49 protein-coding genes and 1 tRNA gene are annotated in these 45,093 nt (G+C 47.0%); 28 read left to right on the plus strand and 22 right to left on the minus strand.

Features of this window, described 5'->3' with window-relative positions:
• On the minus strand, window positions 1-4,012 hold a 4,012-nt coding region (locus K0A89_07510; protein ID MBW6518333.1), incomplete at its 3' end, for a carboxypeptidase regulatory-like domain-containing protein.
• A 440-nt stretch (window positions 4,013-4,452) separates the two neighbouring features.
• Here K0A89_07510 and K0A89_07515 point away from each other — a divergent pair.
• The 4 genes from K0A89_07515 (at window position 4,453) to K0A89_07530 (ending at window position 8,827) form a co-directional block, all read left to right on the plus strand.
• A complete protein-coding gene (locus tag K0A89_07515) occupies window positions 4,453-4,779 on the plus strand; it encodes a hypothetical protein (protein MBW6518334.1) in 327 nt (108 codons plus the stop codon).
• 355 nt (window positions 4,780-5,134) lie between these two features.
• Entirely contained in the window at window positions 5,135-5,785 is a 651-nt protein-coding gene (locus tag K0A89_07520) for an acylphosphatase (GenBank protein ID MBW6518335.1), read from the plus strand.
• A gap of 345 nt (window positions 5,786-6,130) precedes the next feature.
• Window positions 6,131-7,462 carry a 4Fe-4S binding protein gene (locus tag K0A89_07525; GenBank protein MBW6518336.1) on the plus strand — a complete coding sequence of 444 codons (1,332 nt, stop codon included), beginning with the start codon at window positions 6,131-6,133 and terminating at the stop codon, window positions 7,460-7,462.
• A 63-nt stretch (window positions 7,463-7,525) separates the two neighbouring features.
• The gene (locus K0A89_07530) at window positions 7,526-8,827 is read left to right on the plus strand and encodes an ATP-binding protein (GenBank protein MBW6518337.1); all 1,302 of its coding nucleotides are present in this window, start codon (window positions 7,526-7,528) and stop codon (window positions 8,825-8,827) included.
• Window positions 8,828-8,857: 30 nt separating this feature from the next.
• Here the strand turns inward: K0A89_07530 and K0A89_07535 are convergent, their stop codons facing one another.
• Both K0A89_07535 and lysS read right to left on the minus strand, forming a co-directional pair.
• Window positions 8,858-9,064: a DUF2283 domain-containing protein gene (locus tag K0A89_07535; GenBank protein ID MBW6518338.1), complete on the minus strand. Its 207-nt coding sequence runs from the start codon at window positions 9,062-9,064 to the stop codon at window positions 8,858-8,860.
• Window positions 9,065-9,075: 11 nt separating this feature from the next.
• Complete coding sequence (gene lysS, locus K0A89_07540; protein ID MBW6518339.1) at window positions 9,076-10,581, minus strand: lysine--tRNA ligase; 1,506 nt, start codon at window positions 10,579-10,581, stop codon at window positions 9,076-9,078.
• Between the two features lie 86 nt (window positions 10,582-10,667).
• On the opposite strand from lysS, the gene K0A89_07545 reads away from it, so the two are divergent.
• The 3 genes from K0A89_07545 (at window position 10,668) to K0A89_07555 (ending at window position 12,273) form a co-directional block, all read left to right on the plus strand.
• Window positions 10,668-11,357, plus strand: a complete 690-nt coding sequence (locus K0A89_07545) for a YkgJ family cysteine cluster protein (GenBank protein MBW6518340.1) — start codon at window positions 10,668-10,670, stop codon at window positions 11,355-11,357.
• Window positions 11,358-11,505: 148 nt separating this feature from the next.
• The gene (locus K0A89_07550; protein ID MBW6518341.1) at window positions 11,506-11,841 is read left to right on the plus strand and encodes a nucleotidyltransferase domain-containing protein; all 336 of its coding nucleotides are present in this window, start codon (window positions 11,506-11,508) and stop codon (window positions 11,839-11,841) included.
• Between the two features lie 39 nt (window positions 11,842-11,880).
• Window positions 11,881-12,273 (plus strand): DUF86 domain-containing protein, encoded by a 393-nt coding sequence (locus tag K0A89_07555; GenBank protein ID MBW6518342.1) that lies wholly within the window; start codon window positions 11,881-11,883, stop codon window positions 12,271-12,273.
• Between the two features lie 5 nt (window positions 12,274-12,278).
• Here the strand turns inward: K0A89_07555 and K0A89_07560 are convergent, their stop codons facing one another.
• Window positions 12,279-12,866 (minus strand): HD domain-containing protein, encoded by a 588-nt coding sequence (locus K0A89_07560; GenBank protein ID MBW6518343.1) that lies wholly within the window; start codon window positions 12,864-12,866, stop codon window positions 12,279-12,281.
• A gap of 124 nt (window positions 12,867-12,990) precedes the next feature.
• On the opposite strand from K0A89_07560, the gene K0A89_07565 reads away from it, so the two are divergent.
• The 4 genes from K0A89_07565 to K0A89_07580 all read left to right on the plus strand — a co-directional run bounded on the left by K0A89_07565 (window position 12,991) and on the right by K0A89_07580 (window position 15,171).
• Window positions 12,991-13,308, plus strand: a complete 318-nt coding sequence (locus K0A89_07565) for a hypothetical protein (protein ID MBW6518344.1) — start codon at window positions 12,991-12,993, stop codon at window positions 13,306-13,308.
• Between the two features lie 34 nt (window positions 13,309-13,342).
• Entirely contained in the window at window positions 13,343-14,074 is a 732-nt protein-coding gene (locus K0A89_07570) for a hypothetical protein (protein MBW6518345.1), read from the plus strand.
• Window positions 14,075-14,250: 176 nt separating this feature from the next.
• Window positions 14,251-14,574 carry a DUF4011 domain-containing protein gene (locus K0A89_07575; protein MBW6518346.1) on the plus strand — a complete coding sequence of 108 codons (324 nt, stop codon included), beginning with the start codon at window positions 14,251-14,253 and terminating at the stop codon, window positions 14,572-14,574.
• A gap of 33 nt (window positions 14,575-14,607) precedes the next feature.
• Window positions 14,608-15,171: a DUF4011 domain-containing protein gene (locus tag K0A89_07580; protein MBW6518347.1), complete on the plus strand. Its 564-nt coding sequence runs from the start codon at window positions 14,608-14,610 to the stop codon at window positions 15,169-15,171.
• 78 nt (window positions 15,172-15,249) lie between these two features.
• Here the strand turns inward: K0A89_07580 and K0A89_07585 are convergent, their stop codons facing one another.
• Complete coding sequence (locus tag K0A89_07585) at window positions 15,250-15,534, minus strand: hypothetical protein (GenBank protein MBW6518348.1); 285 nt, start codon at window positions 15,532-15,534, stop codon at window positions 15,250-15,252.
• Window positions 15,535-16,429: 895 nt separating this feature from the next.
• Between K0A89_07585 and K0A89_07590 the strand changes: the two genes are divergently transcribed.
• The 3 genes from K0A89_07590 (at window position 16,430) to K0A89_07600 (ending at window position 17,624) form a co-directional block, all read left to right on the plus strand.
• Entirely contained in the window at window positions 16,430-16,660 is a 231-nt protein-coding gene (locus K0A89_07590) for a hypothetical protein (protein ID MBW6518349.1), read from the plus strand.
• A 302-nt stretch (window positions 16,661-16,962) separates the two neighbouring features.
• The gene (locus K0A89_07595; protein MBW6518350.1) at window positions 16,963-17,253 is read left to right on the plus strand and encodes a hypothetical protein; all 291 of its coding nucleotides are present in this window, start codon (window positions 16,963-16,965) and stop codon (window positions 17,251-17,253) included.
• Window positions 17,250-17,624, plus strand: a complete 375-nt coding sequence (locus K0A89_07600) for a hypothetical protein (protein MBW6518351.1) — start codon at window positions 17,250-17,252, stop codon at window positions 17,622-17,624. Before K0A89_07595 ends, K0A89_07600 begins: the two co-directional genes overlap by 4 nt.
• 183 nt (window positions 17,625-17,807) lie before the next feature.
• On the opposite strand, the gene K0A89_07605 is transcribed toward K0A89_07600, so the two are convergent.
• The 5 genes from K0A89_07605 to K0A89_07625 all read right to left on the minus strand — a co-directional run bounded on the left by K0A89_07605 (window position 17,808) and on the right by K0A89_07625 (window position 22,942).
• Entirely contained in the window at window positions 17,808-18,920 is a 1,113-nt protein-coding gene (locus K0A89_07605; GenBank protein ID MBW6518352.1) for a TIGR04013 family B12-binding domain/radical SAM domain-containing protein, read from the minus strand.
• A 14-nt stretch (window positions 18,921-18,934) separates the two neighbouring features.
• Window positions 18,935-19,990: a site-2 protease family protein gene (locus K0A89_07610; protein ID MBW6518353.1), complete on the minus strand. Its 1,056-nt coding sequence runs from the start codon at window positions 19,988-19,990 to the stop codon at window positions 18,935-18,937.
• A gap of 74 nt (window positions 19,991-20,064) precedes the next feature.
• Window positions 20,065-20,469, minus strand: coding sequence for a DUF126 domain-containing protein (locus K0A89_07615; GenBank protein MBW6518354.1), 405 nt, complete (start codon window positions 20,467-20,469; stop codon window positions 20,065-20,067).
• Window positions 20,466-21,671, minus strand: a complete 1,206-nt coding sequence (locus K0A89_07620) for an aconitase X catalytic domain-containing protein (protein MBW6518355.1) — start codon at window positions 21,669-21,671, stop codon at window positions 20,466-20,468. Before K0A89_07620 ends, K0A89_07615 begins: the two co-directional genes overlap by 4 nt.
• Window positions 21,672-21,673: 2 nt before the next feature.
• Entirely contained in the window at window positions 21,674-22,942 is a 1,269-nt protein-coding gene (locus K0A89_07625) for a UbiD family decarboxylase (GenBank protein ID MBW6518356.1), read from the minus strand.
• Window positions 22,943-23,186: 244 nt separating this feature from the next.
• On the opposite strand from K0A89_07625, the gene K0A89_07630 reads away from it, so the two are divergent.
• From K0A89_07630 to thrC, 4 genes are all read left to right on the plus strand, one after another.
• A complete protein-coding gene (locus tag K0A89_07630; protein MBW6518357.1) occupies window positions 23,187-23,918 on the plus strand; it encodes a respiratory nitrate reductase subunit gamma in 732 nt (243 codons plus the stop codon).
• 1 nt (window position 23,919) lies between these two features.
• Window positions 23,920-25,257, plus strand: coding sequence for a (Fe-S)-binding protein (locus K0A89_07635; protein ID MBW6518358.1), 1,338 nt, complete (start codon window positions 23,920-23,922; stop codon window positions 25,255-25,257).
• Between the two features lie 101 nt (window positions 25,258-25,358).
• A complete protein-coding gene (locus K0A89_07640; GenBank protein MBW6518359.1) occupies window positions 25,359-25,499 on the plus strand; it encodes a hypothetical protein in 141 nt (46 codons plus the stop codon).
• Window positions 25,500-25,537: 38 nt separating this feature from the next.
• Window positions 25,538-26,698, plus strand: coding sequence for a threonine synthase (thrC, locus tag K0A89_07645; protein ID MBW6518360.1), 1,161 nt, complete (start codon window positions 25,538-25,540; stop codon window positions 26,696-26,698).
• Window positions 26,699-26,839: 141 nt separating this feature from the next.
• Here thrC and K0A89_07650 read toward each other — a convergent pair whose 3' ends face one another.
• Window positions 26,840-27,667, minus strand: a complete 828-nt coding sequence (locus tag K0A89_07650; protein ID MBW6518361.1) for a TIM barrel protein — start codon at window positions 27,665-27,667, stop codon at window positions 26,840-26,842.
• A 535-nt stretch (window positions 27,668-28,202) separates the two neighbouring features.
• Between K0A89_07650 and K0A89_07655 the strand changes: the two genes are divergently transcribed.
• From K0A89_07655 to K0A89_07665, 3 genes are all read left to right on the plus strand, one after another.
• Window positions 28,203-31,025, plus strand: coding sequence for a DEAD/DEAH box helicase (locus K0A89_07655; protein ID MBW6518362.1), 2,823 nt, complete (start codon window positions 28,203-28,205; stop codon window positions 31,023-31,025).
• A gap of 300 nt (window positions 31,026-31,325) precedes the next feature.
• Window positions 31,326-31,399: transfer RNA gene (locus K0A89_07660), tRNA-Val, on the plus strand.
• Window positions 31,400-31,678: 279 nt separating this feature from the next.
• Entirely contained in the window at window positions 31,679-31,822 is a 144-nt protein-coding gene (locus K0A89_07665; protein MBW6518363.1) for a desulfoferrodoxin FeS4 iron-binding domain-containing protein, read from the plus strand.
• Window positions 31,823-31,827: 5 nt separating this feature from the next.
• On the opposite strand, the gene K0A89_07670 is transcribed toward K0A89_07665, so the two are convergent.
• Together K0A89_07670 and K0A89_07675 are read right to left on the minus strand one after the other, a co-directional pair.
• Window positions 31,828-32,589, minus strand: coding sequence for an HAD-IIA family hydrolase (locus K0A89_07670; protein MBW6518364.1), 762 nt, complete (start codon window positions 32,587-32,589; stop codon window positions 31,828-31,830).
• A gap of 8 nt (window positions 32,590-32,597) precedes the next feature.
• The gene (locus tag K0A89_07675) at window positions 32,598-34,127 is read right to left on the minus strand and encodes a 2-isopropylmalate synthase (protein ID MBW6518365.1); all 1,530 of its coding nucleotides are present in this window, start codon (window positions 34,125-34,127) and stop codon (window positions 32,598-32,600) included.
• Between the two features lie 354 nt (window positions 34,128-34,481).
• Between K0A89_07675 and K0A89_07680 the strand changes: the two genes are divergently transcribed.
• The 5 genes from K0A89_07680 to K0A89_07700 all read left to right on the plus strand — a co-directional run bounded on the left by K0A89_07680 (window position 34,482) and on the right by K0A89_07700 (window position 38,593).
• Window positions 34,482-35,399 carry a helix-turn-helix domain-containing protein gene (locus tag K0A89_07680; GenBank protein ID MBW6518366.1) on the plus strand — a complete coding sequence of 306 codons (918 nt, stop codon included), beginning with the start codon at window positions 34,482-34,484 and terminating at the stop codon, window positions 35,397-35,399.
• A 63-nt stretch (window positions 35,400-35,462) separates the two neighbouring features.
• Window positions 35,463-36,296: a tRNA pseudouridine(38-40) synthase TruA gene (gene truA, locus K0A89_07685; GenBank protein MBW6518367.1), complete on the plus strand. Its 834-nt coding sequence runs from the start codon at window positions 35,463-35,465 to the stop codon at window positions 36,294-36,296.
• 5 nt (window positions 36,297-36,301) lie between these two features.
• Entirely contained in the window at window positions 36,302-37,333 is a 1,032-nt protein-coding gene (locus tag K0A89_07690; protein ID MBW6518368.1) for a methyltransferase, read from the plus strand.
• Between the two features lie 230 nt (window positions 37,334-37,563).
• Window positions 37,564-37,887 carry a sporulation protein gene (locus tag K0A89_07695; protein ID MBW6518369.1) on the plus strand — a complete coding sequence of 108 codons (324 nt, stop codon included), beginning with the start codon at window positions 37,564-37,566 and terminating at the stop codon, window positions 37,885-37,887.
• Window positions 37,888-37,948: 61 nt separating this feature from the next.
• Window positions 37,949-38,593, plus strand: coding sequence for a DUF2953 domain-containing protein (locus K0A89_07700; protein MBW6518370.1), 645 nt, complete (start codon window positions 37,949-37,951; stop codon window positions 38,591-38,593).
• Here K0A89_07700 and K0A89_07705 read toward each other — a convergent pair.
• From K0A89_07705 to K0A89_07725, 5 genes are all read right to left on the minus strand, one after another.
• The gene (locus K0A89_07705; GenBank protein ID MBW6518371.1) at window positions 38,590-38,823 is read right to left on the minus strand and encodes a MoaD/ThiS family protein; all 234 of its coding nucleotides are present in this window, start codon (window positions 38,821-38,823) and stop codon (window positions 38,590-38,592) included. The two genes, K0A89_07700 and K0A89_07705, sit on opposite strands and share 4 nt — an antisense overlap.
• 9 nt (window positions 38,824-38,832) lie before the next feature.
• A complete protein-coding gene (locus K0A89_07710) occupies window positions 38,833-38,973 on the minus strand; it encodes a hypothetical protein (protein ID MBW6518372.1) in 141 nt (46 codons plus the stop codon).
• A 52-nt stretch (window positions 38,974-39,025) separates the two neighbouring features.
• On the minus strand, window positions 39,026-40,048 hold the full coding sequence (gene dph2 / locus K0A89_07715) for a diphthamide biosynthesis enzyme Dph2 (protein MBW6518373.1): 1,023 nt from the start codon (window positions 40,046-40,048) through the stop codon (window positions 39,026-39,028).
• A 9-nt stretch (window positions 40,049-40,057) separates the two neighbouring features.
• The gene (locus K0A89_07720; protein ID MBW6518374.1) at window positions 40,058-40,612 is read right to left on the minus strand and encodes a purine phosphoribosyltransferase family protein; all 555 of its coding nucleotides are present in this window, start codon (window positions 40,610-40,612) and stop codon (window positions 40,058-40,060) included.
• 67 nt (window positions 40,613-40,679) lie between these two features.
• Window positions 40,680-41,114, minus strand: a complete 435-nt coding sequence (locus K0A89_07725; GenBank protein MBW6518375.1) for a flavodoxin domain-containing protein — start codon at window positions 41,112-41,114, stop codon at window positions 40,680-40,682.
• Between the two features lie 259 nt (window positions 41,115-41,373).
• Here K0A89_07725 and K0A89_07730 point away from each other — a divergent pair, with 259 nt between their 5' ends.
• On the plus strand, window positions 41,374-41,781 hold the full coding sequence (locus K0A89_07730; GenBank protein ID MBW6518376.1) for a DUF2111 domain-containing protein: 408 nt from the start codon (window positions 41,374-41,376) through the stop codon (window positions 41,779-41,781).
• Window positions 41,782-41,812: 31 nt separating this feature from the next.
• Here the strand turns inward: K0A89_07730 and K0A89_07735 are convergent, their stop codons facing one another.
• From K0A89_07735 to K0A89_07745, 3 genes are read right to left on the minus strand one after another with little or no spacing between them, the layout of a single operon-like run.
• Entirely contained in the window at window positions 41,813-42,325 is a 513-nt protein-coding gene (locus K0A89_07735; protein MBW6518377.1) for a DUF98 domain-containing protein, read from the minus strand.
• Window positions 42,326-42,345: 20 nt separating this feature from the next.
• Window positions 42,346-42,654, minus strand: a complete 309-nt coding sequence (locus tag K0A89_07740) for a DUF5611 family protein (protein ID MBW6518378.1) — start codon at window positions 42,652-42,654, stop codon at window positions 42,346-42,348.
• A 50-nt stretch (window positions 42,655-42,704) separates the two neighbouring features.
• The gene (locus tag K0A89_07745; GenBank protein MBW6518379.1) at window positions 42,705-44,087 is read right to left on the minus strand and encodes an aspartate kinase; all 1,383 of its coding nucleotides are present in this window, start codon (window positions 44,085-44,087) and stop codon (window positions 42,705-42,707) included.
• Between the two features lie 148 nt (window positions 44,088-44,235).
• On the opposite strand from K0A89_07745, the gene K0A89_07750 reads away from it, so the two are divergent.
• A complete protein-coding gene (locus K0A89_07750) occupies window positions 44,236-44,421 on the plus strand; it encodes a hypothetical protein (GenBank protein ID MBW6518380.1) in 186 nt (61 codons plus the stop codon).
• A gap of 475 nt (window positions 44,422-44,896) precedes the next feature.
• Here the strand turns inward: K0A89_07750 and K0A89_07755 are convergent.
• Window positions 44,897-45,093, minus strand: a 197-nt coding sequence (locus K0A89_07755; protein ID MBW6518381.1) for a hypothetical protein, incomplete at its 5' end; no start/stop codon positions are given.

Here is a 45,093-nt window from a genome sequence, read left to right on the forward strand (position 1 = left end):
GGTTCGTATCGTGCAAGGAATCACCAATACCGTGACAGTTGTCACAGAAACCAACGGATTTATTAACAGGATGCCGAATCTGGGTGGCATTGGCCCATAAGGGGGCATTGGTGGTGTTCTTGTGACATAATGTACAGTCAGTTGTGGGCTGGACGGCACTGATATTTGTACTTGTCAGGCTGCCGTAGTGAGAGACGTTCGAGGCATCTGATTCATTTGCACTGCCGTTTACCGGATCATTGTTATACATAAGTGAATTCTTATGACAGAGAGTACAATCCACAGCTATAGATGTGTAAATATCTGTACTGTCGTTGATGATCGCCTGTGGCACGTGCTCGATAGTAGCATTGGGCTGGCTGCCATTTATGAATACACCAGACGGTGTACCATTAACGTGGCACTGTCCCTCACTACAGTTGAGCGGCCTTGTGGTATTGGCAGGAACGCCTACACCAAGTGAATCATTAACGTGGCCGCTGGGTTCGGAACCATTGCCATGACAGGCCCAGCAAGCCTTGCTCAGGGAATTGTTAAGTGCCGTAACATTGACCGCATCCTTGTTCAGGTCTTTGTGGATACTCAGACCGAATGCGGTTTCGTTAACATCTGCCTGGGGTTTGCCCAGACCGTGGCAATCGATACAATCAGATGTACCGCCTGATGCGGTGATGACACCGATGTCATGGAGATACGTGGTACCGTTGATGTGACAGCCGTAACAGTCATCACCATACGTTGAATGGTTGGTCCATGCAGAGATGTTCGAAGCACCAAAGACCGCGCTCTGGGTCTTGTGACAGAACACACACCCCTGGCTTCCATTGATACTGTTCTCAACCCAGCCTACGGTATCTATTACATAGTGGTTGTCACCATCGGCAACGTTCTTTACATAGTGACCTGTGGGGCCTGTGCCGTCATCCAGCACCATGCTGGTATTACTGCCGTTGCCGGGTATGGATTGGTTGAATATGGGCACCTGGGTTTTGCCGTGACAGAATTCGCAGTTCTGGGTAGTGCGGATGAAACTTGCCTCAAGTCTGCTGTACTGTGTGGCATTATCGAAGTGGGAACCTACAGAGATTGGAGAGGAGGCATTACCGTGACATGCGCTGTCGGCACATGACAGATTTGAAGCATTGTACCGTATCGTTTTGGAGGTATGCTCTGCCTGGCCGGTAGCTTCTGATGGAGCTGTACCGTCCCTATGGCATGTGTAACATTGTTTGTTGTTTGTGGCATTGCCGTTACTGATGTTCATGTGTGGCGACTGGGTGAACAGCGTCATGTTGATATTATTTGCACCAGCAGCATCGTGACAGGCCACACAATCAGGGCCGCCGGCTGAACCACCGGTTATGCCTGAATTATGAAGTTTATATGATGCATCCAATCCACCGTGACAGCCGTAACACTCAGTGTTGACCTTACCGTTGTGGAGACTTCCGAAACCCACACGCGGGTCAACAGGTGTACCCCATGAGGCGTTGGCTGTATTATCGAAATGGCAGAATGTACAGTTGCTACTGGTGATGGTTGGGGTCATCAGGTTAAGGGTAGCATTCTTCAGATAATGTGAAGTGGATGCATTTGTTGCATTCCCGCCTGTTGTCAGACCGAATCCGTCAGCTTCAGTGATTGAAGTGAGGCTGTTGTTATGGCATACTGCACATTCAGTGGTGTTTGTAGCCACTGTGGGTCCGCCCTTTCTATGCTCTGTGACCTGCGGTGCACTTAAGTTAGTGGCGGCAACGGTGTTTACGTGACATTCAGGGCATGTCCTGGGGGTATTGTAATTGGTAGGATGGCTGGTCGAGGGCTGGTCACTCTGGTTGGCAATACCGCTTGCATTCAGGTCGCCGTGGCAGCCCCAGCACTTCTTGTTCTTAGCCGAAGCTGTGGTATTGGTAGCCACACTGTTCAGGTCAGCGTGCGCTCCGACAGCGATGTTCGTGAAGTCCACATTGTTCTGTGAACCACTTACGTCATGGCATGAGATACAATCAGGATTGGCACCTACACCGGTGAGGGTGGTATGCATGAGTTCGGTAATATTTGATGCTGAACTGTTGTGGCAGGCTGCACAATCATTGTCATTGAAGCCGGAAATGCCAGTGTGGTCGTAGTAGGGGGTGCTGTCCTGTGCACCTGCAGGATAATTGCCATAAGTAGCATTCCCTGTTATCTCCGGGGGCACCAGGTTCAGGGTGCTGAGCATGTTGTTATAGTTTGGACTACCCTGCTTATGGCAGGCTGCACACCAGTCACCGGTCAGGTCGCCGCCAATAACATTGGAGCCTTTGAATGAATTGATATAACCTGCAGCGACAGCGCTGTGTTTGGTCTCGCCGTGACAGTACAGGCACTTGGATTCATCATCGGCTGCAGTCCAGAAATCAGTACCTCTATCCCACAGCGTACCATTGAGGATGTTATTGCTGTGGGTTATTTGTGTTATTTTGGGTGCAGTGGCGAATGATGCCAGCCCGCTGCCCACGTGGCAATCGGGACATGAGGCTGCATTGGTCCTTGTGGTGGCAAAGTTATTGTCGTTCTGGATGAACTTGATCACGTGTACATCCTGGGTATGACACTCAGTACAAGCTACTGTAGTATTATGCTGGGTCAATCCCTGATGGCAGGTAGTACAATGGGAGTCCTCTGTGGGTCCTAAAGTTCCTGCTGAAGGGTCAGGTTTGGTGATGTTGTGCATGGGACCGTGGCAGATGATACAGGGAATGCTGGCATCTGCGTCGTGGTATGTGGAGGTTGTGGAATAATTGGCGACCACACCATTAAGCGTGGTCTTCATGGTAGTGTTTGAACTACTATGGCAATTCGTACAGCTACCAATGACCATATTTGTTTCATGAGACACTATAGTACCGTGACAGTTGGCATTGTCGCAACGCAGGCTGCTGTGTGAACCTTCAGTATTCATACTTGGTGTATAACCCTGGCCATTGTAGGATAGATGGCAATAGGTACATTGGGCACCATTATGTTCTCCATCAATCAAAAAAGATTCTTCCTTAAGTTTTCTCTCCCCTAAATATGGTGAGTTAATAATATTACTATTACTATCAACTAAATCTCCTTTATCATTACCATGACCCTCGCAACTTGCTCCTCCAACACAACCCCACCAGTTATAGATAAACTTGTAACTTCCTGTTACATCTGATGCGTTGACGTCTACCTGCCATTTTCCATAATAATTTTTAGCATTGAGGTTCCGTGATACATTAATAAGTCCTTTACTGTCTGTTGAATATATACTTGTGTAATCTGTGGCCCCACCTGGATTCTTAAGAGTTAATGTCACATTTGTATTAGACATAGGCAACCCATCATTATCAAGTACAAGGGCATAAATATTAACTGTTGTCTTGATACCTGAAAAATCATTACTACCCCAATTACTGGATGGAACTATAAAACCAGTTCCTGAAGCTGTACCCCCAGTAGTGGCGTCATCCAGCACTACATATCTGTTTGTGGCAACCAATATTTTAGAAGGACCAGTGTAAACACTTAATAAAATATCTGCATTTGATACCGGTCCAGCATTCACTACTTCAGTTGTGGAATTGTCAGCATAACCCGATTTGCTGGCAGTTATCAAATATGTGCCATTGGCCAGGCTGAATGAATAATATCCAGAGCCATCAGTTGAAGTGGAATTGCTGGTATTGGTTGAAACAGTTGCCCCGCTTATGGGATTACCTGTTGAAGCGTCCTTTACATAGCCTGATACCGAATAATTGGTAACCGTAGCAGCACTCCCCGCCCCCGCCAGCGCCAGCAATATCAGCATGGCCACTGCAAGCAACATCCCGGTCCTGAGCATAAAGCGGCAGGCATCGCCCTGCGAATTTCGAGACCGTCCGGTATCCGGTGCGGTTGAGATTGGTTTACTGACTGAGCCTGATGTTGAAAATCGAGTAGATGTACATCTACTTTGCCCGGAAACTATACCTTTTCCCATGTCAGTAATTCTTTTTTTCATATGCTATCCACCCAAATTTATTTTGGATACTGTATTACAATTCAATACCTGCGGAAAACCACCATCGTATGATATACCTGATTCGACCATATACTGTGCCGGTGAAACAAAACGCTGCATCAGAAGAGACAATAGAGCAGCAAGCATCACTACCAGTAAACATGGCGCAGGTACATCTTTTATTCTGCATTCACAGGTGTTTTTTCCCAGCATACCGTTTCATCCGGCTTACGTTCATGCTATGAATTATCCAGCATCGAACGTAGAGAGATTTTGTATAATAGCAATTTATTAGAGTTAATTATATATAAATCTTCGTGTGATTACAATCATGATAATGATGGCTGGGGTAGATTTTTGCTAATTATTTATACTGTATACCTTCAAGTAAAAACCTGTGCTGAAGTGCTGCATTCGCCTAATAGACCAGCGTTGAATGATTGCGCTCAGTCGACATAGTTGGAAAAGAACGTCGGAACTTCCCCTGGCATTTGGCCACCCTTCACCTGCCCGGACAGGTCAGGATCATTCATCAGCAGTTCAGTCACATCGAACATATGCCGTATTTAACAATCGCTCATCTTCTCTACCTTAGAAAACATATCCCCGGGAGCCCACCAGAACCATCCGACAGGTGCCTGTTCAACTCATCCCGGCTCATAGCAACAGGTTGCACCACAGGCTCGACAAGATTATACCTAAACTTTAACCTCAACATACAGCTCAAGGTCAGCATAAATACCAGAATAGTGCCACAGCGCAATTAAAAGGAAAAAAGTCATGTCAGAAATATCAGATATAGCGGGAGCTTCCCAACATTGAATGAGTACATATTATACGGGATATGAGGATTTACCTGATGGTGCGAGCTCATTTTATATCCTCTTTAACCCGTTAATCCTGTCCATTCAATCAGGCATTGCGAATTCACACATGCCATTTTTCTGGAATAGTGATGTAAAGCACATAATGTTGATGAGAAAGGTAATAAATAAGCATCCCCTTTTTGAAAACGATACCGATTAAACCGATTACCTTTCACGAAAACTGACAGAGAATAGTTGCATAGTTGCAAAATCCATAAATACCGTACCTGTGATAAAGGATAATAAAGGTGAACTCATGCAAAGGGCAGTAATCACAGCAAGGGTTCGTATCCAGAAAGTAGGGTATCGAGATATAGTGGCCGAAATTGCTAACAATATGGATATCACAGGAATAGTAGAGAACCTATCCGATGGAAAAAGTGTAAGAATCATAGCAGAGGCCAATCAGTATGTTCTTGAAGAATTCATCCAATTGCTCTGGCTAAAGGATGAGCCACTTATCAAGGTCATTAATGTCGACACAACATTTCAACCCCCTACTGGTGAGTATGAGTTTTTTGATATTATTTATGAAGATTTTCAGAAAGAAGCGTTTGAACGAATCGGTGAAGCGGCATTCTACCTGAAAAGTCTTGACACTGGACAAACAAAAATGCTGGATAAACAGGACCAGATGCTGGGGAAACAGGACCAGATGCTGGATAAACAGGACCAGATGCTGGGGAAACAGGACCAGATGCTGGGGAAACAGGACCAGATGCTGGGGAAACAGGACCAGATGCTGGGGAAACAGGACACAACCATAGAAAAAATTGATGAAACAAAGAATGGAATTACCGGTGAAATAAAAGGATTGAGGAACGACCTGAAATCCTACATGGACCAAAAGTTCATGAAAATCGAATATGACATCTCACAAATAAAAGAAATGATCGGACTCAACTAATCTAAAAATCCCTTCATTCGATATATGTATCAAACAACCTTTTATCTCCCCTACTTTGATGGGAGTAACTCGTATACAGGATTTACCGGGTTTATCAGAGCCAATTTTATATCCTGTCGATCCCGTTAATCCTGTCCATTTAATAAGACCGTGTGATTACCTGTGTGACTTGCAGTAAATTAGTCAAAATTGAACAATTTTTCACTATGATCGAACACGAAGGATACATATCTAAGATGTGGCTGCGCACATCCATGTTACCCGTCCGGTCTGAGTTCCACCCCAAATATTACCTGACAGGCTGCTAAATTTATATAGTTTTTACCTTATTCAATACACAGTACAATGGCAGACAATTCCAAACCAGAACCCCCGGACGGCGGTCTTGAAGTAACCGTAGACATGGACATCCAGGATACCCATTTCCTCTATACCCAGACCACTGATGGTTCAAAGAAGATACTGGACTATGACTACAAGCGGTGCAACGGCTGCGGGATATGTATCGAGATATGCCCGGTAAAAGCCATAGAGGCCGGCCCCCTCATAGAAATAGCCACAGGTATGGATGCCCCCCCGGTCATCATCGACCAGACAAAGTGCACCTTTTGCGGCATGTGTGCCTCCTTTTGTCCGGTAAAGGCCATACGGATGGACATCGACGGTAAGGACATCCTTGAGATCGAGGATTATCCGAGGCTTGACTCAAAGGTAATTATCAACGAGAAGTGCCTGCCATGTCTCTTATGCGAGAAAGCCTGTCCCGAAGATGCCATGAAACTTGAGCTCACGTTCCCCACCAAAGAAGACGTGGCACCTTTCAGGCAAGGACAGCAAGGTGAGATCTCCGTGGATATGGACAGGTGCAACTTCTGCGGGTTGTGCGCTCCGTTATGTCCTGCATTCGTGCTGGTTGAACGCGAGCCTACACCTGACAACCCTGTTCCGTTCCAGGACCTTCTCGTTGACCTGGACAAATGCGATTACTGCAAGATATGTGAAGATTTCTGTCCCGAGCATGCCATTAAGGTCAAGGGAAAACTGGAAGCAGAGGTACCCCAAATCTCGGGCACCCTGACAATAGATGACGACAAGTGCACCCGATGCGGCTGGTGCAGGGAAGTGTGCCCTTACGAAGCTGTTGATATCGTGAAGCCCTTTGAAGGCGATATCGAACTGATAGAAAAGAACCTGGTCGAGTGCGACCCCCTCGGCTGCCATGGCTGTTTCAACGTGTGCCCGGCCCATGCCTGGTACGTGCCTCCCGGCAGGAAGATAGACGTGGTAAAGGACTTATGCATCTATTGCGGGGCCTGCGAAAAAGCCTGTCATGTCCGGGCCATTGGAGTTGACCGGACCGCGGTGAAACATACTCCTGTGAAGGACCTGCCCTGGTCTGCCCAGTGGAATGATGCAATTGATACCATCCATACCGGACAGCGAACCAGGCCCGATACCGCGCGCAGGATAGTGATGGAAGCGGGCGGTATCCCACATCGGGAGGTGCACGAGATAGCCACCCGTGAGAGGCACGAACATCTTGACGAGATACGGGCCAGGCTGGACGACCTGCTGCCCATGCTGGAGGATGCAAAAGTGAGATTCGAATGGGAAAAGAACCATGGCGGTTCGGTGAGGAAACGGGTCAAAAGACTCGCCCCAGAGTCAGAGCCATAAGTTGCACCGTCAGGAAAGTATTCCAAAATAGTTAAGCATTCTTCATCCAGTCATAGTGGCCGTATGAATGAAGTGGAAGGTTTTGACCTTGCCCGCAGCGGGGTGACTGATAAACAATATATCCTGGGCAGGCGTGATAAGGGCTCGCAGCAGGGTGTGCTCAGGGTGGGCAGGTATCTTGCCATTGACGGTTCGACCGGTTCAGATGTGTATATGGACTGCCTGGGACCCCATGCCGTGCTGATATGTGGTAAACGGGGGTACGGCAAGTCATACACCATGGGCACGCTTGTTGAGGAACTGGCACGGCAGCAGCCTCCTGTTTCAAACAATATCGCATCGGTAATTATCGATAGCATGGGCATCTTCTGGACGCTGGGTTTTGCCAATACGAAAGAAGAGCAGATGCTATCCGGCTGGAACCTCAAGCCAGAAGCACAGGATGTACAGGTGTTCGTTCCGGGAAATAACCTTGAGGCTTACCGCACCGTTGGAATCAATGCTACTCCCCTTTCCATCCCCACCAGTGACCTGTCCGGTTTTGACTGGTGCACATTGTTTGGCGTAAATCCGGTCCATCCCCCTGGCATTCTGATAAACAGGACGGTGCAGCAGTTGAAAAAAGATACGGTAACATTCTCGTTAGAGGACATACTGGACCATACCCAGAATGATATCCACACCAGCACTGATACAAAACAGGCTGTACATAACTACTTTATCACGGCCATAGGGTGGGGGATATTCGAAAAAGAAGGCTCAGGGCTCGATGATATCATCAGGCCGGGCAGGACAGCAGTGATCGACATCAGCAGTTTGCCTGATACGGCAATCCGGTCAATGGTAGTGGGAATACTTGCCAGGCGCATCTACCAGGAGCGACTGCCAGCCCGCTGGCAGTACGAGATCAACAGCATCACCGGACAACAGGTGACCACCATGCCTATGGTCTGGATGTTCATAGACGAGGCGCACCTGTTCATGCCGCGTGACGGGAGCAGCCTGGCAGGGGATGTGCTGGTCAACGAATGGCTCAGGCAGGGCAGGCAACCGGGCTTGTCCCTGGTACTGGCCACACAGCAGCCATCAGCGCTTGACCCGATAGTGCTGAGCCAGAGCGATATTATTGTATGCCACCGCCTCACGTCGCAGGAGGATATCAGTGCGCTGGAAAAAGTACGGCCTACGTATATGAGGCAGGGAATTGCCGCTTCCATTCGCAAGATGGGGAAAGGGAAAGGTGTAGCGTTCATTGTGGACGATACGTCTGAAGCGTCGCATGTAGTGCAGATGCGACCCCGGTTGAGCTGGCACGGCGGCGATGAACCGAGTTCACTGGGAACGAATGGGAGAGAGAAGAAATAAGATTCTCAGTAGGTCCGGGAATTCATCAACTTATGCCGTTACTGTTCGCCCTTTGATCTCATATAATAATGATTGTGGCTCTGTTATATTATCGGATGCATCAAGCATCTCGATCGACACAATCTTATTATCTTTGCCACAACCGATAATGAGCCCTTCACTGATCTCATCACTTTCTTCGATGGGCATTTCCTTAAGTATCAGAATATCAGCATCAGGGCTGTAGATCACTTTCATTTGCCCTCACGTTATTCTGACGCAGCCCTGAATCTCTCCACCACAAAATCCCTGTCAAGGGATAACAAAAAGTACCCCAGCCGTGGTCCGCTTTTGGTGCCGAGTATAGCCTGGTAGATGGTCTGGAACAGATTTTTCGGGTTCATTCCAAGTTCCTCAGCCGTGGCATATATCCCGTCATGGATGGCCTGTCCATCCTCGCAGGCAGGCATCCTCACGGCCAGCAGGCGCATTGCATGCCGCTGCACCTCATTGAAATTACGTACTTCAGGAGGTAACTGCTCATTGACCTTGAACTTCATCATAGGAGGTGCAAAGGATTCCAGCCATTTCTCGACATTGTCAGCCCTTTGTTTAATAATTTCAGGTTCCGATACATCATACCCGCCCCGTTCCAGTACCGTGAGCAGGTAATCCAAACTGTTGTCTGCGATCTGGACCGCCGTGACCATATGCTTAAAAGGTATCTTTGTGGATGTTCCGCCGGCCTGGGACAACTGGTATGCCCTCATATCCAGGGTTTCGTCCAGATTGTCGTATTCATCAATAAGATTCAACAGTGGTAGTCCGGGGTCGAACTCAATATGCTTTTCCGGTTTTGTCCTGATAATAAGGTATCGCAGCACTTCAGGTGGCACCACGTCAAGCATGTCGCTGATGGATACTGTCACGCCTTTGGATGAAGACATGGCGCCCTGGCCCTTGAGCATGATCCATTCATAGATAATAGGGTGTGGTGCAGGATAATTAAATATCTCAGTGGATATGCGCTTGCCCGTGTCATAGGAGCCGCCTGCCGAAGCATGGTCCTTGCCAAAAGGTTCGACAGTAATGCCAAGTATCGGCCACCGTGCAGGCCAGTCCACCCGCCAGGTCAGTTTACCGCCTCCCTGCATCGAAACAGTCCCTGTCGAGCCGCATGAACATGAGTAGTCCACGGTTCCCTTATCAATATCAAATCCTGTGACCTTTGTTGTTGTGAGCCTGCCGCATTCGTTGCAGATAGGATTGAACGGGTTCCAGTCAGCCTCCAGGGTGCGGCCAGCAACTTCTTCGATGATGCGCGCAATAGCGTCTCTTTTCACCAGCGCGGTCTTGATGGCATCCACATAGACCCCCTGCTTGTAGAGTTCATCAGCCTTACGGATCTCAGGATGGATGGCCAGTTTTTCCATTGAACGGAAGAACGGCTCCAGGAAATGTTCGGCATAGTTGGAATGGTTGCCGCAGGGGCATGGTATCTCTGACAGGGGTCTGCCTACATGCTCTTCATAGCTCTCATCAAGGAACGGATAGACCTTGCGCAGCGGATCATAGGTATCTGCAATATATATGAGCCTGGCATCGGCTCCCGCATCCTTCAAGGCACGGTAGACCGCATCTGCGGTCAATACTTCGCGCATGTTGCCAATATGGATATTGCCCGAGGGGGTTATGCCTGAGGCTATGGTATGCTTACTGCCTTTCTTTAGTGCCGCGGTGGCCACCACGTCTGCCCAGTGTATCGTCTCTGCCATGCTGTCTCACTTCGGAAATGGTAGATGTATTGAGCAATATTAAATGTTTAGTATGATGAGCTCCAAATTGAATTGTGGGTGCAGTCATGCTACGGGAAAACCTGAAGTCCCAACTTGTCAGTGCAAGGAGTATGAACGTCAACGATATCTCACACAGCATCAGGGACGTGGGATTCAAATGTATGAAGTGCGGTTGGTGCTGCTGTCCTGACCCTGAATTTGAGATTGAGATATTGGACATCCACAGACCTTCCAATGCTATCTCTGTCCTGCCCCGGGATATCAGGGCCATACAGGATGCCACCGGTTTGTGTCTGTTAGATGTGGTGGAGTCTGACATCTATTCGTGTATCAGGGGCGAGAAGATGCTGTCCACAGGTTGGATATTGAAGCGCAAACACGATGGTACATGCATGTTCTTTGATGACGACAGGAACATGTGCACTATCTACGAATACAGGCCCTTGATATGCATGGTTTTCCCGTTCTTTCTTGACAGTAGCGGGATGCTGGTGGTCAGGCACTGTTACGGGACGCACCAGCAGATGGAAGGGGTGGATGCCTTTGAGTCCGGGCAAAGGCTGGTACGCTACCTGACCAGTACGATTGAACATTACATTGCGATCTGTGAAGGGCTGGGAGCTGAACTTGATGTGGATAAGCTGAGTCAGGTCAGGTTAGAGCATGGACTCGTGCTCCAGGTGTTTGACGGCGAGACTAAATCTACAGTAAAATATTCTGATGGCGCAGGCTTCCATCTGGTTCAGGATCATTGAATATACTGAACCTTTATATGATAAAATAGAATATCATTGAATAAGTGAATAAATAATGGCCGGCTATTCCCAAGTATTAGATCATAGATTTGAAAGAACTCTAAATATCAATGAAGAAATTAGAGGGTTTAACAAGACCATCAAATCAATGTCAGAGTTTAACAGAATTGAGTTCATAATACTTTACGGTTCGGCAGCACGGGGAGATGCAATATCAGGTTCGGATATAGACCTGTGCATATATTATAATGCAGATGAAAAAGAAGACCTATCCCGATTCAGGCTGGATATTTTAAGCAGACTAAAAGGGAGTGTTTTTGACATCCAGATGTTCCAGCAACTGCCCCTGTATGTCAGGGTAGAGGTATTGAAGGGCAGGATCATATATACCAGAGAGCAGAGTTTCCTGTACGGTATTGCACTTGATACGATTAGAGAATTTGAATCCTTTAAACCAAGATTCCATGATTACATTTACCGGTGAATTATGAGAAAAGATATAATCCGTACAAAGATAAAGTAAATTGAAGAAAGTGTTCATCTTATTGAAAAACATCTCCCTGAAGAATTCGAAGAGTTCAACAAACTGGATATAATCAAGGACGGAATATATAAAAGGACTGAATTTGCCATAGAGAACATCATTGACATTTGTGCTATCATCAATTCAGACCTTGAACTGGGAATTCCGGGAAGTGAGGAAGATATTATTGACAATCTGCAGGAAAACAAGATTCTGACAACTGAAAATGCAAAACGGATTCGAAAAATGAAAGGATTCAGGAATTTTATTGTTCACAGATATGGTTCATTGGATGATAAGGTTGCGTTTGAGAATATCCATGATGGAATGCATGATTATTTTAAAATAACTGTATCTATCTGGGACTTTGTGGCTGCCAGCCAAGATGATTGAATCTGTCATTTTATCTCACCACTTCTTTCTTCCAGCACCTTCGCAGTCCACATATCCGCCCAGTGCAACAGCAACAGCAGTGCCTCTTCCCTGTGCGACACTGACCTTCCTTCCGGCACATACATCCCATCATGGTACGCTATGGCCTGCGCTTCCTCATCACTCAGCGGTACATATTGTGACACGAGATACAGGCTCCTCAGCGCCAGTCCCATCGAAACAAGCTCCTGGTTTGTGGAATATTTCCCTGTGGTCACACCGTCCCTGGCCTCAGGGATATAGTACGGTTTGCCGGGCATCCCCACTTTTCCCACATCATGGAACAGCCCGACGATGACGCAGGTCTCGTCACTGATGTCGGGTGCCAGGGTGTCCTTAATGCGAAGCAGTGTTTCTGCTACGCCTACACTGTGCTGAAGCAGGCCCCCCTCACAGTTCAGGTGGAACCTGGTACTTGCCGGACTGGTCAGCCAGGTAGTCTGGTTGTGAAGCATGTCTATGAATGTTTGCACCTGGGATTTTCTTTCAGTTACTTTACTGAGCAGTGATTCATATCGCTGGTGTATAGACCTGGAATGGTTTTTTGATGTCATGTAAATACCACTTTTGTGTCAGTCGTCATATACAATTTTTGTAAACTTCCCATCAGTATAGTATTTGCACAACAAAGTATTTGTATCTTGCCATTGTACCATAGTATGATGGTGCCATGGTGCCATGTCACAAAATAAACGAGGGAAACAATTGGCTGAGAAGGAACTTGTACCGGTCGAGCTGGAGGACGGCAGTATTGTGGAATGCAAGAAGGTGAAGAAATTCGGCTACAGGATACCGAAGTACAAACCCGGCTACCTTGAAGCCCTGGAAGGGGGCGAGGATATTGAGATGCCGGTGTCGTGTGCGTCTACGCCTACCCGGTTCCATAACAGGGAGAATGCGATACGGTATGCCAGGAAGACGAAGGATGGGAATGTGGTGTTCGTGAGCCCCACCGAGGTCGATAAGAAGAAGACCGAGGACTGGCTGGCGGATTGAATATTATTAAATTGAAATTAGAGGAGTGTAGATAATGGTAACAATGGAACTGAATGAGAAGATGTACTATGCCTGTGGACTGTGCAGCACAGATTCAAAGGTGCAGTGGCACAAACCTGGCACAAAGAAGTGGCATGATCATAAGGAACATATCGACCTGGATGAGACCAATTCTGACAGGCCGAAGTATTTCTGGTGCACTCAACACAGGCGCCCACATGATTTTAAGCGGGAGTGCCTGAAGTATAAGGCCCAGATAACCTATAATGGTAAAGGCGGGAGCCATAATAATCCCACCATCCAGATGTCCCATGATGATGTGCTGCCGCAGATAAGGAAGTATGTGAGTGAGCATTCTGATGCTGTGAACTGGAAGCGGGTGGTGAGGACGAATAGCCTGCCGTGGCCGTGTAATCGGAAGACCAGGTTGCTGGTTCCTGATATTATTTTCTGCAGGCCTGATGAAGCGGTGAAGTTCGGGCATTCTATTACGAATGTGATCGAGTTTGAGAGTGAGACACCTGCTCTGACAATCGTCAGTAAAGTGGAGAGGTTCAATAAATCTTCGAGGCGGATGATTGAGGACGGGGCACAGAGTGGGAGTGTGCTGCCGAGGGTTATTTTTTTGTATGACAGGGAAACGAGGGTTTTGCTGGAGGAGGTAAAGAGGGCTGTACAGGGTGTTGGGACGGAGTATCTTGACGGGGTTGTTGTGGAGTATTATGACGAGGGTGGGGAGTGGTTTGGGCGGTGGTTTAAAATTTAATCGTTTCAATAAAAATAGTATTCTAAACATAACTAATTTGAAATTGAATATTTTTCAGCAGGTTTGCCAAAAATCACAATTAGTTATATTCATCATATTTTAATAAAGTTTAATAAGCTTGAAATGTTTATATGATTCAATAATAATAAAAAAATAATTAAACAATCGAGTTTTTCATGAATAATATCGAAAAACAATTAGAATTCGCAAGGCAAAGTTTGTTAGATTTTACAATGCGAAATAAGCTTTTGAACTTTCGCACATCAAAAGCTCGAACAATAAAAGTTATAGATGAAATTCCTTCAGAAATTTACAATTTTTTAGTATTGCAACAAAAAAAGATGGAATTTCTTCCCACAAAGAAGAAAAAAACAAGTATCGAAGAAGAAGTAGTTAATACCGAAATATTAGATCAAAAAGAAAAAGAAATTTCAAAAATATGGGAATTACCGCCGCCAGATTTTGAAGCATCAAAAAATCACATTGACCGATTTCTTTAGACATCTTTAGAAAGTGAAGTTCTTCAGAAACGTTTGTTCCAAATTAATCAACAGTCAAGATCAGTACTTGAGGAACAAGGATATACAATACTTTACCTAGCTCTGGGTTTTTTAGAATGGACTGAAAGTCCTAACTCCGATCAATCTAGATTATCACCCCTTGTATTGATACCTGTAGAATTAGAAAGAACTAATGTGGGGAAATCTTTTAAGTTATGTTGGACTGAAGAGGACATTTTTACAAATATTTCATTACAAGCAAAGCTTTCTGAACAAGGGATTTTAATCCCTGATTTTGAGATGCCGGAAGACAAAACTGGAATAGATCAATATTTTAAATTGATAGCAAAAGCAATCTCAAAGCAATCAAATTGGAGAATATTAAGTGACATCTATTTGGATTTTTTTAGTTTTACTAAATTCGTTATGTATAAAGATATTGACATAAACGAATGGCCAGAAGATAAATCACCTGCAAAACACCCTTTGATTAAAACTATATTTTCGCATTCAGAAAATCCGGCAAAATCAGGTTTTTCGGAAGAAGAAGTGGATATCAAACTAGATTTTCGAGACCGTTTCAATTCGTGTTGGTGACTATATTACAATCCCGGATGAACGCGGATATTGCGACTAAATGCAGATTCTTTTGCATTTCTGTCCATGAAATTAGATTTAAATTCCGAAATAACATTTATCTGCGTGTATCTGCGTCCATCTGCGGTTAACATTGAAATGATTCCTGCCCCCCCCTTTGAAGCACTCACCCACTGCCCGGACATGCTTCTCTGGCCTGGTGTGGGTGTAACTATTCAACTGACACTGCCACCACCGACCAAAAGGGCGGCATGGTGGCAGCCAGCCTTCTGGATTTACGTTGCCCGGGTCTGGAAAATAAGGAATGAGAAACAGGTAAAAGACTATGGATGTGATTTCTGCCGCCCCTTTTGGTTCACTCATTAGAGTGCCCCTCCCTCTCTGCTCCCCCCGCCCTTGTGGTGTGGGGGGCTGGCAGGCACTTTTCGATTCTTCCTGCGGGCTTTGGGTGCGAAGTGGGGATGGATGCTTGGGTGGAGTTATATCCAGTTGTTGTGTCGGTGGAGTACCGCCATGGCTGTTGAAATATATTAATATCTAATTTAAAACCACAGCGGACACAGGGGATTTCCCCCCATCTCTGCGCCCTCTGCTCCTCTGCGGTAAGTTCCCCCTCTCCCCGTATAACACCTTACATGCACTTCGCCTGCCCCCATCCCTACTCCGGCTTTCCTGCCGCCCCTTCGTCTTCACTTTATAGGGTGCCCGTCCTGATATGCTCCGCCTGCCTTTGTGGTGTGAAGGTTGGCAGGCGCTTTTCGATTCTTCCTGCGGGCTTTGAGTGCGAAGTGGGGATGGATGCTTGGGTGGGTGGTTGCAGGTGGGGGGCTCGAAACTAAATTTCGAATTTCTATTTCGGAACTGATTTTTAATTGTGGGTTGGGGGAGTTGTATTTGGTTGTTGTGTGTGGAGTGCCGCCATGGCTGTTAAAATATATATTTTACGTGTTTTTTTAACCGCAGATAAACGCTGATGAACGCAGATATTGCGACTAAATGCAGATTATTTTGTATTTCGGCTTATGAAATTAGATTTAAATTCCGAAATAACATTTATCTGCGTGTATCTGCGTCCATCTGCGGTTAATATTGAAATGATTCCTGCCCCCCCTTTGAAGCACTCACTCACTGCCCGGACATGCTTCTCTGGCCTGGTGCGGGTGCTGCTATTCAACTGACACTGCCACCGCCGACCAAAAGGGCGGCATGGTGGCAGCCAGCCGTGTGGATTTATGTTGCCCGGGTCTGGAGAGTTAGGATGGGAAACAGGGTAACGACTATGGATGTGATTCCTGCCACTCCTTTTCGGTTCACTCATCAGGGTGCCCGCCCCGATATGCTCCGCCCGCCCTTGTGGTGTGGGGGGCTGGCAGGCGCTTTTCGATTCTTTCTGCAGGCTTTGGGTGCGAAGTGGGGATGGATGCTTGGGTGGAGTTATATCCAGTTGTTGTGTCGGTGGAGTACCGCCATGGCTGTTGAAATATATTAATATCTAATTTAAAAACACAGCGGACACAAAGGATTTTCCCCCATCTCTGCGCCCTCTGCTCCTCTGCGGTGAGTTCCCCCTCTCCCCGTATAACACCTTACATGCACTTCGCCTGCCCCCATCCCTACTCCGGCTTTCCTGCCGCCCCTTCGTCTTCACTTTATAGGGTGCCCGTCCTGATATGCTCCGCCTGCCCTTGTGGTGTGAAGGTTGGCAGGCGCTTTTCGATAAAATTAAATATATTTTATCATCCAATGGTTATTTATAAACTTATTGCATATTTACACTAAGGAGAGAATAATATGGCTTTGAATGTTAATGTAAGTAATGACTTCACAATACAGGAAGTAAGCGATGTAATTCGCTCTGCTTTAGCTCTGGATGAGCGCCTTGCAAAACATAAAAAAGTCAGGTATTCTTACTTATGTGGAAAATTCGAAGCTAAATATAAGATGAGTTCAGATATTTTCATGCAAAAATTTGAATCCGGACAACTGGAAGACCTGGACGAATATTTTGATTGGTACGCAGCAAAAAAAGGATTAGATCACTGGAATAAAAAGTTGAACATATTGTCTGGTATCAGCCTATGAATGCAAGGGAGTATTTCTCTCAGATCGAAGCAACTATTAATGAATGCCCGGTAGTTTCCCATTTAACTACTGAGTTTGACGAAATTGACCAATTTATGGGATACATAAAGGGAAAGCTGGAACTATTGGATGGTTCTGCTCTGCATTTTATAGAATTTATTGAAATTGAAAATAAGATTGCTAACCGTCTCAAATACAAGTATCACTGGCAGACAGAAAATGGAGAGTTGATAGAGCGCTGGGATAATGTGCCCCATCACAGGGAAGTTGATACATTTCCCCATCACAAACATGATGGAAACGGAGTATACCCTTCTTCCAATATCGATTTAAAAACAATCATTGACCTGCTTATAGATAAAATATTGTAGTAAATAAAATGATACTCCTTGGCCTCTGTTACCCTATGTAGTTAATATTAAAATGATTCCTCCCCCCCTTGAATCACTCACCCACTGCCCGGACATGCTTCTCTGGCTGGGTGTGGGTGTAACTATTCAACTGACACTGCCACCGCCGACCAAAAGGGCGGCATGGTGGCAACCAGCCTTGTTTCATCTTCGAACTCCTGGCTCCCACACACCGGTGACCTTCCTGCCAAGCGCGAGTTTCCCCATTGCCCTGTTCACATCCTTGCTCACCGGAGACGGCACCCTGTCCTGCAATGGCGTCCCCGGTAGCGGAGTAAAGTAATGAGAATGTATGTTCCCACCCTGTGCAATTATCCATTCAACCAGTTGCAGTGTCTCCAGCTGGTCGGCAGGCATTTCTCCGGGCAGCCCGAAAATAACATCCACCACCGGCGTCAGGTCATAGTCCCTGCACAGTTCCACGGCGCATTTCACATCTTCAACTGTATGTCCCCGTCCGATATCATCAAGCACTCTCTGGCTGCCGCTCTGCGCGCCCAGGCTCAGCGATGTATTGTAGCAGTACTGTTTTACCAGTTCAAGGGTTTCATCGGTGACGAATTCTGGCCTGACCTCTGAAGGAAACGTTCCAAAGAACATCCTGCATTTCTTTGAAACTGCTTCAAGCAATACCTGGATCTTGTCCGGTTCAGGGCGAACTCCCTTTGAACCGTAGGCAAAGGCATTGGGCGAGACGAACCTCACATCCCGCATCATCCCTGCATACTTGGCCACCACCTCAGGACTGCGATGGCGCATCCGGTGCCCGAACAGGCGGGGTGTCTGGCAGTAACCGCAGTTGTGGGAACAGCCCCTGGTTATCTCGATATACCCTTTGAGGAGTCCAGGTGAGAACGGAGGGTAATGGTCCAGGTCAACAGGCGGTCTTGCACCTGTATATACACACCTGCTCCCGTCCCTGTATGCAATGCCTTTCACACCTGCTATGTCATCGCTGCGGATACTGTTGACCAGTTCCGGCAGGGTCTCTTCACCTTCCCCTACCACTACATAGTCGAAATATTCCAGGCACTCAAGCGGTCGGGCTGAGGGGTGGGGCCCTCCCGCAATATAGGTGGAATCTGTTGATGAACCCCTGACTTCATTGAAGACCTCACCGGCCTGGACCGTGGCAAAACTATACACCATTATGCCGTCCTTCGCTTTTCGCACGATATGTGCCCCCGGTACCAATGGCATCAGGGCAGCCAGGCTGTTACTGTTCTTCTGGTTCCAGCGAAAATGTACCCTGTCCAGTCCTTATCCCCCCATTAAACCTGGATGGGGATGAGAGTAATGCATAACAGGCCGGCAAGGAATACCAGGGTCCCCAGCACCATCCTGCTTCGGCCTAAATAGTCCGAATCTTCCAGGGGCTCGGGGTGTCCGGCAACTGCAAATAACGAAATGAACAATCCCCAGAACAACCACATAGAACCGTTTTGCTGCATCACAAAATAGATGAACAGTGATAGAGAGAGCAGTACGAACGGCACTACTGCAGATATATACGCTGCCCTGGGGCCCAGCATGGCCCGCATGATATGCCCGCCGTCGAGCTGGCCGGCAGGTATCAGGTTCAGTGCGGTTACCAGCATGCCGACCCAGCCTGCAAAAGCTACCGGGTGAATGTTCATTTCATTGCTCATTCCACCTACAAAACTGGCAATAAAGGAAAATAACAAAGGCAGTGAGAGTTTATAATAAAGAAAACCATCCTGCATCACAATGTCTACGGGTGGCAGGGACAGACCGATAGCTGTTACAATTATCGAGGCGACAAGGCCCACGATCGGCCCGGCGATTCCCACATCGAACAGGGCAGTCCTGCTGGGAATAGGACCCCTGTGTTTAATGATGGCACCCATGGTACCTATCCCGATAAAAGGGATGAAATAAGGCAGGGACGTTTTCATACCATGCAACTTCGCAACAATATAATGCCCCATCTCATGGGAACCCAGCACGAACATGATAGCCAGGGTGAACGGCGCCCCCCTGATGATCTGTTCAGGATGTGAGAAGGGGTCAACCCCAAAGAACATGGAACCGAAGAACATGGTAGTGAAAACAGTAATTACCGCCAGCACCACATTCAACCCTATCCGCTCCGGCTTTTCTTCAATGGGGGCTACGATAAGAATATGTTCGCCCAGTTCGTACACCATCTGGACACTGTATCCCATGATAGATAAGGGGGTCCACAGGTGCCTGATTACGTCTTTTGGGTCGTTTTTCGGAGTGCCTGAAATAAAGTATGCTCCGTTTTCGTATGAATACTCATAAATTTTAAAATCCGGTACTTCTGACCTGATAAACTCAAGCATGTCAATTTCGCTGGTAGTATTCTCAGCACTGTCAGTAATGTCAGCATTGTCAGGATGACTGCGGTCAGGTTTGTTCATAATATATCTACAACTCCTTTTGTGCCATCAACCCGCACTATGTCACCTGTTTTGATAGTGTTGATAGCATCAGGTTCGGTACTATCCACCATGGGGATATCTGAAATGATAGCACCCACAGCCACGATGGGCTCGGCAGACCGGTTGATAACTGCCACAGGAGCAGTACCGTTCTTCTTTAACTGGTACATTACATAAGAACCTACTGTCGAGCCTTTGCCTGCAGGGAATACCAGCACTTTACCGCTTATGCTCTGCCCTTTCAATTCGTGTTTTTCCTCAACGACTATACCGGTCGCCGGGTCCACGCTGCCCAGGAATGAGATCGACTCATTGGTAACCAGTGCCTCGCCCTGTCCACATCCACGGGATATCGGTCTTCCTTTCAGGGTCCTAATCAGGAGACCTCCCCTTCATCTCTGCGTTCCTCTGCGCTCCCGGCGATTATTCTTCCTTTCAGGCAGTCACGAATGCTGGCCAGACCTGACCCAACTCCGCACATTCCCGGGATATACTTCAATGCCTTGCCGGAATCGGTGAGCACGCATCCGAACCGGTCAGTGGCGGGGGACACTACCATGCAGGTATCCACGAACACTTTTGCACCACTGGCCTCTATCCTTCGTACCGTATCAGGAGATGCATCCCTGACCTGGCGTGATGTGAATATCCATACCTCTTTTCCTACCTGCATCCCGTCAAGCAGTTCGGCAGCCGATTCCAGTTCTTCCTGTGAATAATGAGGGCAGCCAAGGGCCGTAAGGTCAATGTCACGGCCGCAGTTCTTTTCGAACACTTCATCGAGCTGGGCACGTTCAATGGCAATGGTCTCTGCCGGGACAGGGTATGAACCCGATTGCGGAGTAACCCCTTCCACATGATACAGTGCTACAGCACCCGAAGCAGCCATGGCAGCACCCAGTGCTTTAAGCTCTATGTTCAAAGGCTTTGACGATAATTTGAACAGAGGAACGTCCGACCCCACCTGTGCCCCCACCAGATAACCCAGTGCCCCATAATCTGCACCAGATAACGGGCAATCGACCTGCACGGTGATAACCGGCACCCGGTTCTCGTCCAAATGGTAACCGTAGTTTGCAGTCTTGCCTATGAGAGCGGCAGCCAGCGCCGATGGTCCACCTTCCCGATTTGTCCTGGCACCGATAACGGAATTCGCATAGGAGACGGCTGAACTTTCGCTCCAGGCCAGGTGGTCGCCAAAAGAGGCCAGCGAGGCATCGACATGATAGGGTGTACACGTGCATTCGCATCGTATGCCCAGGCGCTGGTATGCTTCAATGATCTGTATCTGCTTGGTTGCAAATTCCTCATCCACACCCATCTCACGCCAGCGTTCAAGGTCCATGCCTGCAGGGTTCAGTATGGAGGGGACCACAACCTTTCCTTCAAGGTCAGATATCCATTCCAGGCCCGCATCACCGATGGTCCTGTAACTGACTCCGGCTATCTGGGCGCTTTTTATGGGTACCAGTGAATCTGCACCGTAGATATCACCCAGTGCAGTCAGGAGTTCCATGGCCTTTTGGAGCGTTGGCCCCATCTCCCCTTCCAGCAGTGCTTCCTCTTCCCTGGTAAGATGCAATCCTAATCCTCCAGCATGGACGGACGCATGAACTTATATTCCTCGCCCAGTATCATAGTGGCATCCAGCCCCATTTTTGTGGTATTTCCATTGGGCATGCACATGGGGTCAAGACTGCTGCCCCTGACATCGGGATACACGACGAGGTCGCGGTCTGCCCTGAACCGGGTGGCAATGGCATACTCGACATCAGATGGATTAAAAATGTCAATGTCATCATCTATGACAACTACATGTTTCAGGCTTCGGTGAGCAGCAAAAGTAGCATCTATCGCTTTTTTCCCATCGTCTTTATGGGTCTGGTGTATCTGCACAATAGCATGAAGATATGAACATCCTCCCTGGGTCAGTACTGCATTGCGCACGTGACAGACCTTGCCCACTTCTTTCAGGATGAGCGGTTCATAGGGTACCCCCATAAGCATCTTGTGTTCGCCTCCGGCAGGCATGATCGCATGGAAAATGGGGTCATTTCTGTGCATGACCCTGATAATATGGATGAGGGGTTCCTGCCTGATGATGTCCAGGGTACCGGTAATATCCACAAAGGGACCTTCATCCACTCTGACCTGCGGGTCGATATATCCTTCCAGCACCCATTCAGCATGGGGTACTTTGATACCGTTCCCAAGCTGGAACAGTTCTACTGGACGGTCCAGGAGCGCGCTTGCATACTGGAATTCCTTCCCTTCAGGCACCCTGGTGGTGGTTGCCAGCAGCACTACCGGGTCTATACCGATGATCACTGCTATGGGCAGGGGTTCACCTGCCTGGGATGCGGCTTTGTGGAGGTTATACGTATGCCTGTTCTCGACCAGCCGGCCCACCATGGTATCCTTGCCTGTTACCATGAGCCTGTGGATGGAGGCATTATATACACCGTTGTATTCTGATACTACCACTCCTGCAGTAATATAAGGTCCGCCATCCTGGGGAAAATAGGTGAGTACAGGTACCTTGCTCAGGTCCACCTCGTCCTCGATCACTTCCTGTGAAGGTGTATCCCCGACCATCACTACTGTGCCATCGGGTTCTATGTCTGCAAGGTAATGTACCATATCCTGTGGTGTGGTTCCCAGTGCTTTTGCCATCAGCTGCCGGTCGGCAATAATGTTCATTACCACTTTGCGACCTGCCACATTCGTGAAAAGGACCGGGCTTTGGCTATCCATAACCTTCCTGGATACCTCAAGACGGGGTGATAATAGGTCATCAATTTCCAGAATAGTACGGTCTGTTCGTAATTGCCGGATTAAATTTCTGAAACTCATCTCGGTACTCTCTGGTTTCAATGATTGCTGTATCTTATAAATCTTTTCTATTTGGGAAACATTAATAATGCAGCATTTATAAAAATATACTCCGCCACGTTTCCAAATATCATGATAATACGTAATATTTATATAAGTTTGATACTTAGGATATTCAGATTCCAATAGGTGACCTGATTATTGTGGTCTGTTGACCTATAACGGAAAAATGGTAGATTGTCTTATCTGTAGGAGGAAATAGATAATGAGTGAAGCATTTAGTTATTATTCTGGGGTTCCAACCTTTGTAGGGATGCTTAGTATCGCAATGGTTGCAATCCTTATATTTTTAATCGGAATGATATTGAACATGAAAAAATGGGGCGGAGGAAGCATAAAAGTATTTCTCAGCGCATTTATTAAATCAGCAACAAAGGACAAACATCAATCAATACTTACAACACTGGTAATGGATATATTTCTGCAGCGCAGGATCCTGCGTCGAAGTCCATTCAGATGGGTTATGCATATGCTGATATTTATTGGCTGGGGAGGCATGCTTCTCCTGTCACTTGTATTCGCTGCCTTTGAAATGCTCTCTGAGTTAGGAATTGGCAGTTTTGATCTCAATGCCATACGCAACAGCTTTGATGTACCCAACGAGGTACTCGGGTACCTGCTTTTAATAGGATTGATTATTGCTATCATCCGACGCCTGGCACTGTCGGAAGTCAGCAAAAGGACACAGGTCTTTGATTGGGTACTGGTTCTGGGTATACTCTTCATAACGGTGACAGGATTTATGGCTGAGGGATACCGACCTGATTCTATCACAGCCTGGTCGTTCTTAGGCGCTGATGAGGCATTTGCCCAGTCACTCTCGCTGTTCCATGTGGCAATATCCCTGCTCTTCTGTATCGCGTATATTCCCTTTAGCAAATATATGCATATGATCGCAGCGCCATTGACCCTTATAGCAAACGGCGGAGGTGAATAACATGGCTGATGAGAAAAAAGCGGTTGAAAAAAAGATACCTGAGATCCCGAAAGGACAACCTTCAATAAAAACTGACGTCATAGACCCCATATCACGTATGCAGTATGATGCATGTACGAGATGCGGTGAATGTGATAACTGGTGTCCGACCCTCGACGCCATGAAACGTGATATGAACATCTCTCCCAGGGATAAGATAAGCCGGTGGAGGAATTTCATGGGCAAGAATTACGGTCTTATCGCCAGGTTGTTCGGACCAAGAAAGATACCGGAAGAAGATATCCAGAATTTCAATGACCATCTCTTCCACTGTACCACCTGCGGTGTGTGCGGTACGGTCTGTCCTGCCGGTCTTAATACCATTGAGATGTGGGAAGCTACACGGCAGCAACTGGTGTTACGTGGCAACGGACCCTATGGAAAACAGAGTCTCTTCCCCAAACTCATTGGTGACATGCACAACCCCTATATGAAAGACCAGAAAGACCGCCTGTTATGGGTACCTGACGATGTCGAGATCGCAGATAATGCAGACGTAGCTTATTTCACAGGATGTACAGCAGGATTTAATATGCAGGTCCTGGCAGTCTCCACTGCACGGGTATTGAACAAGCTTGGTGTTCCCTTTACCATGCTGGGCGAGGATGAATGGTGCTGTGGTTCTGCACTGATCAGAACCGGACAGCCCCATATCGGTGATACCCCAAAAGGTGCTGCGATCCATAACGTTGAAGCGCTGGAAGCAAAGGGTGTAAAGAAAGTGCTCTTTGCCTGTGCCGGGTGTTTCAGAGCTGCAACCATTGACTGGCCTCACCTCATGGGACGCAAGCCCAACTTTGAGGTGGTCCATCTTGCTGACTTCCTTGCAGAACAGGTCGAACAGGGTAAGATAACGTGGGAGAAATCCCTCGACGGAAAGACCATTACATATCATGACCCCTGCCACCTTGGACGGCATGTTGGTGTGTTCGAGGGACCGCGTAAGGTAATCTCCAGCATGCCTGGTGCGAATTTCGTGGAAATGGAACGAAACCGTGACCTACAGCGCTGCTGCGGTGCCGGCGGCGGTGTCAAGGCCGGAATACCTGACCTGGCATTGGGTGTTGCAGCTGCGCGTATCAAGGACGCACTGGATGTAAAGGCCGATATCCTTTCGTCTGCATGTCCCTTCTGCCGCCGTAATCTCGGTGATGGCAGGAACAATGTATTGAGCTTGGAGACTGGTGATTTCAATAAGCGGGATAAAGAAGGGAATGACATGCAGGTCGAAGACCTGATAGTGCTTACCGCAGAACTGATGGGTCTGTCCACAAAGATAAAATCCGAAACACAGGGATAGCAAATCAATACAGCGTGTTTGGCGCTTGTGCGCCAACACCATTTCTTTTTTTCTGATTTTTCTGAATAATAGTAAAATACTATTAGTCATTATCTTATTCTGTGGCAAACGATAATGTGACTGATGAAGAACTGGAAGAAATTCTGGTGCTCCAGGCAGAACGGCAACCAGCAAAGTGCAGGATGAAACGTGTAAAAAAGTTAATTACTAATAAAATTGTGCCACCGGATGAGGGATTATAAAATCGGACTCTCACATGCACGAAGGATGGAGATGAAAAATGGTATATGTAACAGGTTTTCGGTGTTTTAAGTGCGGGAAGCATCATTTGCCCGAAGAGATAGAGAACAGGCCAATACCGCGGTGTTCCTTTTGTAACTCCGGGCTGGATGCGGAATATGATTACGATTCAATAAGGAAGTCCCTTCTTAGGGACCCGTTCATGCGCGAGAGTCCTGCCCACTGGAAATACTGGGCGTTCTTGCCTGTGCGCGATCTGTCCCATATTATTACCATGGGCGAGGGAGGCACCCCTCTGCTTGAGAACAATGCACTGACCCTGGATATCGGTTGTGGGAGGATGCTGGTAAAATATGAGGCCATGAATCCCACAGGGTCGTTCAAGGACCGGGGCTCTTCCCTTGAGATTACCAAGGCAATGGAGTACGGAAAGAAAATGGTGGTGCTGGCATCTACGGGAAATATGGGTGCTTCTGTGGCAGCGTACGCTGCATTTGCCGGGCTTGATTGTATTGTGTTCGTGCCCAATATTGTAGCTTCGGCCAAGATCAAGCAGATCAAGGCGTACGGGGCTGATATACGGTTTGTGGATGGTGATTATTCACATGCGATGAAGGAAGCGGAAAACTATGTGATTTCACACCCGGATTCGTTCCTTACCGGTGATTATCCCTGGAGAGGGGAGGGTACCAAGACGGTGGGTATGGAGATAGCTGACCAGTTGTACTGGACCGTACCTGATGTGGTTATTGCACCCGTGGGCAACGGCACCCTGATATGGGGCATCTTCGAGGCTTTCAGGGATATGCACGCTGTGGGGGTCATTGAGCGCAAGCCTGCGATTTTCGGAGTGCAGGTGGATGCCTGCCGACCTGTAGTGGATGCATGGGGGAAGGGGGTGACTGAGATCATTGCTGTTGAGGACCCCCAGACTCTTGCTACTGCTATTGCATGTGGGGACCCGATTGACGGGTTGGGGGCTTTGCGTGCGATAAGGGAGACGGGGGGGCAAGGAGTGAGTGTTTCGGATGCTCAGGTGATAGAGGCGCGGGATTTTTTGGCAAAGAATGGTATCTTTGTGGAGCCAAGTGGTGCGGTGGCGTATGCGGGGGCACGAATGGTGAAAGGGGAGTTGAAGAGTAAAACTGTGGTGTGCATGGCTACAGGGCACGGATTGAAGGATATGTATGGGATTGAGTGAAGGAAGATGTGGCTACCCGTTACGGCATAGACATAGCGCCGAACATGGTCATACTGGATAGCGATGGTATAGTTGTGAAGACGGGATATACGGGCAGTGATGAGTTGAAGGCACTGGTTGAAGAGCAATAAAGAACGAGAATCATAATCCCCCATACACACCTTGCAGCAGCAGTGCGTCCCCCTCCAGGTTAGGACTTTCGCATATCACAGTACCCTTGATACCGTACTCCTTCCACGCTCTGATGAGTCCGTGATAATCCAGATCTGATTCCTCAAGTATCAGGTGGTTCTTCTCCCCCTTTGGACCGTATTCGATACCTGATACATGGATATGCATATTGTCAAGCCCTTCTTTGCCCAGATAGTCCTCAACCGTCTCAAGTATCCCGCAAAACTCCTCATACGAGTTCAGCGTCCCTTCACGCGCGTGCATGTGCGAGAAATCATAACATGGAACCACGCCTTCCAGTTCCGCGCCCATCTCCAGCAGTTCAATGAGAGTGCCGAACTGGGAACCCTTACCAGTGGTCTCGGGGCGCAGCAGTATATCAGTGCCCTCATCCTCAAGGTGCGCTGCCATTTCCATCAGGTGGGTCTTCACAATGCCATATACCGTTTCCGAAGGGTCATCATGGTAATAAGCCGGATGGAATACCACACTCCTGGCACCGAATAGTGCACCTATCCTGGCAGAATCAAGAATACGAGTGCGGCTGGCATCTACTTTATCCAATTCCCTTGAATTGAGATTGATGTAATAGGGTGCATGCACGCTGAGTGCAATATCGTTCATGATGGCAGCCTGGCCCACTTTTTCGGCAGTCTCGGTCCCCATCTTCACCCCTCTTACAAACTCGACCTCCATACAACGTAGTCCCAGCTCATGTATGCGTTTTACTCCGGAAATGCTGTCCCTGGATGGTGAACTTATTGGTGTGCCTGCCGTTCCGAACCTTAAAGTTTTCATGCCAGCATTTTTGTGTAAAAAGTATTTATGATTATTTATTTTCAATAAAGTATTTTTTACGATCATATTACGGGAATACTGGTAGAAAAAATATCATTATCAACATAATGATAATGAGGAATGTATATATACCATTAAATCATTATCCTTATTTGCAGGGCAGCCATCGAACCCACTCCAATCCAATCCACCAATCTATTTTTGATTGACTGCCCACCTTTTCTTATCAGGCATTCCACATATTTTTTTTAGTACGGCGCCTGGTAAAAAAAGTGTTGTCTGAATATTACCTCATTATGATTAGCATAATTATGAGGAAAATTTATATACCATAAAGTACATTGTATTGATTAGTAGGGCAGTCGTCATTCTCCTATTCCCACCCACTTGCATACTTTTGATTGATTGCCCTTCCATTTCTTTTTACAGCACAACTTCAATCCTAGTATCTGCATGTTGAAAATTATGCCAGATATCGACACCTGTTACAAAAACCTTAAAGTCAAAGCAACAAGAAACAGAGGTTTCTCGATACATGCCAGATATTTTCAAAAAACTGCACCCCGACATACAGGTGATACTTTCAAAAATGGGGTTTACCAGACCTACCGAGCCACAGGTACGTACCATCCCCAAACTGCTCAAGAAGCAGAACCTGCTGCTCATTGCACCTACAGGAAGCGGTAAGACCGAAAGTGCAATGCTGCCCGTGTTCCACCACATCCTGAACCGACCGGTTGAAGAGCGCACCGGGATATCTGCGCTCTATATTACTCCGCTCAGGGCACTCAACCGTGACATGCTCTTACGGCTGGAACGCATGGGTAAGGAAATGAACATCGATGTCCAGGTCCGCCACGGAGATACCTCCAAATACCAGCGCCAGAAGCAAAGCACTCACCCGCCAGATGTGCTCATCACCACTCCCGAGACACTCCAGATAATGCTAACGGGCAGCCGGCTGCGCAAAAACCTGAGCTCGGTACGGCATGTCGTGGTAGACGAAGTGCATGAGCTGGCGGGCAGCAAACGTGGTGCCCAGTTGTCAATCGGCCTTGAAAGGCTGGTGGAAGTGGCAGGCGAGTTCCAGAGAATAGGCCTGTCGGCCACTGTGGGCAATCCGGTCACTGTAGCTCGATTCCTGGCAGGCTCGCACCGGGAAGTGGACGTGGTGGAGGTCGCTATTTACAAGGACCTGGAATTCAATGTGATAACGCCACAGGTCACTCCCGACGACCGCTCCAGCGCCCGCAACCTGATGTGCACACCTGAGATGGCTTCGCACCTGAGGGTCATTGGCGCAATCGTGGATTCACATACGTCCACGCTGATATTCGTAAATACCAGGGAGGCTGCCGAAGCCCTGGGTTCCAGGTTCAGGATGCTGGAAAAATCCATTGGTGTCCACCACGGTTCCCTGTCAAAAGAAGCCAGGATCGAGATGGAGGATATGTTCAAGGCAGGTGACCTGAAGGGACTGATATGCACGAGTTCCATGGAACTTGGCATCGATATTGGGGACGTGGACCATGTGGTGCAGTATATGTCCCCGCGGGAAGTGTCCAGGCTTATCCAGAGAGTGGGCCGGGCAGGACACCGTATACATGAAACCTCAAGAGGAACTATCATTGCTACCAATCCCGATGATGTGCTGGAAGCGTGGGCCATTATCCAGAGGGCGCATGAAGGGTTGATTGAGGAGACGCTTATCCATGAAGGGTCGGCTGACACACTGGCGAACCAGATTGCCGGCATGGTGCTGGATTTCGGTGAAATGGACAGCGTCCGTATCCATGATATTGTAACAAGGGCCTACCCGTTCCGTAATACAAGCCAGGAAGAGATTGACCGGATAGTGCAGCAGATCGGTGAGACCAGGCTGGTCTGGTATGAAAAAAATGATAACAAGCTGGGGAGACGTCGTAAAAGCTGGCAGTACTATTATGCCAACCTGTCCATGATACCTGATGAAAAAAAATATGACGTTCTGGACATTGTGAGCGGCAGGCCTGTGGGCATGCTGGATGAAATATTCATTGTAAATTTCATACGACCGGGAGCAGTCTTCATTGCCAGGGGCGAGATGTGGAGGGTGATGGAGGTACAGCACGAGCGCATGCGTATCAAGGTAGAACCGGTACGAGACCCGGGAGGAGAAATACCATCCTGGGTTGGTGAGGAAATACCGGTGCCATACGGCGTTGCACATGAGGTTTCCCGTATCAGGGCCTACATTGGGAAGAACGTAAGGGACAAACTCCCCGATGATGAGATACTCAGGCAGAGTATGGAGAGCTTTCCTACTGACAGGGATACAGCTTTTAGTGTGCTGGAACTGGTCCGTAAACAGGTGGATGAAGGGTTCGCAGTACCGGATAGGAACTGCATTGTAGTGGAGAATGCAGCAGGGTCTGTTCTCATCAATGTGTGCGGAGGGCATAAGGTGAACAATACCCTGGGCGGGATACTTACGGCCCTGCTGTCGGCAAGACTGGGTACCAGTGTTGCTATGGAGATTGACCCGTACAGGATAAAACTGGACCTGCCCTCTCGAATCGGTGCAGCAGACGTGGTTAAGCTTATACAGGACCTGGACCCTGCCCACGTGGAACCTATTATCGAGATGTCCCTGAAACACACCACGTTCTTCAAATGGAAGATGATACAGGTAGCCAAAAAGTTCGGTGCGCTGGGCGCAAATACGGATTATTCGCGCATAAGTATGCAGCGGCTGCTGGACGTGTACGAAGGGAGCCCCATGTATGATGAAGCCATCAGGGAGATATTCCAGGATAAACTGGACATTGGCAGGACTATGGACCTGATGGCCCGTATTGCATCAGGGCAAGTGGTGCTGGTGGTGGGAAAGGCAAGTCCTATAGGCACGTCAGGTTTTTTGGGAGGGAGGGACCTGGTCTCCCCGGCAAAGGCAGATGCTTCCATTATCGAAGCTTTGAAGGACAGGATAATGAACGACCATGTAATACTGTTCTGTGTGACCTGCAAGAAATGGGTGTCCCGGACAAAGGTATCGAGGGTACCGGAAATACCTGAATGTCCTTTGTGCAACAGCAGGATGATAGCTGCCCTGAAACCGTGGGAGGAAGAGGAAATAAAGCTGGTGCGTAAAATAGAAAAAACTACTGACGAAATAAAACGGGTTCGAAGAGTACATCGTAATGCCAGCCTGGTGCTATCTCACGGCAGGAGTGCTGTCATTGCCCTGGCAAGCAGGGGATTGGGGCCGGAAACAGCATCCAGGGTAATACGGAAGATGCGCGTGGATGAGGATGGATTCTACCGGGATATCCTTGAAGCTGAGCGGAATTATGTACGAACAAAGAGGTTCTGGGATTAGTTTGTTCGTATAACCACAAACTATATTACTATGACTGACAATATATATTTTATAAAAGCCGTGTCTATTACCAAATGCAACTCAAAACACGTTTTACCACCCCCTATACGTTAAATGTGTATTAGCCATACCGATACGGCTTTTTCCTTTATTGTTCCTGCAGATGTATTTGTTGTGCAGTATCTAGGATCAATTACGTTTGCCTTTACCATGTCCTGCATGACCGAATAACTAAAAAACTCTATATATCACTTATTACAAGTAAGGTAGCATCTGCATACCATTGTTGCAGGACATAATGGGCCTGTGGTCTAGTCGGTTATGACATCGCCTTTACACGGCGGGGATCCGGAGTTCGAATCTCCGCGGGCCCACTCCTTACTCATAAGCCTACTCATAAGCCTACTCTGGCCAGTAGCGGGCCGCACACGTATGCAGCCCAGCGGGGCTGCATACGTGGACTGGATTTTTCTGCACACTTACGTTATTTTGGTCAGATTATCATTTTTCTCTGGTCTTGAATGGGTCACATAATTTCACTTGGTTGCTTATACTTGAATCAGACTGGAATTATGGCAAATGAAAACATGAACAAAATATTAATACCAGCACATAACATAGAAATATTCAGGCAAATAAGGGGGAGATTCAGGTTGACTGAAATTGGAGAGATATACCTGTGCGTAATATGCGGTAACGAGCTGGAAGTATTGTTCCCGGGTAATAATCCGCTGATATGCTGCGAACACGAAATGATCCCGAGAGAAGATTACTACAAAGAGAGAATGAGCCGCTAAGCCTGCTATACTATATCCGCGATACTGTTAAGTATAGTATCAGGTCTTATCCCTGAAACCTTAATATCTTCTCTCCGTGAAGCACCGGTCAGTACCAGTACTGTGCGCATCCCTGCATTTTTTCCTCCCAGGATATCGGTCTCAAGCCTGTCCCCTACCATTATGCATTCCCCCGCCTCCAGCCCGTACTCCTGGAGCAGCACATCCATTATGGGCCGGTTGGGCTTGCCCACCACTTCAGGTTCCATCCCGGACGCTGCGGCCAGGGCAGCTACCATGCTTCCGGCACCGGGCAGGAAATCATCTTCAGTCGGGAGCATGGCATCGGTATTCGTGGCGATGAAACCTGCCCCGTTCCTGAGATTGGCCAGGCCCGATGCCAGTTTATCATAAGTGAACTGCCTGTCCAGTCCCACCACCACAAAATCCACATCATGCATGGCAACGGAGTGTCCTTCACGTTCCAGTTCAGTTATAAGACCCCGTTCACCGATGGGGAAAATCGTGCTGGGCCCGTATTTATGCCTTATATGAAGCGACGTGGCATATGCTGAGGATATCACATCCCCTGCATGGCACCTGATACCCATACCTTCCAGTTTGCCTGCTATGGCTTCCCTGGTGCGGGTGGCATTGTTGGTAAGGAAGATCACACGGCTGCCTGCCGCCTTCAGTCTTTCGATGGTTCTGGCGGCACCGGGGATAACAGACTTTCCGTGATAAACCACGCCGTCCAGGTCAAGAATGTACGCGGCAGGTCCGGGCATAGATTCCCCTATGCCTGGTCCAGCAGGAGAATATGGTTCATGGCCGACACAAGGGCCTCCACCGAAGCCATGACGATATCTTCATTAGCGGCACGGGCGGTCATGATGCGGCCTTTCTCATCCTCCACACCAATGATAACCTCGGCCAGGGCATCCGAACCGCCTGATATGGCCTCTATCCTGAAATCCCTTAATTTCATCCTGGTCTGGCCGTTAATGATGCTCTGGACAGCATTCAGGGCTGCATCCACCGGTCCCACGCCTGTGCAGGCAGCGACCTTCTCTACACCTCGTATCCTGGCCTTGACTGAAGCTGTGGGAGTAATAATGTTCCCGGTCATGACAGAAACTTCTATCAGGTCTATCGGACGTTCTGATCTTTTCAGCTTGCCCATGATGGCTTCTGCAATGGCGAAGAGGTCTGCGTCAGTGATCCTCTTGCCTTTGTTGCTCAGTTCCTTCATCCTGGACATGATCTCGTTCAACTGGTCCTGGTCAGGTTCAAGTCCGGCTGCCTGTAAGGATTGACCGACTGCGTGCTTGCCGGCATGCTTTCCAAGGACAATCCGGCGCTTATGGCCAACCATTTCAGGGGTCATTATCCCGGGCTCGAACGTATCGGTCTTTGTCAGTACTCCGTGAGTATGTATCCCGCTCTCGTGGGCAAATGCGTTTTCGCCTACCACCGGCATTGTGGGTGGTATCCTGATGCCCGTGTACCTTTCAACCATATGTGCGGTTTCCACAAGGTAATCGGTCTTGATATTGGTCCTGGCCCCGTAGATACTGTGAAGGCTCATGACAGTCTCGGCAAGGTCAGCATTACCTGCCCTTTCGCCCAGGCCGTTTATAGTGACCTGAACCTGCCTGCCGCCCCCTTCAACAGCAGCCAGGCTGTTGGCTACTGCCAGTCCGAAGTCGTTATGGCAGTGAACATCAATGGGAATGGTGATGTCTTTCTTGATATCTGCTATAAGTGCCTTCATGGCCGAAGGTACGAACACCCCGACCGTGTCAGGGACGTTGATGATATCGCAGCCTGCTTCCTGGACTGCCATGTTTATCTGCCGCAGGTAGTCAAAGTCAGTACGGGTGGCATCCATGGCACTGAACATACATTTTGCGCCGTGGTCTTTGATATGCTCAACCGCCCGAACAGCCATCTCAAGCACTTCTTCCCTGCTCTTCTTGATGGTATGTATACGCTGGATATCTGAGGTAGGCACGAAAGTGTGTACCAAATCCACATTGCAATCCAGGCATGCATCAATATCTGAGAGTACCACCCTTGACAGTCCGCACACATCCAGTCCAAGACCCATAGCAGCTATCTCAGCCACGTTCTGCTTTTCCCCGTCAGATGACATAGGGAACCCGGCTTCGATTATGTCCACCCCGAGCTTGTCAAGCTGGACTGCAATGTCTTTTTTCTGTTCAAAGGTCAGAGATACGCCAGGGGTCTGTTCACCATCACGCAATGTGGTATCAAAAATAGTTATATGTGTTCCACGTACCGATTCAGGAATATAGAAAACGATCCCTCATTTTAGATTCTTTCATGGTTAAAAAACCTCACATATAACATCGTGTTATTGTATAAAAGGATTGTGAAGGTTGACGGGGCAGGTTATATATGCCAATATTACTTTCGGTCTGCTCTTGGCCCGGGCTTAATAGTATCCCTGTCAAACTACATGCCGGAGGTGAAAGCCAATGGAAGATGAATTCTGGAGTGGTATCGTAGAACGTGCTGCCAAATACCAGTCTGTCAAACGCCGCTGCCAGTTCAGCCGGCATTTCAACAGGATAACGACAGTACAGGATAATCAGTAGGTGCAATCCGGTTTGCAGTTATCGGTATGTATTTCAATATAAGACGCCTACGTTCATTCATGGAACAGGCCGACAGGGACGTTGCTGAAAAGAATGACGCCATTGATAAGAATGGCACCATTGACGATAGTGAGTATGTCAATAACAGTGAAAAACTCATAGTGCTTCCCCTGGGCAAAGAATCCAAGAAAATAACCCAGGTTATTACGAATGACACGGCAAGACAGATTATAGAACTGCTTGCCGACCAATCCATGAGTGTCTCTGACATGGCCCAGAAGCTGGATGTTCCGCTGACCACTATCAAGTATAACATTGAGAATCTGGTGGATGTCGGCCTGGCAAAGATCGAGCGCATCAGGTACAGCGAAAAAGGGCGGCAGGTTAAGATATATGGTCCGGTGCGCAAGCTCATTGTCGTCGTGCCTGAAAAGACTGACAGCGCATCCATAACTGATATATTGAAAAAATACCTGGGTGTCGTGCTCGCAGCAGTACTTGCATCCGGCATTGTGGAAATCCTGACAGGAAGGTCTGGCAAATCCTTGAACGTGACAGATGAATACGGCTTTTCATCAGATATGGTTCCCGAAATGGCAACTGCACCCAATGTTTCTGAACGGGCGATGGATTCTGTTGTCGGTGTAGTAAATGATACGGTACTAAAGTCAATGTCGAATGAGACCGTGCCTGCAGCTACTTACATTGAGCAAATTATTGAACAGGGTACAGGATTACCGGCTCATTTTCCAACTCCCTTACCCAGTCCCTTAGCAACATCTTTTCAAAATGCAATGCCAACTTCATTACCAACATCAGTGCCAACTCCCTTGATTGAACAGACCGTGGGGGTAAAGTCAGGTCTGGATGCTGCGGACCTTGGGCTCACATCACATCTGGGTGTGTGGTTCCTGCTTGGTTGCATGTTCATTCTCATAGTGGTAATCATCCTGGATTACCGCCGGCAAAACAGGTAATACTTTTTCCTGATTGGGTTACTTTTATCATTGAAACGACCCTATTTTACAAAGATCAAATCCATGAGAATCGCTTTGAAAGTAGCATATATCGGTACAGAATTTCACGGATACCAGGTACAGCCCCGAGTACCGACCGTTGAAGGAGAACTATTCAGGGCACTGAAGGAACTGGACATCATTAAAACCCCTAAGAGCGCCCGTTACATAGGTTCAGGCCGAACTGATACCGGTGTGCATGCCCTGGAACAGGTGATCGCCTTTGATACCGATAATCCAAAACTTGCCATACCCAGGGTAATAAACAGTGTGTTGCCCCCATCCATCTGGATATGGTCCCGGGCCGAAGTTCCTGATGATTTTGACCCCAGGCGCCAGGCCATTAGCCGGGAATACCGGTATTTCATGTGCGGTGAATGCTTCAATATCCCTCTGATGCGAAAGGCATCACGGGTGTTAAAAGGCACCCATGATTTCTCAAACTTTGCAGCTATAGAAGGTGAAAAAAATCCAGTCAGGACCGTCGAATTGATAGATATCAGGCTTGATGGAAGGTTTATTGCTCTTGATATCAAGGCGAATAGTTTTCTATGGCACATGGTACGCAAGATAGTAACAGCTTTAAGAATGGTTGGTAATGAAGCAAGGGATGTGGAATGGCTGGACCGCATGTTGCATCCCGAAGAGTTCGAAGAAGGACTGGAACCAGCACCAGCCTACGGGTTATTCTTAAAGAAAGTGGGGTATGATATCGACGTGAACTGGGTCGATGATGCCTATTCTAAAAGGTTGCCTGCAGAGAGACTTTTCGAGCAGTTCATGTGGCATGGTGTTATGGCCGAAGTATTTAAAACACTCAAAGACAGTATGCAGCCCCAGGAAAAAACAACCGACTGAAAATTATGACACTTTTTGCTTTTGAACTCTCTGGTGAAACTCCGGAGATACCGACAGCCGAGATCGTTGGGGTCCTGGAATCTGAAAATATTGCCTTTTCTATCAGGTCTCAACCGGAACAGGTACTTGTTATTGAAACATCCGGTATTAATGGAGCAATAGCAGGTAAACTTGCCAGCCGGCTGGCACTGACCTGGCATATAATCGAAGTATGGGGTATTTCACACGCAAACCTGCCTGATATTATTTCAATGGTAAAAGAGATGGATTTTTCAAACCAGAATTCTCTTGCCTATATTGTCAGGGCTAAGAAGATCAAACGTAAAAGCCCCATATCCTCAGAAGATATTGAACGCGGTATCGGTAAAGTACTGTATGACAGGGGATACCGTGCAGACCTGGTCAAGCCAGATATCCAGTACCGGGCTTTAATAACTGGCAATACATGCATTTTCGGACCTGTAATTGCTTCTATTGACGGAAGTGCATTTGAAAAGCGCAAACCTCATAAAAAACCCTTTTTCTATCCGGGTGTACTTATGCCAAAACTGGCACTGGCACTGGTGAATATTGCCCGGGCAAAAGAGGGAAGTGTTCTGCTTGACCCTTATTGCGGTACTGGTGGGATACTGGTGGAAGCCGGACTCATCGGTACGAGCACTCTGGGGTGTGATGTACAACGAAAGATACTCATGGGTGCAAAGATGAACCTGGATTTTTATTCCGTGGACTATTCACTTATGTATCAGGATGCCGGGAATATGGCATTGAGAAATGACTGTGTCGATTGCATTGTGACGGACCCTCCGTATGGAAGGTCGGCACTTATACAGGCACAGTCTCTGGATACCTTGATGAAGAACTCTCTATGTGAGATGTACCGGGTATTGCGAATTGGAGGGCGCCTGGTGCTGGTATCTGAACGTCCGGTTGAGACCTGGGCCGAGAACGCAGGTTTCAGGCTGGAACATGTGTTCACTCAAAGGGTCCATCGCAGTCTTACCAGAAGGATAACACTGCTGGATAAAATAGGATAATAAGTGGTGAATCGCTCACTATACTTCGTTTTCTATGCCTGTACTTTACCTTTCATGGTACGTTAAATAATCCAATACGTCAACAACCATACTGTTGAAACACATAGTTTAAATAAAATCAGATGCAACATTTTTTTAACAAAATCAACGGGGGTTTGAATTTTGATAGTAGAGCAATTGTTAAAATCAATTACTGAAGAGATTGCTGATATGATCTCGACAAGACCGTTATTGGAGAACATATAACCATTGAAGGCAAGACCAGTATACCTGTTACCAAGGTCTGTTTTGGATTCGGAAGTGGTGGGGGCGAAGGTAAAATGAAAGAAGGTGAAGGAGGAACCGGCGGTGGAGGGGGAGGGGGTGCTTCAATCCAACCTATCGCGTTCCTTGTGGTGACTCCTGAAGATGTTCAGCTATTAACCATTAAGGGGAAAGGTGCGATATCTCAACTTACCGAGGTACTGCCTGAGATAATGGAAAAATGCAATTGCATGTCTGAAGGGGAAAAGAAAAAAGAATCATCCGGAACGAGCGAAACTGGTGGTTCTTAGATCATTAATAAAAGTCCATCAGTTTATATTGCAATATGGATATTAACCTGAAATGTTCTGGTTGACGATTGGTGGGATTTTAATTATAGCAGCAATAGCCTTTGCTATGCTACTTTTTTCCGTTACTATCAGTGCCATTTCAAATAAAGAAGGTAAAAGAATAGAAGGGAATTTTTGTATCAGCTGGTTGATATTCAGGATACGACATTCGCTGAAAGACAAACGAACGGATTTCTTTTTATTATGGTATAAAGTCGGTACTCAAAAACACAGGGAAGAACAAACAAAAGAATCCGAAGAAACTGAACAAACAAACAAAATAAAAGAAATGAAAAGGTCTCTAAAAAAAGAGAAAAACCGAAAAATACCACCAATTGAAGTTATCGTTAACTTTATCGGACCGCTGTTCGGCCTTATTCATAGACTTGTCACCATTCCAAGATTCAAATATCTTGATATCGATTGTACGTATGGTCTGGATGACACGGCAATTTGCGGTATTCTGACCGGACTTCTTCACTCGATCAAAGGTGCTTCTCAGATAGGAAATAATGTCCGATTCACGCCTGATTTTACGGGTACTTTATTGAACTGGGACCTGAAAATCTTAACAAGCATTACCCTTGTTCGGATTTTCTTGCCTTTGGCTAAGTTTATATCTAATATCAATGTTCTGAAATTCGGATGGGTAATGATCAGAAGTTAATTCTTTATCTTAGTATGAACTTCCAATCTTCCACCTGAAACAATCCTTAAAACCTCCAGATACCCGGAAGAAACCATCTCATCCACCGGTACGGGTGTACCGTCTACCATGACAATGACGGTCTCAGGGTTCAATTCCAGTTTTCCCAGCACATCACCGTACGTGCTGCCATTATCAAGTTCTAATGATTGTTCGGAAACGCTACCTGTAAGGACTTTCACCCGGACCATCAAATTGAGTTAATCCTCCTCGGTCAACTCGGCAATCTCCCCTTTAGAGCTGGTCAACGATTCCAGATTGTTCTTGATCAATTTTTTCTCAAGTATTTCCTGCTTCTTATCGCCTTTACGTTGCTGGTCTCTTTTTTTAAATTTTGACATACAGCTCACCTCAAAACTCATTAAATACTCACTATTTACTATCTCTACTATTCTATTTAGCCCCTTCCCTTATCTCATCGAACACCAGTTCTTTCCAATCCCTCTCCCCCAGCACGATCTCAAATTCCACCGGGGTGAGGACCGGTGCATTGAACCTTGATGCGTCATCAATAGCAATGCGTGGACATGCCGTGTTCACAAATGCATCAACCTTGAACTGCAGCATTGCCTCGGGAGTGATAGTATCCAGCATGATTGTGACATGCTCCTTACCGTGCTTGCCGGCAAGTCCGGCCATCCTTCCTGCAAGTTCCATCCTGTACTGTCCCACCTTGGTAGATACCACAATACCAAACGTGCCGGCATCCAGGCATCTGGCAATAATCCCGCTCCTGATACGTAGAATCCTCTCAGGGTCCACCCATTCCACAGTGTTCATCAAGGGGTCAGCTACCAGTACCCTGCGCCTGAAAGCCACCGCCACACCCAGTGGATGGAACTTTCCGCTTCCGATATACAGATAATTGTCACACACCACATCACCTGCTGAAAAATTACAGCCAAGCACCTGCCCTGGATAACGTATCCGGGAATCTCCCTCACCTGTAATACAGGATATACCCCTTGATGCAAGGAAAGCCCTTACCTCATCCAGAGTATGGACATGCTGTACCGTGGTCAACAGTCCCACTGTGGTACCACTTCCCAGTTCATACGCTGCCGCTTCGAGCACGGGGACCACATCCACATTGGCCGGTGTCTCCATGAATATCACATTATCCATACCATCAAGCAGTTCAGAATGCCCGAAATGGAACAGGATATCCACCTTACCTGCCAACGCCATGTCAACATCACACGCCCCGAAACAGGGATTACCGGAAATGACCACTTTGGCCGGTGTACGTCTTTCCAGCTCACAGGCTATGGAAAATGCGCGGCGTTTGAACCCTTCTGGGAACTGGAGGCCAACAGATACGGCCCCAGTCTGTAAAATCAGGTCCACGATTCCCCCGGTGTTAAAATCAAACATTTCTGAATTTGGCAAAATATTTGATTTTGGTATCGTATTCATGGACTTCGTTTACTCAATAATCTTGACGCCATCAGCATCCACAACGATCTTCACCAGGGTCTTAACAGGGAGTCCTTCGACTTGAAGTAACTGTGCACCCTCCCCCCGTTCTATGACCACTACCGTATCCACAATGGCTGCACCCACACTCTTGACAGCTGTCCATACAGCCTTCAGTGTCCCACCAGTACTGATGACATCATCAATAATGACCAGTCTGTCTCCTTTGGATATCCCGTTGAGGAACAGTTCCCCCTTGGAATATCCCGTAGACTGGTCTACCTTTACTTCACCAGGAAGCTTGTATGCCCGTTTCCTGATAATGGACAGGGGCTTACCAGTCCGAAGAGCCAGCGCCGTACCAATATGGATACCCATAGCTTCTATGGTCAGAATTTTATCAAAATCCGGTTCCAATACTTCAATGATCCTATCTGTAACCTCATTCAGCAGTTCCGGTTCCAGGTACGGCACCCCGTCTGTGATAGGATGTATGAAATAATTATACTCCCCCCGTTTCACAATAGGGGCTGCCCTCAACGATTCTTCCAGTAGACCGTGCATGTTTTTGGCTATATGACCGACACCCTCTTGTACCTATCGCATTCTTTTGATGGCACGCAGAAAGAACCTATTTCTTCTTGATTACCTCTGCCAGATCCTTACCCAGTCGGTTACACTCCTTGATATCCTTTTCATCAGGTTTGTACTGCACCCTGAGCACAGGGTCAAGGACATTTATTCCACCTTTTCGCATTTTGTCGGCGATCAGGTGAGGTGCTTCACCACTCCAGCCATACGACCCAAATGCTGCGCCTACTTTACCTGTTACTCCAGCCTTCACCATATTATCTACGAATTTTTCAAGTGGAGGCAATATGGTATAATGAAACGTGGATGAACCTATTGCAATGGCATCGGCTGCTGCTGCATCTTCTGGTTTCCAGTCATAGAAACTCTTAATCTCCACATCCACATTCCTGGACCTTGCACCATCTGCTAGGGCATCAGCCATTATCTTGGTATTTCCCTGGGTACTTAGATAAACTACTGCAAGTTTTGGCATTTAATCACACAACCTTTCTTTTGTTCGAAGGGGACCGATATTACATTACCATCACACGATAACTTTGCACCGACAAGAAAATCCAATCTATCGGATTTACTTGAGCACTCAAAGGTTTAGTTTGTGTACTAATAAAAACCCCATTGATTACTCTCATTTCTCCTTAATATATTTGTCGTATCAATGTATCGGAAAACTATTTCAATACAGATGCATATACCGTTAGTAGTGGTTCATTTCAATTCAGGAGTGGAATAAGATGAAATATCTGGGCATAACAATAACAGCGGATTCAACAGGAAAAGATATCGTATCAATAGCAAAAGCCATTCATGAAATTGTAGGTCTACCCATAACAATGCGAACGCTGAACTCTCCCGGAGTAAGGATAGAAAAGGGAAAAGTACTGGATTATAACTATTCCGGTCCGGTACTTGAAAAAGCACTTAAGACAAATTCAACTATAAGAACCATTCCCAAGACTGGTGATTATTCCGGCATCCCGGTTGTCGTATCCACGATCAAGAACGAGGATGGATATGGGATAGCCGCCATCGGTATCGTGGACGTGGTAGGCACCATCGATTTAGGGGCAGCATTTGGAGACTATCCCCAGATCGTTAATCAGGTGAGCGAGATCCTGAGAAGCAGGGTTAGCACGCCGTAGCATCACGAACTCCTGTAATCAATTCCTTCAATTACAGTTCCCATCTTGAATCCACAGGGAACAGTTCATTTATCCACATAAGTATCCTGCCATCGTGGATTATGAAGTATTCTCTTGACAGTACCGGGATGTCCTTGAAAATTCCCTCTCCGCCTTTCAAATCTATAGTAAGGATATCCCTTCTGGTCTCAAGCTTGTACTTCCTCAAAATTCGCCCGATGGGAATGTCGGCACGCATCAGGTCATCCCTCATACCCTGCGGCATTGAATGTATGGGTGACAGGGACCGGGCCAGCACATAAGGTATGTCCCCGACCGAGAGCACAACTTCCCGATGGTTCACCGGCTCGCCAGGCTCTATCATAAGTAATTTTCCCTCAGCATCAGTGGCATTTATTTCTTCCTGGTAACGGGTTTGCACTTCAACCGTTCGCTTTGTCATCACCTCAAGCAGATATGTTACCGAACCGTCCGTACCGGCACATATCCTGAGGGTGGTGGGAATATCCAGATGTTTAAGCTTGTCAAATGACTCCTGCCCCATCTGGTCCACCTTATCTTAAATTATCCCTGCACTTCTTTCTTTGCCATCTTTGCACGATGTTTAGCATCATAACCCGTAGCATCATTCAGGAATTGCCTGAATACTTTATTTGATTTAAGTATCTCCTCATCAGAAGATTCGGGATTTGATACGGTTTCTACACAAAGCTTCTTATCTGCTATCCAGGCTTCCACTGATTTGAGGGCACCATAGCTGACAAATAGTTTTCCATCCTGTTCTGTAACATCGGCAGGAAAGCTATTAACCATTATCTCCTTTATTCGTTCCGTTTCGGGTTTGAATCCTCGTTTTAACTTATATTCAGTAATAAATATCACCTGCAGTACCTGTTCATTGGATGAGATAAAATACTTTGCCTTTAGAGTTTTTCCAACTCGAATTCCTTGTGAAGTACCCGTACTGCTTTTGCAGCCGTATCTTTCCTGACAACAAAGGAAATGTTGTGCTGGGACGAACCCTGGCTGATCATTATCACGTTAACACCATTATCACCCAGTGCGCCGAATACCCTGCCGGCGACGCCGGGTGTGCCTGCCATGCCCACGCCGACCACTGCAACTACAGAAATATTGACATCGGATTCGATCTCTCCCACAACACCATTCCTGAACTCCTGCTTCAATGCTTTAATCGCTTTTTTCGTGTGCGATTCATCGACCACGGTAGACATATTAGCTTCAGATGAGGCCTGGCTGATCATTTTGATGTTCACGCCTGCATTGGCAAGGGCACCGAATGCCCTGGCTGCCACTCCGATAGTGCCCACCATACCCGCACCACTGATGTTTATCAGGGCCACCTTATCCACAACAGTAACTGCCTTAACAATATTTTGCGAGGTTTCTTCATTCTTTACCACCAGCGTGCCAGGATAGTCCGGCTCAAAGGTGTTCTTGACCCGCACGGGAATGCCCTTGCGAATGGCGGGTTCGATAGCCTTGGGATGAAGCACTTTGGCACCGAAGAAAGACATCTCCATAGCCTCGATATACGAAATGACCGGCAAAGGTCTGGCCTCAGGTACGATTTTAGGGTCCGTGGTCATGATACCAGGTACTTCTTTCCAGAGCCAGATTTCATCGGCATTGACAGCCGCACCTACAATGGACGCGGTAAAATCAGACCCGCCCCGGCCTAGCGTGGTAATAATACCATGCTCGCTCTCTCCGATAAAACCCGTTATAACCGGTATAGTGTTTTCAAGTAATGGCGCAATGTGCTCCCCTACTGCTGCGTATGTGGGATCAAAAGGGTGGGCGGCCCCGTAATTATCATCGGTGATAATGCCAATTCCACCACCTGTGAATGATTGGGATTCCACGCCAAGGGTCCTGATGGATGCCGATAATATAGGTGCTGCCAGACGTTCACCGTATGAAGAAAGATAATCAATTGACCGTGGTGTGAGCTCACCAAGGTAGCAGATACCTGTCAGGGCTTTCTCGATCTCTTCAATCCTGGCATCCAGTTCTGCTATGACTTCTTCGGCAAGATCTTCGCTAACAGCATCATGAACCGCCCTGTGGTGTTTTTGAGTAATATCTGATATGAATTCCTTTACCTGGGATACTTTTCCCTCACGAACAGCGTTATTTGCAGCATCCAGAATAGTATCTGTGATCCCTCCCAGCGCTGATGTAACTACCGCGACCTGGTCACCCCGGTCCCGGTAACGTTTCACCAGCTCTGCTACATGCTTCATTTTATTGCCATCAGCCACTGATGTTCCGCCAAACTTCATTATCAACTTCAAAGGAAAACCACTACCTATTTATTCCAGGTACTTTACTGGTCAGATTGATAGATAAGATTTTTGTCTTGCATGCAATGTATGTAGTCCAAAAAGTATTTCGCCTATATTTTTACATGGAACTCAACCTAAAGTACCAATGGTAAAAATGACAAAACGAAAAATTCGTCCATCTATTAATTTGGTCCTGATAACTGGCGAATCTGCAGTTGATGTGTCCATAGATCAGAAAATACTATCAAAAAAAAAAGAAATAATTGAGAAAGCAGAATCGGTTTTCCAGAATTATCTTGAATCAAGTGGTATAAAGCTTATCCCATCATGAAGAAATTATCCTCAGACGAATGGGGAGATGGAACGAGTCATTCATATATATAATATGCTTAGAAACCAATTTAATTCAGCAAATGAATATAAAATGTAATACAATAACAGAATACATGGTGCATTGATACTTTAAATTGAAAAAAACATAAATTTATACATTTTTTATAAAATTATATCCATAATTATCGTTCAAAACGTTTTTTAACACGTTTGGAGGGTGATGAGAGAGATAGCACAAAGTAGATTTCGAACATTGGAACATGGACGATATTCTATTAGGATACTGGATATGAACAAACTAACCGTAAAGAATAAGGTATTTGTATAGTCATCATGTCCATCAGAAAATATTTCAATTTTCTTATCTGGAAAAGGCAATTGTATTCTATCAAAAACTTTCTCAAATAATTTTTCACATGTTTTTTTTGTTCGTTTCCCAATCTCATAAGCAACGATGAGATAAGACCCTCTCGTCATGAAAGTGAATATCCAGGCATCACCTTCGATATCTGAATTAGGGCTTCCTGGCTCAACGTTTTTTTGTTTTTTTTTACGAATGTCCACATTTCATCAACCTCAAATTGTCCAAGTTTTACATCATGAAGAAGAATAGAATTTACTAACTCAGCATGCAAGGCAAGATCTTCAATTAGATTTCCTATTGTATCCC

The organism is ANME-2 cluster archaeon, assembly GCA_019429385.1.
Taxonomy (GTDB): Archaea; Halobacteriota; Methanosarcinia; order Methanosarcinales; family Methanocomedenaceae; genus Methanocomedens_B.

Excerpts from the sequence above, each read along its gene's own strand:
- K0A89_07520 (MBW6518335.1), top strand. The coding sequence starts at position 5,135 with ATGCAAAGGGCAGTAATCACAGCAAGGGTTCGTATCCAGAAAGTAGGG.
- K0A89_07525 (MBW6518336.1), top strand. The coding sequence starts at position 6,131 with ATGGCAGACAATTCCAAACCAGAACCCCCGGACGGCGGTCTTGAAGTA.
- K0A89_07530 (MBW6518337.1), top strand. The coding sequence starts at position 7,526 with ATGAATGAAGTGGAAGGTTTTGACCTTGCCCGCAGCGGGGTGACTGAT.
- K0A89_07535 (MBW6518338.1), bottom strand. The coding sequence starts at position 9,064 with ATGAAAGTGATCTACAGCCCTGATGCTGATATTCTGATACTTAAGGAA.
- lysS (MBW6518339.1), bottom strand. The coding sequence starts at position 10,581 with ATGGCAGAGACGATACACTGGGCAGACGTGGTGGCCACCGCGGCACTA.
- K0A89_07545 (MBW6518340.1), top strand. The coding sequence starts at position 10,668 with ATGCTACGGGAAAACCTGAAGTCCCAACTTGTCAGTGCAAGGAGTATG.
- K0A89_07550 (MBW6518341.1), top strand. The coding sequence starts at position 11,506 with ATGTCAGAGTTTAACAGAATTGAGTTCATAATACTTTACGGTTCGGCA.
- K0A89_07560 (MBW6518343.1), bottom strand. The coding sequence starts at position 12,866 with ATGACATCAAAAAACCATTCCAGGTCTATACACCAGCGATATGAATCA.
- K0A89_07565 (MBW6518344.1), top strand. The coding sequence starts at position 12,991 with ATGTCACAAAATAAACGAGGGAAACAATTGGCTGAGAAGGAACTTGTA.
- K0A89_07570 (MBW6518345.1), top strand. The coding sequence starts at position 13,343 with ATGGTAACAATGGAACTGAATGAGAAGATGTACTATGCCTGTGGACTG.
- K0A89_07575 (MBW6518346.1), top strand. The coding sequence starts at position 14,251 with ATGAATAATATCGAAAAACAATTAGAATTCGCAAGGCAAAGTTTGTTA.
- K0A89_07585 (MBW6518348.1), bottom strand. The coding sequence starts at position 15,534 with ATGAGTGAACCAAAAGGGGCGGCAGAAATCACATCCATAGTCTTTTAC.
- K0A89_07590 (MBW6518349.1), top strand. The coding sequence starts at position 16,430 with ATGGGAAACAGGGTAACGACTATGGATGTGATTCCTGCCACTCCTTTT.
- K0A89_07595 (MBW6518350.1), top strand. The coding sequence starts at position 16,963 with ATGGCTTTGAATGTTAATGTAAGTAATGACTTCACAATACAGGAAGTA.
- K0A89_07600 (MBW6518351.1), top strand. The coding sequence starts at position 17,250 with ATGAATGCAAGGGAGTATTTCTCTCAGATCGAAGCAACTATTAATGAA.
- K0A89_07610 (MBW6518353.1), bottom strand. The coding sequence starts at position 19,990 with ATGCTTGAGTTTATCAGGTCAGAAGTACCGGATTTTAAAATTTATGAG.
- K0A89_07625 (MBW6518356.1), bottom strand. The coding sequence starts at position 22,942 with ATGAGTTTCAGAAATTTAATCCGGCAATTACGAACAGACCGTACTATT.
- K0A89_07630 (MBW6518357.1), top strand. The coding sequence starts at position 23,187 with ATGAGTGAAGCATTTAGTTATTATTCTGGGGTTCCAACCTTTGTAGGG.
- K0A89_07635 (MBW6518358.1), top strand. The coding sequence starts at position 23,920 with ATGGCTGATGAGAAAAAAGCGGTTGAAAAAAAGATACCTGAGATCCCG.
- thrC (MBW6518360.1), top strand. The coding sequence starts at position 25,538 with ATGGTATATGTAACAGGTTTTCGGTGTTTTAAGTGCGGGAAGCATCAT.
- K0A89_07650 (MBW6518361.1), bottom strand. The coding sequence starts at position 27,667 with ATGAAAACTTTAAGGTTCGGAACGGCAGGCACACCAATAAGTTCACCA.
- K0A89_07655 (MBW6518362.1), top strand. The coding sequence starts at position 28,203 with ATGCCAGATATTTTCAAAAAACTGCACCCCGACATACAGGTGATACTT.
- K0A89_07670 (MBW6518364.1), bottom strand. The coding sequence starts at position 32,589 with ATGCCCGGACCTGCCGCGTACATTCTTGACCTGGACGGCGTGGTTTAT.
- K0A89_07680 (MBW6518366.1), top strand. The coding sequence starts at position 34,482 with ATGGAACAGGCCGACAGGGACGTTGCTGAAAAGAATGACGCCATTGAT.
- truA (MBW6518367.1), top strand. The coding sequence starts at position 35,463 with ATGAGAATCGCTTTGAAAGTAGCATATATCGGTACAGAATTTCACGGA.
- K0A89_07690 (MBW6518368.1), top strand. The coding sequence starts at position 36,302 with ATGACACTTTTTGCTTTTGAACTCTCTGGTGAAACTCCGGAGATACCG.
- K0A89_07705 (MBW6518371.1), bottom strand. The coding sequence starts at position 38,823 with ATGGTCCGGGTGAAAGTCCTTACAGGTAGCGTTTCCGAACAATCATTA.
- K0A89_07710 (MBW6518372.1), bottom strand. The coding sequence starts at position 38,973 with ATGTCAAAATTTAAAAAAAGAGACCAGCAACGTAAAGGCGATAAGAAG.
- dph2 (MBW6518373.1), bottom strand. The coding sequence starts at position 40,048 with ATGAATACGATACCAAAATCAAATATTTTGCCAAATTCAGAAATGTTT.
- K0A89_07720 (MBW6518374.1), bottom strand. The coding sequence starts at position 40,612 with ATGCACGGTCTACTGGAAGAATCGTTGAGGGCAGCCCCTATTGTGAAA.
- K0A89_07725 (MBW6518375.1), bottom strand. The coding sequence starts at position 41,114 with ATGCCAAAACTTGCAGTAGTTTATCTAAGTACCCAGGGAAATACCAAG.
- K0A89_07730 (MBW6518376.1), top strand. The coding sequence starts at position 41,374 with ATGAAATATCTGGGCATAACAATAACAGCGGATTCAACAGGAAAAGAT.
- K0A89_07735 (MBW6518377.1), bottom strand. The coding sequence starts at position 42,325 with ATGGGGCAGGAGTCATTTGACAAGCTTAAACATCTGGATATTCCCACC.
- K0A89_07745 (MBW6518379.1), bottom strand. The coding sequence starts at position 44,087 with ATGAAGTTTGGCGGAACATCAGTGGCTGATGGCAATAAAATGAAGCAT.
- K0A89_07750 (MBW6518380.1), top strand. The coding sequence starts at position 44,236 with ATGGTAAAAATGACAAAACGAAAAATTCGTCCATCTATTAATTTGGTC.